Source organism: Gemmiger sp. An194, assembly GCF_002160145.1.
Classification (GTDB): Bacteria; Bacillota; Clostridia; order Oscillospirales; family Ruminococcaceae; genus Allofournierella.
Genome location: NZ_NFKA01000002.1, coordinates 56669 through 114339 on the forward strand (window position 1 = coordinate 56669; position 57671 = coordinate 114339).

The 57671-nt window shown below is 62.7% G+C and carries 52 protein-coding genes (2 of these 52 running past the window's edge); 27 read left to right on the forward strand and 25 right to left on the reverse strand.

Features of this window, described 5'->3' with window-relative positions; all coding sequences use genetic code 11:
- From B5F28_RS01505 to B5F28_RS01630, 26 genes are all read left to right on the forward strand, one after another.
- Nucleotides 1-285, forward strand: partial view of a glycosyltransferase family 1 protein gene (locus tag B5F28_RS01505; protein WP_087292957.1) — the end only. 834 nt of this gene lie to the left of the window's left edge; 285 of the gene's 1119 nt are visible here — the last part of the coding sequence; the start codon falls outside the window, past its left edge; the stop codon is at nt 283-285.
- Nucleotides 286-304: 19 nt separating this feature from the next.
- Entirely contained in the window at nt 305-1285 is a 981-nt protein-coding gene (locus B5F28_RS01510; RefSeq protein ID WP_087292552.1) for a glycosyltransferase family 2 protein, read from the forward strand.
- A gap of 25 nt (nt 1286-1310) precedes the next feature.
- Nucleotides 1311-2546: a glycosyltransferase gene (locus B5F28_RS01515; RefSeq protein WP_087292555.1), complete on the forward strand. Its 1236-nt coding sequence runs from the start codon at nt 1311-1313 to the stop codon at nt 2544-2546.
- 3 nt (nt 2547-2549) lie between these two features.
- Nucleotides 2550-3815, forward strand: coding sequence for a glycosyltransferase family 4 protein (locus B5F28_RS01520; RefSeq protein WP_087292558.1), 1266 nt, complete (start codon nt 2550-2552; stop codon nt 3813-3815).
- Nucleotides 3812-4762, forward strand: a complete 951-nt coding sequence (locus B5F28_RS01525) for a glycosyltransferase (protein ID WP_158097479.1) — start codon at nt 3812-3814, stop codon at nt 4760-4762. The genes B5F28_RS01520 and B5F28_RS01525 overlap by 4 nt, the downstream gene beginning before the upstream one ends.
- Nucleotides 4759-5772: a glycosyltransferase family 2 protein gene (locus B5F28_RS01530; protein ID WP_087292564.1), complete on the forward strand. Its 1014-nt coding sequence runs from the start codon at nt 4759-4761 to the stop codon at nt 5770-5772. The genes B5F28_RS01525 and B5F28_RS01530 overlap by 4 nt, the downstream gene beginning before the upstream one ends.
- Nucleotides 5773-5802: 30 nt before the next feature.
- Nucleotides 5803-6804 carry a glycosyltransferase family 2 protein gene (locus tag B5F28_RS01535; RefSeq protein WP_087292567.1) on the forward strand — a complete coding sequence of 334 codons (1002 nt, stop codon included), beginning with the start codon at nt 5803-5805 and terminating at the stop codon, nt 6802-6804.
- A gap of 28 nt (nt 6805-6832) precedes the next feature.
- Nucleotides 6833-7840 (forward strand): glycosyltransferase family 2 protein, encoded by a 1008-nt coding sequence (locus B5F28_RS01540; protein ID WP_087292570.1) that lies wholly within the window; start codon nt 6833-6835, stop codon nt 7838-7840.
- Between the two features lie 3 nt (nt 7841-7843).
- On the forward strand, nt 7844-10033 hold the full coding sequence (locus B5F28_RS01545; RefSeq protein ID WP_087292573.1) for a glycosyltransferase: 2190 nt from the start codon (nt 7844-7846) through the stop codon (nt 10031-10033).
- A gap of 27 nt (nt 10034-10060) precedes the next feature.
- Nucleotides 10061-11104 (forward strand): glycosyltransferase family 2 protein, encoded by a 1044-nt coding sequence (locus tag B5F28_RS01550; RefSeq protein ID WP_087292576.1) that lies wholly within the window; start codon nt 10061-10063, stop codon nt 11102-11104.
- A gap of 44 nt (nt 11105-11148) precedes the next feature.
- Nucleotides 11149-12207 carry a glycosyltransferase family 2 protein gene (locus B5F28_RS01555; RefSeq protein WP_158097480.1) on the forward strand — a complete coding sequence of 353 codons (1059 nt, stop codon included), beginning with the start codon at nt 11149-11151 and terminating at the stop codon, nt 12205-12207.
- A gap of 172 nt (nt 12208-12379) precedes the next feature.
- Entirely contained in the window at nt 12380-13444 is a 1065-nt protein-coding gene (locus B5F28_RS01560; protein WP_087292582.1) for a glycosyltransferase family 2 protein, read from the forward strand.
- Between the two features lie 49 nt (nt 13445-13493).
- On the forward strand, nt 13494-14363 hold the full coding sequence (locus tag B5F28_RS01565; RefSeq protein ID WP_087292585.1) for an ABC transporter permease: 870 nt from the start codon (nt 13494-13496) through the stop codon (nt 14361-14363).
- A 15-nt stretch (nt 14364-14378) separates the two neighbouring features.
- Nucleotides 14379-15680, forward strand: coding sequence for an ABC transporter ATP-binding protein (locus B5F28_RS01570; protein ID WP_087292588.1), 1302 nt, complete (start codon nt 14379-14381; stop codon nt 15678-15680).
- 2 nt (nt 15681-15682) lie between these two features.
- On the forward strand, nt 15683-16678 hold the full coding sequence (locus tag B5F28_RS01575) for a polysialyltransferase family glycosyltransferase (RefSeq protein ID WP_087292591.1): 996 nt from the start codon (nt 15683-15685) through the stop codon (nt 16676-16678).
- 112 nt (nt 16679-16790) lie between these two features.
- A complete protein-coding gene (locus tag B5F28_RS01580; protein ID WP_087292594.1) occupies nt 16791-17522 on the forward strand; it encodes a 3-deoxy-manno-octulosonate cytidylyltransferase in 732 nt (243 codons plus the stop codon).
- Between the two features lie 25 nt (nt 17523-17547).
- Nucleotides 17548-19098: an aldolase catalytic domain-containing protein gene (locus B5F28_RS01585; protein ID WP_087292596.1), complete on the forward strand. Its 1551-nt coding sequence runs from the start codon at nt 17548-17550 to the stop codon at nt 19096-19098.
- A gap of 7 nt (nt 19099-19105) precedes the next feature.
- Nucleotides 19106-19615, forward strand: a complete 510-nt coding sequence (locus B5F28_RS01590) for a KdsC family phosphatase (RefSeq protein ID WP_247643373.1) — start codon at nt 19106-19108, stop codon at nt 19613-19615.
- Nucleotides 19616-19619: 4 nt separating this feature from the next.
- Nucleotides 19620-20309, forward strand: coding sequence for an L-ribulose-5-phosphate 4-epimerase AraD (gene araD / locus B5F28_RS01595; protein WP_087292602.1), 690 nt, complete (start codon nt 19620-19622; stop codon nt 20307-20309).
- A 22-nt stretch (nt 20310-20331) separates the two neighbouring features.
- On the forward strand, nt 20332-22494 hold the full coding sequence (locus B5F28_RS01600; protein WP_158097481.1) for a DUF2142 domain-containing protein: 2163 nt from the start codon (nt 20332-20334) through the stop codon (nt 22492-22494).
- Between the two features lie 37 nt (nt 22495-22531).
- Entirely contained in the window at nt 22532-23599 is a 1068-nt protein-coding gene (locus tag B5F28_RS01605) for a bifunctional glycosyltransferase family 2/GtrA family protein (RefSeq protein ID WP_087292608.1), read from the forward strand.
- A 28-nt stretch (nt 23600-23627) separates the two neighbouring features.
- Complete coding sequence (locus tag B5F28_RS01610) at nt 23628-24770, forward strand: glycosyltransferase family 4 protein (RefSeq protein WP_087292611.1); 1143 nt, start codon at nt 23628-23630, stop codon at nt 24768-24770.
- Between the two features lie 30 nt (nt 24771-24800).
- Entirely contained in the window at nt 24801-25523 is a 723-nt protein-coding gene (locus B5F28_RS01615) for a glycosyltransferase family 2 protein (protein ID WP_087292613.1), read from the forward strand.
- A 5-nt stretch (nt 25524-25528) separates the two neighbouring features.
- Nucleotides 25529-25894: a DUF2304 domain-containing protein gene (locus tag B5F28_RS01620; RefSeq protein ID WP_087292616.1), complete on the forward strand. Its 366-nt coding sequence runs from the start codon at nt 25529-25531 to the stop codon at nt 25892-25894.
- Nucleotides 25895-25973: 79 nt separating this feature from the next.
- Entirely contained in the window at nt 25974-26273 is a 300-nt protein-coding gene (locus B5F28_RS01625; RefSeq protein WP_087292619.1) for a hypothetical protein, read from the forward strand.
- Between the two features lie 113 nt (nt 26274-26386).
- Nucleotides 26387-27790 carry an MATE family efflux transporter gene (locus tag B5F28_RS01630; RefSeq protein WP_087292622.1) on the forward strand — a complete coding sequence of 468 codons (1404 nt, stop codon included), beginning with the start codon at nt 26387-26389 and terminating at the stop codon, nt 27788-27790.
- A gap of 132 nt (nt 27791-27922) precedes the next feature.
- On the opposite strand, the gene B5F28_RS14375 is transcribed toward B5F28_RS01630, so the two are convergent.
- The 23 genes from B5F28_RS14375 to infC form a co-directional block, all read right to left on the reverse strand.
- Nucleotides 27923-28363, reverse strand: coding sequence for a CD1247 N-terminal domain-containing protein (locus tag B5F28_RS14375; protein ID WP_143424666.1), 441 nt, complete (start codon nt 28361-28363; stop codon nt 27923-27925).
- Nucleotides 28364-28517: 154 nt separating this feature from the next.
- Nucleotides 28518-29075 (reverse strand): elongation factor P, encoded by a 558-nt coding sequence (gene efp, locus B5F28_RS01635; protein WP_087292625.1) that lies wholly within the window; start codon nt 29073-29075, stop codon nt 28518-28520.
- A 189-nt stretch (nt 29076-29264) separates the two neighbouring features.
- A complete protein-coding gene (locus B5F28_RS01640; protein WP_087292628.1) occupies nt 29265-30119 on the reverse strand; it encodes a TIM barrel protein in 855 nt (284 codons plus the stop codon).
- Nucleotides 30116-30619, reverse strand: a complete 504-nt coding sequence (locus B5F28_RS01645; protein ID WP_087292631.1) for a YqeG family HAD IIIA-type phosphatase — start codon at nt 30617-30619, stop codon at nt 30116-30118. The genes B5F28_RS01640 and B5F28_RS01645 overlap by 4 nt, the downstream gene beginning before the upstream one ends.
- A gap of 122 nt (nt 30620-30741) precedes the next feature.
- The gene (gene rpsU, locus B5F28_RS01650) at nt 30742-30918 is read right to left on the reverse strand and encodes a 30S ribosomal protein S21 (RefSeq protein ID WP_058963227.1); all 177 of its coding nucleotides are present in this window, start codon (nt 30916-30918) and stop codon (nt 30742-30744) included.
- Nucleotides 30919-31104: 186 nt separating this feature from the next.
- Nucleotides 31105-33525 (reverse strand): leucine--tRNA ligase, encoded by a 2421-nt coding sequence (leuS, locus tag B5F28_RS01655; RefSeq protein ID WP_087292959.1) that lies wholly within the window; start codon nt 33523-33525, stop codon nt 31105-31107.
- 147 nt (nt 33526-33672) lie between these two features.
- Nucleotides 33673-34044 (reverse strand): ribosome silencing factor, encoded by a 372-nt coding sequence (gene rsfS / locus B5F28_RS01660; protein WP_087292634.1) that lies wholly within the window; start codon nt 34042-34044, stop codon nt 33673-33675.
- 55 nt (nt 34045-34099) lie between these two features.
- Entirely contained in the window at nt 34100-35452 is a 1353-nt protein-coding gene (locus B5F28_RS01665; RefSeq protein WP_087292637.1) for an LCP family protein, read from the reverse strand.
- Nucleotides 35445-36032 carry a bis(5'-nucleosyl)-tetraphosphatase (symmetrical) YqeK gene (yqeK, locus tag B5F28_RS01670; RefSeq protein ID WP_087292640.1) on the reverse strand — a complete coding sequence of 196 codons (588 nt, stop codon included), beginning with the start codon at nt 36030-36032 and terminating at the stop codon, nt 35445-35447. Before yqeK ends, B5F28_RS01665 begins: the two co-directional genes overlap by 8 nt.
- Before the next feature lie 6 nt (nt 36033-36038).
- Nucleotides 36039-36626 carry a nicotinate (nicotinamide) nucleotide adenylyltransferase gene (nadD, locus tag B5F28_RS01675; protein WP_158097482.1) on the reverse strand — a complete coding sequence of 196 codons (588 nt, stop codon included), beginning with the start codon at nt 36624-36626 and terminating at the stop codon, nt 36039-36041.
- A 121-nt stretch (nt 36627-36747) separates the two neighbouring features.
- Nucleotides 36748-37053, reverse strand: a complete 306-nt coding sequence (locus B5F28_RS01680; RefSeq protein ID WP_087181547.1) for a YhbY family RNA-binding protein — start codon at nt 37051-37053, stop codon at nt 36748-36750.
- Between the two features lie 40 nt (nt 37054-37093).
- Nucleotides 37094-37729, reverse strand: coding sequence for an RdgB/HAM1 family non-canonical purine NTP pyrophosphatase (gene rdgB / locus B5F28_RS01685; protein WP_087292646.1), 636 nt, complete (start codon nt 37727-37729; stop codon nt 37094-37096).
- A 20-nt stretch (nt 37730-37749) separates the two neighbouring features.
- Nucleotides 37750-38667 carry a signal recognition particle-docking protein FtsY gene (gene ftsY / locus B5F28_RS01690; protein ID WP_087292649.1) on the reverse strand — a complete coding sequence of 306 codons (918 nt, stop codon included), beginning with the start codon at nt 38665-38667 and terminating at the stop codon, nt 37750-37752.
- 94 nt (nt 38668-38761) lie between these two features.
- Nucleotides 38762-42319 (reverse strand): chromosome segregation protein SMC, encoded by a 3558-nt coding sequence (gene smc, locus B5F28_RS01695; RefSeq protein ID WP_087292652.1) that lies wholly within the window; start codon nt 42317-42319, stop codon nt 38762-38764.
- Between the two features lie 148 nt (nt 42320-42467).
- On the reverse strand, nt 42468-43133 hold the full coding sequence (gene rnc / locus B5F28_RS01700) for a ribonuclease III (RefSeq protein ID WP_087292655.1): 666 nt from the start codon (nt 43131-43133) through the stop codon (nt 42468-42470).
- A gap of 3 nt (nt 43134-43136) precedes the next feature.
- A complete protein-coding gene (plsX, locus tag B5F28_RS01705) occupies nt 43137-44144 on the reverse strand; it encodes a phosphate acyltransferase PlsX (RefSeq protein ID WP_087292659.1) in 1008 nt (335 codons plus the stop codon).
- 42 nt (nt 44145-44186) lie between these two features.
- Entirely contained in the window at nt 44187-45497 is a 1311-nt protein-coding gene (gene trmFO / locus B5F28_RS01710; RefSeq protein ID WP_087292662.1) for a methylenetetrahydrofolate--tRNA-(uracil(54)-C(5))-methyltransferase (FADH(2)-oxidizing) TrmFO, read from the reverse strand.
- A gap of 9 nt (nt 45498-45506) precedes the next feature.
- Complete coding sequence (gene topA / locus B5F28_RS01715; protein ID WP_087292665.1) at nt 45507-47591, reverse strand: type I DNA topoisomerase; 2085 nt, start codon at nt 47589-47591, stop codon at nt 45507-45509.
- A 51-nt stretch (nt 47592-47642) separates the two neighbouring features.
- Nucleotides 47643-48752 (reverse strand): DNA-processing protein DprA, encoded by a 1110-nt coding sequence (gene dprA, locus B5F28_RS01720; RefSeq protein ID WP_087292668.1) that lies wholly within the window; start codon nt 48750-48752, stop codon nt 47643-47645.
- Nucleotides 48749-49531, reverse strand: coding sequence for a TrmH family RNA methyltransferase (locus B5F28_RS01725; RefSeq protein WP_087292671.1), 783 nt, complete (start codon nt 49529-49531; stop codon nt 48749-48751). The genes dprA and B5F28_RS01725 overlap by 4 nt, the downstream gene beginning before the upstream one ends.
- Before the next feature lie 132 nt (nt 49532-49663).
- Nucleotides 49664-50017, reverse strand: coding sequence for a 50S ribosomal protein L20 (gene rplT / locus B5F28_RS01730; protein ID WP_058963213.1), 354 nt, complete (start codon nt 50015-50017; stop codon nt 49664-49666).
- Between the two features lie 68 nt (nt 50018-50085).
- Nucleotides 50086-50283 (reverse strand): 50S ribosomal protein L35, encoded by a 198-nt coding sequence (rpmI, locus tag B5F28_RS01735; RefSeq protein WP_058963212.1) that lies wholly within the window; start codon nt 50281-50283, stop codon nt 50086-50088.
- A gap of 25 nt (nt 50284-50308) precedes the next feature.
- Nucleotides 50309-50860 (reverse strand): translation initiation factor IF-3, encoded by a 552-nt coding sequence (infC, locus tag B5F28_RS01740; protein WP_077138488.1) that lies wholly within the window; start codon nt 50858-50860, stop codon nt 50309-50311.
- A gap of 352 nt (nt 50861-51212) precedes the next feature.
- Here infC and B5F28_RS14645 point away from each other — a divergent pair, with 352 nt between their 5' ends.
- Nucleotides 51213-51380: a hypothetical protein gene (locus tag B5F28_RS14645; protein WP_158097483.1), complete on the forward strand. Its 168-nt coding sequence runs from the start codon at nt 51213-51215 to the stop codon at nt 51378-51380.
- A gap of 97 nt (nt 51381-51477) precedes the next feature.
- Here B5F28_RS14645 and addA read toward each other — a convergent pair whose 3' ends face one another.
- Together addA and B5F28_RS01750 are read right to left on the reverse strand one after the other, a co-directional pair.
- The gene (addA, locus tag B5F28_RS01745; RefSeq protein WP_087292673.1) at nt 51478-54981 is read right to left on the reverse strand and encodes a helicase-exonuclease AddAB subunit AddA; all 3504 of its coding nucleotides are present in this window, start codon (nt 54979-54981) and stop codon (nt 51478-51480) included.
- An 18-nt stretch (nt 54982-54999) separates the two neighbouring features.
- A protein-coding gene (locus B5F28_RS01750; RefSeq protein WP_158097484.1) for a PD-(D/E)XK nuclease family protein crosses the window boundary here: on the reverse strand, nt 55000-57671 show its 3' portion. Its footprint extends 577 nt past the window's final position; the window shows 2672 of its 3249 coding nt (coding positions 578-3249); its start codon lies off the right edge, out of view — the gene reads right to left on this strand; the stop codon is at nt 55000-55002.

The following is a 57671-nucleotide window of genomic DNA, read 5'->3' on the forward strand; positions in this document are numbered from 1 at the left end:
CACGAGGGTCTGCCGGTGACCCTGATCGAGGCCCAGGCCTCCGGCCTGCCGGTCACCGCCGCCTCCACCATCACCAGCGAGGTGTGCGTGACCCCGCTGGTACGCCAGCTTTCGCTGGAGGATTCCGACGAGCATTGGGCGGACACCGCACTGGAGCAGGCGGTGCAGAACCGCCCGGTGCGATCTTCGCCCCGGGCGCAGATCGCCGCGGCGGGGTACGACATCCGCCAGACCGCCGACTGGCTGACCAACTTCTATCTGGGCCTGGCCCATTCCAACGACTGAATCCCGGGAGGATGCTTTTATGAATCAAACGCCCCTTGTCTCGGTGGTGGTACTGGTGTACAACACCGGCGATTACCTGCGCCCCTGCCTGGAGAGCATCGCCGCCCAGACCTACCACAATCTGGAGGTGCTGATGATCGACAACGGCAGCCAGGACGGCTCCGGCCAGGTGTGCGACGAATACGCCGCGAAGGACAGCCGCTTTCGCACCATCCACCAGGAAAACCTGGGCATCATCGGCGGCCGGGGCACCGGCGTGACCCACAGCCGGGGCGAATACCTGGCCTTTGTGGACGGCGACGACCTGCTGCACCCGGAGATGCTCCAGCTGCTGCTGGACGAGTGCCTCAAGACCGATCTGCCGGTGAGCTGCTGCCGGTTCATTCCCTTTTTCGGCCCGCCGCCGGAGCCCGGCCCCTGCCCGGACGACTGCCTCACCTTCGAGAGCCCGGCCCATCTGGACGCCCTGATGCACGACAAGCGAGTGGAATACAGCCTGTGCAACAAGCTATACGCCCGCCATCTGTTCGACAATATCCCCTTCTATTCCCCGGTGGTCTACAACGAGGATCTATATCTGAACTGGAACATTCTGCAGCACGCCCGGGGCATGGCCTTTGCGGATTTCATCGGCTACTACTACCGCCAGCACGCGGCCTCCACCACCCACCGGCCCCTGAAGGACCGGGTGCTCACCGACCAGATCTTCGTGGCCCGCACCATTCTGGACACCGCCCGCGGCGGCCCGCTGGAGGCATCGGCTGAGGCCTTCTATTACGAGAAGCTGCTCTATCTGAACAGCATGATCCTGCGCCAGGCAAACGCGAAGGATTTTACCGCCGAGCACCGCTCGCTGAAAAAGGAGATCCGGGCAAGCCTTGGCAAGGCGCTGAAGAACCCGCATCTTTCCCGCGCGATGAAGCTGGCTGCCCTGCTCTCCTGCTGGGGCGGCGTATTCTACGCCGGGCTGTGCCGGCTGATGCTCACCGACCGGCGCTGACCGGCCGTGTTCTGAGGTTTTTTGCATGAAACTGCTTTGCATTCTGGACAGTGTGGAATTTCCCCTCGCCCCCACCCCGGCCATTGCCCGGCGGGCGGCAGCGCTGCTGGCGCAGCAAGGGCACACGGTCCATTTTCTGGAACTGTATGACGGCGAGACCGTCCCCCCTGAGCAGCCCGGCTGCACCCGGACCCTGCTGCCCTTTGCGGACGAGCGGGTGATGAACCGGGTGCTGGAATTCGGCAACCCGGGTGGCACCCCGGTGCCGCTGCGGCTGTTGAAGCTCTGCGCCCATCCGGCGGCGGCGCTGGCCGCGGTGCGGCAGATCGCCCTGAAAAAGCCCCGGCGCATCTCAGCGGCGAAAAAAGCCATCGAGGCGCTGGACCGTCAATATCACTTTGATGCGGCGGTGGCGGTGGCTGCCCCCTACGCGGGCAGCTTCGCGCTGGCCGCTGCCGATTTCGGCGGCAAAAAGGCCAGCTGGCAGATGGACCCCTATGCGGCCAACCACAGCTACTCCGCCCCCGGCGCATTTGAGCGGGAGAAGGAGCTGCTGGCGGCACTGGACGCGGTGTTCATCGCCCCGGCGATGAACCAATATTACGCCCCCGGCGCACCGCTGGAAAGCTATGCGGCCAAGGCCCGTGTGCTGGACTTCCCCAGTCTGGTTCCCCCGCCCCCTGCGCCTCATGTGCAGAGGGAAGGCGGGCGGCTGCGCTGCGTGTTCGTGGGCAGTCTGTACCCCACCCTGCGCACCCCCCACTACGCGCTGGAGCTGTTCTGCGCGCTGAACGACCCGAAGCTGGAGCTGGTGTTCGTGGGCGGCGGCTGGGAGAACTACCCCGCCGACCTGCTGGAGCCCTACCGGAAGATTCTGGGCGACCGGCTGATCGTCACCGGTCCGCTGCCCGCTGTCCGAGCGGCGGAGGAGGTGGCCAAAGCGGATGTGCTACTAAGCCTGGGCAACGGGGTGGACAACCAGGTGCCCAGCAAGATCTTTGAATACTTCGCGGCGGGCCGGCCGGTGCTGCATCTGGCCAAGCTGAAAAACGACCCCTGCCGCCCCTACTTTAACCGCTGGCCCCTGGCCCTGACCCTGCTGGAATCCGAGGGCGCCGGGCCGGAGGTCCTTGCCCGGCTTTCGGCCTTTCTGGCCGAAAAGGGGCGCAGCCGCCTGCCCTTTGAGGAAGCGGCACGGCTTTTTGAATCCAACACGCCCCAGGCGGCGGCCCGCTGCCTGGAGGAAACCCTTGGAGGCTGAACCATGACGGTATTCTGGCTTTTGAATTTTCTGCCCCCGCCCATGGCCCGGGCGCTGGACCTGCCGGTGCAGGCCAGCGGCAGCTGGGTGATGGCCCTGCAGCAGGCGCTGGAGAAGCAGCCGGTGCGGCTCATCCTGTGCGCCTACAGCCCGGCGGTGAGCGAGACCCAGCGGCGGGAGATCGGCGGGGCGGTGTATCTGGCCCTGCCCGCCGCGGGCGGCAAGGAGGCCCTGCAGGCGGCGCTGGCCGCCGAGCAACCGGACCTGTTGCAGATCTTCGGCACCGAGAACGACCACGCGGTGTGGGCGCTGGAAAGCTTTGCGCCCCAGAAAACATTGCTTTATATCCAGGGACTGGCCGGGCCCTGCGGCGAGCACATGGCCGACGGCCTGCCGCCCCGCTTTCTGCGCCGCCAGCGGCTCAAGGAGCGCCTGGCCGCCAAAACCGGCGGCGCCACCGTGCGCCAGCTGCGGGAGGGCCTTTTGGAAAAGGGCGAAGCGGAGAAAAAGGCCTTTCTGCTGGCTCAGAACCTGCTGGGCCGCACCGAATGGGACAAGACCTTTGCCGCCTCGGTGAACCCTGCCGCCCGGTATTACAAGCTGAATGAGATTCTCCGCCCGGCCTTTTATCAGGGCGGCTGGCAGCGGGATGTGCTGCGCCGTCCCCGCATTTTTGTGAGCCAGGGCAACATTCCCCTGAAGGGACTGCATCGGGTGATCGAGGCGCTGCCCGCCATCGCCGCCCGTTACCCGGATGTGCAGGTGGATGTGGCGGGCTGGCCCCCGCCCCAGAAGGGCGTGCTGCTGCGCCCGGTGATGAACTGGCTGGCGGAGTATTCCGGCTATCTGGATTCTCTGGCCCGCCGTCTGGGCGTGGCCGACCGCATCCGCTACACCGGTGTGCTGAGCGCCGACGCCATGAAGACCTGCTTTTTGCAAAGCAGCGTCTTTCTGATGCCCAGCAGCGTGGAGAACAGCCCCAACTCGCTGGGCGAGGCCATGCTTCTGGGCATGCCCTGCGCCGCCGCGAATGTGGGCGGCATCCCCAGCATGCTGGAAAGTGGCAAGGAAGGCCTGCTCTTCGACCCCGCCCAGCCCGGCCAGCTGGCCGAGACGGTGCTGGCGCTGCTGGACGATCCCATCGCTGCCGAGGCCATGGGCAAGGCCGCCCGGGCCCGGGCGCTGGCGGACCACGACCCCAAGGCCATTGCCGCCGCGCAGATGGCCCTTTACAACCAGCTTTGCGAAGCAAAGGAGGTCAGACCGTGAACCAGCCCTTGGTGACGGTACTCATCACCACCTACAATCAGGAACGCTACATCGGCACGGCCATCGACAGTGTGCTGGCCCAGAAGACCGATTTTCCCTTTGAAATCTACATCTCCGAGGACTGCGGCTCGGACGGCACCCGCGCCATTCTGCAGGATTATGCTGCCCGCTTCCCCGAGATTATCCGGCTGAACCTGCGCGAGGAAAACGTGGGCATCAGCCGCAACTGGTACCAGGGCCTGTGCGCCGCCAAGGGCCAGTATGTCTGTACCCTGGAGGGCGACGACTGGTGGCGGGACGACCACAAGCTGCAAAAGCAGGTGGATTTTCTGCGCGCTCACCCGGACTATCTGGCGGTGAGCCACACCCTGCTTCTTACTGACGACGCAGGCAACACCTACGGCACCCTGCCGGACGATGCGCGCATTCTGGGCAAGGACGCCACCATGGAGCTGTTCCTTTCCGGCGTGACCTATTCCTGCACCGCCTGCCTTGTGAAAAACATCTTTGACCCGGCTGACAAGGCCCTTTACGACTACGTGACCGCCAACCGCAGCATCGCGGACTTTGCTTTGTGCATGCTGTATCTGGACCGGGGCAAGGTGTTTGTGATGGACGAGGCCCTTTCCGCCTACCGGGTGGCGGGCACCGACGAAAACCACCAGAACTACAACGGCACCCAGAGTGCCCTGAAAAAATACGCGGATTTTCTGGATGTGGTGAACGCCAGCCGCCGCTACTGGCAGGGCAAATACTCCTTTGCCAAGTGCCTGTGCGCAGGCAGCTTTTACCCCTTCATCGACCGAATCAAATACGGCGATCTCGGGCCCTTTGTGCGGCTGATGGGCGGCATGGCCCTCTCCGCAAAGGCACTGTTCCCCTTTTACTTTATCGGCCGGTGCCTTGCGCTGGTCATCCGCAAATTCACGGGAGGGAGAAACCCATGAATCAGCCTTCCATCAGCGTGATCGTGCCGGTCTACAAGGCCGAGGGCACTCTGGAAAAGTGCGCCCGGAGCATCCTCTGCCAGGCGCCCGCCGACCTGGAGCTGATTTTAGTGGACGACGGCAGCCCGGACGGAAGCGGCGCGCTGTGCGACCGGCTTGCTGAGCAGGACGGCCGGGTGCGGGTGATCCATCAAAAGAACGCCGGGGCCAGCGCCGCCCGCAACGCGGGCCTGGACGCCGCCGCCGGGCGGTATCTGCAATTTGTGGACGCGGATGACTGGGTGCTGCCCGGTCTGTACAAAACTGCGCTGCCCATTCTGGACGAGGGCGCGGACGTACTGTTTTTCGGGGTGGAGAACATCGGCTACACGCCGGAACCGCCCCTGCCGGATGCAGCCTACGAGAGCCTCACAGAACTGGCAGACCAGTTCGAGCGGTATCTGGTGACCACCGGCCAGTTCGCGGCCCCCTACAATAAGATCTACAAGGCCCATGTGATCGGGCCGGTGCGCTTTGACCCGGCTCTCAAGATCAACGAGGACCTTCTGTTCAACCTGCTGGCCCTGCGGCGCTGCGGGCCGGTGCGGTTCATTCCCACCAACTTCTATGCCTGCGACCACACCGGCGAGGGCTCGCTCTCCCGGTCGCTGCGTGCGGACCTGCTGGACGCCGAGCAGGCCACCCGGGCGGCACTGCTCGCGTTCGCTGCCCATTACGGGCTGGATGAGGCCGGCGCTCAGGCTCTGGCCGCTGCCCGGCAGGGCAACGTGGCCGTGGCTCAGATGTCGGTGCTGATGAGCCGGAAGGGTCCCCTTTCCCTGCGGGGCTACCGGAAGGCCTTTGCCCGGATGCTGGCCCTGCCCGCTGCCCGCAAGACGCTGGCTGACTGGCTGGCGGCGGACCAAAACCGGCTGATGGCCCTGCCCTACCGTATCTGCGTGGGGCTGCGGCTGGCCCTGCCCATGGCGCTCTGGTGCTGGCTGCGGTGCAGCACCAGCCATGCCCTATGATTCTTTTTTCCCAAGGAGGCAAACATATTTATGGCGGCTGTATTGAGCTGTATCATGCCCGTGTACAACGGGGAGGAATATCTTGAAAAAAGCGTACAGAGCGTGCTGGACCAGAGTTTTGCCTGGTTCGAGCTGATTCTGGTGAACGACGGTTCCACCGACCGCACCGCTGATCTCTGCGCCGAGTTCGCCCGCAAGGATGAGCGGGTTCGGGTGCTGACCCAGCCCAACAAAGGCGCGGCGGCGGCCCGGAACGCGGGCATTCAGGCGGCCGAGGGCCGTTACATCACCTTTGTGGACGCGGACGACATGCTGCTGCCCAAGGCCTTTGAAAAGACCGTGCAGGCCATGGAGAACCGGGAGCTGGATCTGGTGAGCTTCAACTTCTCCTTCTGCAGCGACACCGGCTTCACCGAGGCGGTCTACCCGGCCTTTGCCGCCGCCTCGCTGGAGGAGTTCTGGCCCCACTTCATCGACTACTACCGGGCCAATCAGTTCTTCTCGCTGTGCAACAAGGTCTACCGCACCCAGCTCATCAAGGGGCTGGGCCTGAAGCTGGACGAGACCCTGCGCACCGGCGAGGACATCCAGTTCAACTTTTCCTACTTTGCCAACCTGGGCAAGATGGAGCATCTGGACGGCATCTACTACGAATACTGGCGGCATGCCCAGACTCTGACCCGCGCCGCCACTCTGGACAATATGGAGACCAGCCAGCGGGTGCTGCACGGGGTGCGGCGCTTTCTGGAGCAGTGCGGCCAGAGCGAATTGTATCCCCAGCTGGCCGCCGCTCAGCTGCCCTGGGACGCCGTGAACTTCTTCGACCTGCTCACCGACTCCTCCAAGCCCTATACCCTGGAGGAGCGCAAGGCCGGGCTGGAAAAGCTGTTCGCAAACCCCATGTGGCACACCGCCCTGATGACCCAATTGGAGGGCCGGGAGGGCCTTTACAACGGCTGGCTGCGCAAAGCCGCCGCCAAGAAAAACGCCGGGCGCGCCCTGCTGCCCCTGCGCCTGAAGGGCAAGCGCTGACCCGAACGATCAAAGAAGGAGGCATTCCATGCCCGCCATCAGCATTATCACCACCGTATACGACGCCAAGGACTATCTGCCCCTGACCGTACAGAGCATTCTAAACCAGAGCTTTGCCGATTTTGAGCTGATCCTCGTGGACGACGGCAGCCCCAACGGCTGCGGCGAGCTCTGTGATCAGCTGGCGAAAACCGACCCCCGCATCCGGGTGGTACACAAGAAAAACGGCGGGCCTGCATCCGCCGCCAACGCCGGGCTGGACGCCGCCACCGGCGACTACATCAGCTATGTGGATTCCGACGATCTGCTGCATCCGGATTTTCTGAAAACCCTGTACAGCACCGTGAAGGAAAGCGGCTGCCCGCTGGCATCCTGCGGCGCGGTGTGCATCGACGAGGAGGGCAATTTTCTCGAGCGGGGCGTGACCCTGCCCGAGGAATTCCTGGGCCGCCACGACGCGCTGGAGCAGTTTCTGGACGTGTTCAAGAACGGCGGCATGTACTCCATGGTCACCTGGAACAAGCTGTACGACGCCCGGCTGTTCAAAAACGTGCGCCACGACGAGACCATGTTCTACGGCGACGACGCCAACATCATGGACAAGATCTACGACGGCAACCAGGTCGTGCTCTCCAATGAGCCGCTCTATTACTACCGCACCCGCACCGGCAGCATGACCGCCCTGGCCTTCTCGGCCAAGCGGCTGGACGATCTGCGCCTGTACGGCGGCTGGGTAGACTTTTTCACCGGCAAGACCGGCTACGAGGATCTGGCCGCCTGGGCGGTGGCCCGTTACTGGCAGGTGTTCTACCTGTTCTACGTGCACGCCAACCTGGCGGGACCGCTGTCCGGCGAACTGAAAGCGGGCTTTGCCCTGCACAAGAAAAAGCTGAACAAGCTTTTGCCCCGCATCCTCTCGAACCCCCACGTGGCCGGGTTTGAAAAGCTGCGGGCGGTGCTGTTCTGTGCAAGCCCCGCGCTGTGCTACAAGCTGGCCGCCGCCCGGGGAAAAATGGACCGCAAAAAGGAGGCCTGAGCCATGCCCCGCATCAGCGTGATCGTCCCGGTTTATAAGGTGGAGCAGTTTCTGCCCGCCTGCGTGCAGAGCATTCTGGGCCAGACCTTTGCCGATTTTGAGCTGATTCTGGTGGACGACGGCAGCCCGGACGGCTGCGGCGCGCTGTGCGACACCTATGCCGAACAGGACAGCCGTGTGCGGGTGATTCACCAGAAAAACGGCGGGCTTTCCGCCGCCCGCAATTCCGGCATTGCCGCCGCGAAGGGCGAGCTTCTCGCCTTTGTGGATTCCGACGATCTGATCGCGCCGGATTATCTGGAGCAGCTTTATAGCGCGCTGTGTTCCTCGGGGGCGGATATGGCCCTCTGCGCGGTGGAGGACGTGAACGATGACGGCACGCCGCTGGAGCACCCCGAGATCACCGCCCCCGCCGCTGCCGGAAGCTTTTCCGGCAAGGCGCTGCTGGCGGAATTTTTCGGGCCCAACGCCACCTGCTACACGGTGGCCTGGAACAAACTGTACAAACGCAGCCTGTGGGAGCAGCTGCGCTACCCGGAGGGGCTCATCCACGAGGACGACGCGGTGGCCCACCGGCTGTTCGCCGCCTGTGAAACGGTGGCCTGCCTGGACGCTCCCCTTTACCGCTACCGGCTGCGCCAGGGCAGCATCTGCCGCAGCGGCATCAGCCCCGGCAGCTTTGACGGGGTGACCGCCCACGCCGACTGGTGCCGGTTTTTCCGGGACCAGGGCATGGACAAGGCCCTGCTGGACAAGGCGCTGGCCGCCTGTTTCCGTCGGTATCTGGCCCTGTGCGCCGGAGCGAAAAACGAACTGACCTGGCCCATCGCCGCCCGCTGGCACGGTGCCCAGGCGGAGCTGCGCTGCCTGCTGCCCCTTGTAAAACATTGCGGCGAGCTTTCGCTGACCGAAAAGCTCAGCTGCCTGCGCTGGTGCACCCGGCCGTTGCCCCTGCCTGACCGCAGCGAAACGCCCCGGGTCGCCCTGCTTTTGCCGCCCGAGCTTCCGGTGCCTGCCGTGAAGGGCGGCGCGGTGGAGACCCTGGCCACCCATCTGATGGAGGAAAACCAGACCCAGCGGCAGCTGGAGCTGGCCTTTGTCTGCCGTCTGGACGAGGAGGCCGCGGCGGCTTCGGCCCGGTTTTCCCAGTCGCTGATCTTCTTCGTGCCCCCCGCTGGGCGGGTGCGTTCCCTCGTGCACCGGGTCCGTTACCGGCTGGCAAAGCTAACCGGGCGGCCGGTGTACTGGCAGGAATACCAGCATTACCCCCTGCCCTTTCTAAAGCGGCTGAACGCCGACCTTTATTCGGTGGAGGGCGGCCAGCTGGACGCCTGGCAGCAGGCCGCCGCCTGCTTCGGCGCCGAAAAAATGGCGGCGCACCTGCATGGGGTAGCATACAGCAGCCCCAAGCTGGACGCTCAGTTCGGCCGGGTGCTGGCCATCAGCGACTATGTGCGCAGGGCCTGGCTCTCCTCCAGCGCACTGCCCGCCGACCGGGCGGTGCTGCTGCCCAACTGCGTGGACACCGGCCGCTTCTGCCCTGCTCCTGCCGCGGAAAACGAGCGGGCACAGCTGCGCAGCCGCCTGGGCCTTGCGGAACAGGACTTTGTGGTGCTGTTCTGCGGCCGGGTGTGCGAGGAAAAAGGCATCCACCGGCTGGTGCAGGCCATGCGGCAGATCCAGGACCCCGCCGTGAAGCTGGCGGTCATCGGCTCGCCCTTTTTTGCCGGGCAGGCCGATTCCCCCTTCTTTGCCGAACTGCGCAAGCAGGCCGAGGCTTTGGGTGAGCGGATCGTCTTTACCGGCTTTGTGCCCAATGAACAACTGCCCGCCTATTACCGCATGGCGGACGCCGCCTGCTTCCCCGCGCTGTGGGAGGAGCCGGCGGGCATCACCGCCATCGAGGCCATGGCCTGCGGCTGCCCGGTGATCGCCACCGACAGCGGCGGCATGCCGGAATATCTGGAGGGCAGCGGCGCGGTGCTGTTGCGCCGGGATGAGATCTGGGACGGCGAATGCACCCCCGTGCCCGGTGTGCCTGAGCTTTCCGGCCAGATCGCCGAAGCCATCCTTGCTCTGAAAACCGAGCCCGCCCGCCGGGCCGAGATGGCCGCAGCCGGTGTGCGCCGGGCGCAGGATTTTTCCCAGCAGAGCTACTACCGGACCTTCGCCGGTTTCGCAAATCACCTGTAAACTTTATCAAATAAAGGAAGTGTTCCCTTGCAGCCCAAAATCAGCATTATCGTTCCGGTGTACAACTGCGTAAAATTTCTGCCCGCCTGCATCAACAGCATTGCCGGGCAGGAGTGCTCCAGCTTCGAATGTATCCTGGTGAATGACGGTTCCTCCGACGGCTCCGGCGCTCTTTGCGACGAAATCTCCCGCCACGATCCCCGTTTTCGGGTAATCCACAAGTCCAACGGGGGCGTGTGCAGTGCCCGCAATGCGGGTCTTGACGCGGCTCGCGGGGAATTCGTTCTGTTCTGCGACCAGGATGACCGCATCCATCCCGAAACCATCACCCGGGCGCTTGCCTGCTACGAAAGCACGGAAGGCGGGCTTGTGATGTGGCCTTATACCCGTGACCCGGCGGAATTTTCCGCCCCGATGCCTGCGGGCGAGACTCTTTTCTCCCAGCAGGAATTCGGTTCCCTTTACTGCACCTTCATGCTCCCGCCGGTATGGAACAAGCTGTTTGAGCGCAGCGTGCTGGAATCCCCCTCGCCCCTTCGCTTCGACGCTTCCATCCGCAACGGGCACGAGGATCTGCCCTTTGTGTATGAATATCTTGCCCGGCTTGCCGGGCTGCGGCCGGGCTTTGCTGTGCATTTTCTGCGCGCTCCGCTCTATTACTGGAGCGACGAAAACGACATGAGCGTTTCCAAAAAATCCGTGCATTATCAGCAGTATTTCCAGGTGGAGCTGCCTTTGTTCCTGCGTTTTGCCCACGACTGCAAGACCCTTTATCACTGCCCGGCTCAGAACATGGCCACCTTTTACCAGCATGCGCTGCATACACTGGCCTTCGGCCTTCTGTTTGAAAACAAGGCCGAGGGGCACAGCCTTCTGCAGCACGAGGGCGTGACCGAGCTGCTGGACGGCCTGAAGGAAAACCACACCTTCAGCCCCTATTACCTGCCCTTTCGATGGCGCAGCGCTGCTCTGGCCCGGTTCGTGATCCGCGCCGAGGAAGAGGGGCGGCGCTCCTACTGGCGCACTTACTGGCTCTTTTATTATCTGCTTGGCGGAAACTGGAACCGTTAACGTTCTCGGCCAATCCTCCGCCCTGCATCCAAAAGGAGTATCTTATGGTCCCGTTTGCAAGCATTATCATTCCTGTTTACAACGCCGAAAAATACCTGCGTCGCTGCCTGGACAGCGTTGCGGCCCAGACCTGCCCGGATTTCGAGTGCATTCTGGTGGACGACGGCTCTTCCGACGGTTCTTCGCTCATCTGCGATGAATACGCCGCCAACGATCGCCGGTTCCGGGTCATCCACCAGCCGAACGCCGGTGCTTCCGCTGCCCGAAATGCCGGGCTGGATGCAGCCCTTGCGCCCTGGCTTCTGTTTGTGGACGCGGACGACGCCATTGCCCCCTGCACACTGGAGCTGATCCGGCAGATACAGCAGGAAAACCCCCGCGGCCTGGTGTTTTTCGCCGCGGTCTTCGAGCCGGATGGCCTGCTCCAGCACCCGGACCCGACAGCTTTGCGCCGTTTTTCCGTGAGCGAAATCGGCCTTTTCTGCGAAAACGCCCCCTTCCCCACCCCCTGGGGAAAGCTGCTGAATCGGGCGCTTGTGGAGCAGGCCGGCCTGCGGTTCGATCCATCGCTGCACTGCTACGAGGACCGGCCCTTTATGAACGAATATCTGCGGCATTTTTCCGCGCAGGTTCCCAACGGGGAGCTGCTCTACATTACCCGGCCGCTCTATTATTACGAATCCGGCAACGAAACCAGCCTGAGCAAAAGCACCAAAAACCAGCTGGAGCCCGCCCATTATCAGATGTTTGACCGGTTCCTTCAGGACTGCCTGCATGTGTATCATGCCCCGCCGCAGCAGCTGCGGCTGCCCGTGATGGAATATCTGAACACCGTTTTGTACGGTCTTTACTGCACGCCCCCGGCCCAGCGGCGCAAAAGCGCAGCACTTTTTTACAAGAGCCCGGAATACGCCCGCCTGATGGCCTTTTTCAAAGAGAACCGGCTGTTTGAATCCCGCTATGTACCGCTTCGCCTGCGCTGGACCGCTCTGGCCGTTACGCTGGACCAGAACCGGCTGACAGAGCGCCGCTGGTTCTACTGGAAGTTCCACTGGCTATGCATGCACACCGTATACCTGCGCTGGAAGGCCCTACTGCAGTGAATAAAAATGTTGCCGTTTCTTCTGTTTTTTTCGTCTTGGGCCCCGTCGGCTGATTCCCCGTTTTATTGCAGCTTACGGCATGATATGCTATAATAAACTATCTTAGTACGCCCTGCTGCGGCAGCGCACAGGGCGTTATTTTCCATGTTTGAACGGCTTAGCAGGAGGAATTATGCCAAAGATCAGCGTGGTGATTCCCATCTACAACACCCAGTCCTTTCTGGCCCGCTGCCTGGACAGCGTTCTGGCCCAGACCTGCTCCGATTGGGAATGCATTCTGGTGAACGATGGCAGCACCGACGGCAGCGCCTCCATCTGCGAAGCCTATTGCAGGCGCGACAGCCGCTTTTTGCTGAAAAATCAGAGCAATCAAGGCAGCGCCGCTGCCCGCAACAACGGTATGGCACTGGCTCGGGGCGAATATCTGCTGTTTCTGGACAGTGACGATGCCTGGCCCGCTCACCTTCTTTCCACCGTGCTCGCCGCACAGGAAAACCGGCCGGAGGATCTGATCCTCTGGCGGTACACCTCCCGCCCGGAGGAGCTTGCCAACAGCAAGGCTTCGGCGGACTTTGCCCGCTTTCCGCTGCAAAAGGCCGGGCAGCTGTATCTGGAAAGCCATTTATATTACATCTGGAACAAGCTCTTTCATCTGGAGCTGATTCGTAGCTGTGGGCTTCTGTTCACCCCGGGCATCACCTACGGCGAGGATGTACAGTTCTCCATGGAGTACCTGCGGCTCTGGTTCCGTCTTCATCTGCAGGGGAACTTTTCTCTGAGCGTACAGCCGCTCTATTACTATGAGGACGGCAACGACTCCAGCGTCACCTACCGGCTCAAGCCCTGCTACTGCGAAAACGAGCTTTGGCTCACGGAGCAAGTGCTGGATTGGTTCAGCCGGGATTTTCCCCTGCCCCGGGAGGATTTTACCCGCATCGTGCTCCACCTGGTGAAAACACTGGCGGGCGGCCTTTCGGTGGATCTTGCCCAGCCCCATGGGCTGGCCATCGCGCGGCAGCATCTGCGCCACCCCACCGCCCGAAGGCTGATCGATACCGCCCGTACCCTTGGCTGCTACAGCCCCTTTGTGCCTCTCATGGCCGGCAATTGCACCGTTCTCACCGCCCGGCTGGGCGGGCTGATGCTGAAGGAGTCCCGCTGGTACCACCGCGTTTACTGGGCGGGCTGGCATCTGCGCAGGCTGCGCACCGGCACAAAACCACCCGTGATGTTCTGACCTGCACCCCGACCGTTTTTCATTTATTCTGACAAGAGGAAGTACACTGATGGCTCATTCCAACGAACAACAGTGGACCACCGTTGTGAAACCCCGCACCGGCTGGTTCGACATCGACCTGAAAGAACTCTGGCATTACCGGGACCTGGTGACCCTGTTCACCAAGCGCAACTTTGCGGTAATCTACAAGCAGACCATTCTGGGCCCGCTGTGGATTCTGCTGAATCCCCTCATCACCACCATCCTGTTCAATGTGATCTTCGGCGGCATCGCCGGGCTGCCCACCGAGGGTGCGCCCAGCTTCTTGTTCATCATGGCCGGCAATACCCTGTGGACCATGTTCGCCGCCTGCATCAACAACACCGCCAACACCTTTGTGGCAAACGCAGGCATGTTCGGCAAGGTCTACTTCCCCCGCCTGACCATTCCTCTGTCCCAGGTGCTCACGGCGGCGATCAACTTCTTCATTCAGTTTGCCATGTTCCTGGTGTTCTGGGTCTTCTTCTTTTTCAATCAGGAGGCCTTCGGTCATCTGAGCATGACCGTATGGCTCGTCTACCTGCCGGTGTGCATCATCCAGGTGATGCTGCTGGGCCTGGCTGTGGGCATCATCGTTTCCAGCCTGACCACCAAATACCGTGACCTGGCCATCGCCGTGACCTTCGGCGTGCAGCTGTGGATGTATGCCACCCCCGTGGTGTACTCCACCACCAGCCTGTCGAACCAGCCCATCCTGAGCGCCATCGTGAACCTGAACCCCATGACCGCCCCGGTGCAGGCCTTCCGCATGGCTCTGCTGGGCTGCGGCAGCGTGGACCCCACCGGACTGGTCTACAGCCTGATTGTGACCGTGGTCCTGCTGGCCATCGGCGTGGTGCTGTTCAGCCGCATTGAAAAGACCTTTATGGATACCGTATAACAGGAGGATTTTTGCATGTCCAATCACAGCGAGCCGGTACACAGCAAAGAGCCTGTCATTCAGGTATCCGGCGTAAAGAAGCAATATAAACTGGGCCAGATTGGCGGCGGCACCCTCACCGCCGACCTGCAGAGCTGGTGGGCCCGCATCCGCGGCAAGGAGGACCCCAACCTGCCCATCGGCACTGACACCCGCCTGTTCGGCCAGACCTTCATGGCGCTGAACGGCGTGGACCTGACCGTTTACAAGGGCGAGGCGCTGGGCATCATCGGCCGCAACGGCGCGGGCAAGTCCACCCTGCTCAAGCTGCTCAGCCGCATCACCGCCCCCACCGAGGGCGAAATCAAGATCAAGGGCCGCATCGCCAGCATGCTGGAGGTGGGCACCGGCTTCAATCAGGAGATGACCGGCCGGGAAAACATCTACATGAACGGCGCCATTCTGGGCATGACCAAGGCCGAGGTTGATTCCAAGCTGGACCAGATCATCGAGTTCTCGGAATGCGGCGACTTCATCGACACCCCTGTAAAGCGCTATTCCAGCGGTATGTTCGTGAAGCTGGCCTTCGCGGTGGCCGCCCATCTGGACAGTGAGATCATGGTGATGGACGAAGTCCTGGCCGTGGGCGACATGAAGTTCCAGCAGAAGTGTCTGGGCAAAATGAGCGACGTGGCGGGCCAGGAGGGCCGCACCGTTCTGTATGTGAGCCACAACATGAGCACCATCCGCCAGCTGTGCACCCGCTGCGTGGTGCTGGACAAGGGCAAGGTGATCTTCGACGGCAACGTGGACGACGCCATCGCCGTATACATGGACACCACCGACGTGAACGTGGTGGACTATGACCTGCGCGAGATCGGCCGCATGAGCTCCAGCGCGGGCAAGCGGCTGCGGGTGGAGCGGCTGACCTTCCTGGACAAGGAAAGCAGCGTGTTCGCCGCCGGCGAGCCCTTGCGGGTGCGCATCGACTGGCAGGTCATGCAGCACTTCGACGCGGTGAACATGAAGCTGAACTTCCATTACCGGGACTCCACGCCCGTGGGCATCACCCATCCCATCACCCTGGGCGAGGCCGAGCCGGGCCGCCGCTACTCCACCGTGTTCACGGTGGACACCTCCATCTTCAGCGAGGGGCAGTATTTCTTCTACCTGGACGTGTTCGAGCGGGAGCTGGCCAACGCCGCCTGCCTGGACAAACCCGCCCAGGAATTCGCCTTCGAGATCACCAACATGGACCGCACCCTGCCGGAGTGGTCCAGCGGCTGGGGTCACATCCACTTCCCGCCGGTGGTCATTGAATCCAATGAGGTAAACTGACGATGGGTCTGCCCAATTTATACATCTGCCACACCGCCTATCAGGTGCTGGTGGAGCTGGTCCGGGCCATGAAGGACACGGTGCCCCCGGACCTCATTCTGAGCAGTGTCATCCCAAACACCGAAGAACTGGCCGGGCGGCTTTCCGCCACCGGCCTGTTCCGCTGTGTACGGGTTTTTGACGAAGAGGCCTGCGGCAATGCCATCCAGACCGGTTTTCTGCGCACGCTGCTTTTGCAACGGGTGATGGGCCGCCGCAACGTGGAAAAATACTACGGCTTTTCCATCGACCCCAAGGCCTACGCGGCCATCTACATCCACAACGACTGGAGCGTGCTGGGCCGGTATTTGCAGGACCTGAAAGCCCCCTACGTGCTCTGCGAGGACACCATGGCCAGCACCTGCCACCCGGACCATCCGCTGATCGACCAGCAGCGGGCGCTGCCCCATTTCAAGCTGCGGCAGAAGCTGGGCTACGGTTATCTGTACTGGGGCGACTACAAGCGGGTCACGGCGGTGGAGACCGAGTGCGCCGCCAGAACGCCCTTGTTCCCCCAAAAGCTGCGGGAGGATTCCAAGTCCGACCGGTTCCACCGGCTCACCGACGAACAGAAGGCGCTGGTTCGGCAGGTGTTTCTCACCCGGCCGCTGCCCGAAACCGCCGAGGGCGCGGTGCTGTTTCTGCCCCGGGACTTTGTGTCCGAAGGGCTTCTGGACGGCGAGACCCAGCAAAAAATGTTCACCGCCGTGGTGAAGGCCCACTGCCACGGCGGGCCGCTCTTCATCAAGACCCATCCCCGGGACACCTTTGATTATTCGCGCCTGTTCCCGGAGGCGGTGATTCTGGAGCGCACCATGCCCAGCGAGGTGCTGAACTTTGCGCTGCCCTTCCGGTTCAAAAAGGCGGTGACGGTGGAATCCACCGTGCTGAAAACGCTGGAAGTGACGGACGAAAAGCTGGAATTGAGCCTTACCCAGGCCCTGGACCTGCTTTCCTGATTGTGTACGCCGAGCGTCCCGCGCTCATAATTTGTTCATACCAAGGCTTTACTATGAAATCAAGCGGCCCGCTCCATCGTTTTTATTGCGGACCCGCAAGGAGGTTATTCCTATGAAAATCATCGGCGTGATCCCCGCCCGGTACCAGTCCAGCCGTCTGCCCGGCAAGCCCCTGGCCGACATTCTGGGCAAACCTATGATCTGGTGGGTATACCAGGCGGCAAAGCAGTGCAAAAAGCTGGACGACCTGGTGATTGCCACCGACGACGAGCGGATCAGGGAGGTCTGCCGCCAATACGAGATGCCCGCGGTGATGACCCGGGCCGACCACGACACCCCCACCGCCCGCATCCATGAGGTGAGCTGCATGCTGGATGCGGACCTGTACCTGCAGATCATGGGCGACGAGCCCCTGATCGATGCCCGGGCCTTCGACCTGATCCTGCCGGACACCCTGCCCGAGGACCCCTACTATGTGGCGGGCGTGACCAACATCATGGACCATCCGGCGGATGTGATTGACTTCTCCAACCAGAAGGTGGCCTGCAATGCCCGCCGGGAGATCCTGCTGATCTCCCGCAGCCCCATCCCTTACCCGAAGGGAACGGCGGATTTTGAATACGAGAAGATCACCGGCATCCAGCTGTTCAGCAAAAAGGCGCTGGACTTCTACGCCGCTACCCCCAAGAGCGCACTGGAAAAAGCCGAGGAAAACGACCTGATGCGTTTCATTGAAAACGGCCACACCGTGCATGCCGTGGTCTCCCCCTACAAAACCGTATCGGTGGACACCCCCAAGGACGTGGACATCGTGTGTGATATCCTGAAACAGCGCGGCAACTGATACTTGCCGGAAAGGAGCTGCTTTTATGCATACCCTCAAACTTCTGGACTGCACCCTGCGGGACGGCGGTTACATCAACGAATGGCGCTTCGGCTACGAGAATATCCGCGACATCGTGCGCAGCCTGGTGAAGGCGGGCACCGACATCGTGGAGGTGGGCTTTCTGCGCAACGTGGACTATGACCCGGACTGCACCCGCTGGAACACGGTGGCCGAGCTGAAGAAGATTCTGCCCGCCGACCGGAAAAACGTGATGTTCAGCGGCATGGCCCTGCACAACTTCTACGACATTGACAATCTGGAGCCCTGGGACGGCACCGGCATCGACCTGATCCGGGTGACCTTCCACGACTACGACATCGAGGAGGGCCTGGCCTTCTGCAAAAAGGCCCAGGACAAGGGCTACAAGATCAGCTGCAACCCCATCAACATCATGGGCTACTCGGACGCGGGCGTGCTCTGGCTGGTGGAGCAGGTGAACAAGCTGCACCCCTACGCCTTCTCCATCGTGGACACCTTCGGCAGCATGCGCCAGCAGGACCTGGACCGCATCGTGAGCCTGGTGGACAACAACCTGGCCAAGGACATCACCCTGGGCCTGCACCTGCACGAGAACATGGCCCTCAGCTCCAGCCTGGCCCAGAGCTTTGTGAACAAGCACCTGAACCGGGATGTGATCGTGGACGCCAGCCTTCTGGGCATGGGCCGCACCCCCGGCAACCTGTGCATCGAGCTGATCGCCGATTACCTGAACCTGAACTTCGGCAAGCAGTACGACATCGACTGCATGCTGGACGCCATTCAGGATCAGATCATGCCCATCCGGGAAAAGGAGCCCTGGGGCTATTTCCCGCCCTATTTCCTGTCCGCCCGGTACAACCTGCATCGCAACTACGCCGAGCATCTGCTGGGCAAGGGTGATCTGTCCAACCGGGACATCAACCACATCCTGAGCCGCATCGCCCCCGAAAAGAAAACCGCCTTTGACGCTGCCTATGCGGACGAGCTGTATGCCCAGTACAAGGGCAGCGCGCTGGACGACGCGGCCGACCGGGCCAAGCTGGCCGAGCTGCTGGCCGGCCGGAAGATCCTGGCCCTGGCCCCCGGCCAGACGCTGGACACCCACCGGGAAACCATTGAGGCCTACATTGCCGAAAACCGCCCGGTCATCATCAGCGCCAACTTCGTGCCGGAGCACTACAAGGCGGACTTCGCCTTCTTCACCAACGGCAAGCGCTTCGAAAAGCTGGAAAGCTGCCCCTGCGCGGTGATCGCCACCAGCAACCTGCAGGGCGATGCGGATTACCGGCTGGACTACAACAGCCTGGCCGGTGCCTTCGACAAGGGCGCCAACAGCCTGATCATGCTGCTGCACCTGCTGGCCGAGCTGGGCGTGGACGAGGCTGCCATTGCCGGTGCGGACGGCTACGGCCCCGCGGGCGACAACTACTGTGACCCCCGCATGAAGAACCACACCCTGCGGGGCGCGGATTACAACCACGCCATGGCCGAGGCCATCCGGGCTCAGGAGCTGCGCGTGCGCTTCGTGACCCCCAGCTATTACGAAAAGGAGTAACATGCCCATGCAGACCAAGCTGCTTGTGCTGGATGTGGACGGCACCCTCACCGACGGGGGGCTGTATCTGGATTCCACCGGTAACGAAACCAAGAAATTTTCCGTAAAGGACGGCGCGGGCCTTGTAATCGCCCGCACCGCCGGCATCAAGGTAATGATCCTCACCGGCCGGGAGAGCGAGCCGGTGCGCCGCCGTGCCGCCGAGCTGCACCTGGACTACTGCGTGCAGAACTGCAAAAAGAAGGCGGAGTACCTTGCCGCCTTCCTGGCCGAACAGGGCCTTGCCCGTGAGGAAGTGGCCTATGTGGGCGACGACTGGAACGACATGGCGGCCATGAAGCTGTGCGGCTTCGTGGCCTGCCCCGCCGACGCTGCCGCCGAGGTGAAGGCCATCGCCCATTACATCTGCCCCCAGAAGGGCGGCGAGGGCGCGGTGCGCGGTGCGGTGGAAAAGCTGCTGAAGGACGCTGGCCTGTTTGAGCAGACCGTGAACGCCGCCTTCGGCGCGGGGGTGTGAGCCCATGTATGAAGCATTGAAGCAGGCGGTCTGGGCCGCCAATCTGGCCCTGCCCAAAGCAAACCTCTGCCTTGCCACCTGGGGCAACGCCAGCCAGGTGGACCGCCAGGCCGGTGTCTTCGCCATCAAGCCCTCCGGCGTGGATTATAATACCCTGCGCCCGGAGGACATGGTGGTGGTGCGTCTTTCGGACGGCAGCATGGCGGAGGGCGAACTGCGCCCCTCGTCCGACACCAAAACCCATCTGGAGCTGTATCGGGCTTTTCCCAACATCGGCGGCGTGGTCCACACCCACAGCCGGTGGGCCACCATCTTCGCCCAGGCCGGGCGGGAGATCCCGGCTCTCGGCACCACCCATGCCGACACCTTCTACGGCCCGGTGCCCTGCGCTCCTGCCCTGACCAAAGAGCAGATTGAGGGCGACTACGAGACCAGCACCGGTCTGGTGCTGGCCGCCGCCTGCGTGGACTGCTACGAATCCATCCCCGCCGGGCTGGTCAAGGCCCACGGCCCCTTCACCTGGGGCAGGGACGCCGCCGACGCAGTGGAGCACGCCATCATTCTGGAGGAGGTGGCCATGATGGCCTACCACAGCCTTATGCTGGGTGCGCAGCCGGTGGACGGCTACCTGCTGGACAAGCACTACCTGCGCAAGCACGGCCCGGGCGCCTACTATGGCCAGGCGGGCAAATAATTCAACCGGAAAGGGTTTCCCCATGGAAAAACTTCTCACCCAAATCAAGCGCCACCGCCGCCTTTTGGGCGGTGCGGTGCTGCTGGCTGTGGCCTTTTTCATCTTTGCCTGCGTCTGGCTCACCCATGTGCGGGGCAACGGCGAAAAGAGCCGCAGCTGGATGATCAACGACCAGTTCAGCGAATTCGCCCTCATTGACGACACCGTGACCCAGGATTTCGTCTGTGACCGGGATCTGCTTTACATCGGCTTTGCCTTCAAGGTACAGAAGGCAGGCGATGAGGGCCCCACAGGCGTGCTGGAGCTCACCCTCACCGATCTGGATACCGGCGAGGTGCTGGCCACCAGCGAGGGCGACATGAGCAACATTCTGGACACCACCGAGGCCTACTACACCACGCTGGGGCTTTCCCGGCCGGTAGAGCTGACCGAGGCGGGCGAGCGCCACTACCGGGTAAGCCTGACGGCCCACTACACCGGTGAGGGGCGGCTGCTCATCGGCTACACCCCCACCCCCAACGGGGCGGGCCTGGGCCTGACTGTGAACGGCCAGCCCACCGAGGGCATGCTGGCCATTCTGGGCGTTTACGCCCAGATCGGCGGCTTCGTGACCAAGTTCTACTGGGTCATTGCCCTGCTGGCGCTGATCCTCATCGGTGCCGGATGGTGGCTGTTCACCGGGCAGAAATGCCCTCTGCACCGGATGGTCTTCTGCTTTGTGCTGGCGCTGGGCATTCTGTTCAGCATGGTGCTGCCCCCCTACTCCGCGCCGGATGAGCAGTTCCACATCAACCAGAGCTTCACTCTGGCCTCCACCATCTACAACCCCTATCTGCCGGTGGCCCAGAGCCAGATCCACAGCAGCCTGCGCCGCCCCTCGGATGTGGATGTGATCGTGCAGGACGGCGAGACCACGGTATTCACCTGGCAGCACATTGCCAAGAATCTGCTTACCACCAACTCCGACCCCTTCACCCACACCCAGGACTACGACGAGTATCAGGTGGATTCCAGCTACACCATGTACTGGATCAGCGCCCTCGGGGTGCTGGCGGGCTTTTTGCTGCGGCTGGGCTTCATCCCCACCCTGTTCCTTGGCAGGCTCACAAACCTTGTATTCTTCGCGTTTCTTTCGGCCTGGGCGGTGAAGCGGACCCCGGTAGCCAAGGCGGTATTCGCCGCGGTGGCCCTGCTGCCCATGACGCTGCATCTGGCCGCCTCCTACAGCCGGGACTCCAATCTGCTGGCACTCTGCCTGTTGTTCGCGGCACTGGTGCTGGACCTGGCCTTCGGCCCCCGGGAGAAGCTCGGCTGGAAGCAATTGATCCTGCCCGCGCTGGCCGGGCTGCTGATCGTGCCCTCCAAGATCGTATATTTCCCGCTGGCACTGCTGGTCTTTCTGATCCCTGCCGCCCGGCTGGGCCACTATTCCAAGGCGGTCAAGGGTGGATTCCTGGCCCTGTGCCTGGTGTGCTTCTTCTTTAACGCAGGCGGTCAGGTGATTCTGAACGACTTTATGAGCGGCAACACTCAGGTGGCAGCGGGCGCGGCCTCCACCAGCGTTTCTTCTGAAGTGACTGTGACGGCGGAAAGCACTGCCGAGTCGGCCCAGAGCACGCCGGAAAGCACCTCTTCCGCGGTGCAAACCAGTGAAGAGCCCGCTGCTCAACCCTCCGAAGAGGCTCCGGTGCAGGACGACAGCGTCTGTTACACCCTGCCCTATATCCTCTCTCATCCGCTGGATACCCTGGAGCTGGCCATCCGCTCGGTGGTGGAAAACGGCGACCATTACGTGAAGACCCTGATCGGCGGTACCCTGAGTTACTTTGACCCGGGCGTACAGATCGCCTGGACCTGGGTGGCCGCTTTGATGATCCTGCTGGCTCTGGCCTGGCTGCAGCCCGGCTTTGAGCTGCCGGTGTGGGCCAAGGCTCTCTGCCTGCTGGTGGGGCTTGCCTGCTGCGGTCTGGCGGTGCTGGGCTGCATCTCCTGGACCCCCACCTATTACACCACCATCTACGGGCTGCAGGGCCGCTATTTCCTGCCGGTGCTGTGCCTGCTGTTGCTGGCCCGGCCCAAGCGGCTGCTGCTGCAGACCGACTGCACCCGCGGCCTGATCTACGCGGTGACTCTTGTGGACCTTCTGGTCCTTCTCAATGCTTTTCTTTCCATTCTGGCCCGGTAAACGGCCATACGCCATCCGTTAAGGAGTACGATATTTTATGGATTACAAGCAAATTCCTCTGATCATCCCCTCGCTGGAGCCGGATGAAAAGCTGCCCCGCCTGCTGGAGCAGCTGCACGCGGCGGGCATTCGGAACATCGTTCTGGTGGACGACGGCAGCGGCCCCGCCTACGCCCATTTCTTTGAAGAAGCCCAGCAGCGCTGGGGCTGCCCGGTGCTGCGCCATGCGGTGAATCTGGGCAAGGGGCGCGCGCTCAAGACCGCCTTCAACTACTGCCTGAACACCTGGCCGGACGCCCCCGGCTGCGTGACCGCCGATTCCGACGGCCAACATACCCCCGAGTGCATCCTGAAGGTGATGAAGGCCCTCACCGAGCGGCCGGACGCCCTGATCCTGGGCTGCCGCGACTTCGACGAGAAGGATGTGCCGCTGCGCTCCAGCTTCGGCAACAAATGCACCCGCTTTGTGTTCAAGGCGCTGGTGGGCCTTTCCATCACCGACACCCAGACCGGCCTGCGGGCCATCCCCACCTCCTTCATGAAGACCCTGATGCATTCCGGCGGCGAGCGGTTCGAGTTTGAATCCAACATGCTCATCGACACCAAGGATGCCGGGGTGCCCATTGTGGAGGTGCCCATCGAAACGGTGTACATCGAGGAAAACAAGACCAGCCATTTCAATCCCCTGCGGGATTCCGCCCGCATCTACGCGGTGTTCGGCAAGTTTTTATTCTCCTCCCTGTCCTCCAGCGTGGTGGACCTGGTGCTGTTCAGCCTGTTCTGCATGCTGCTGAATCCCTTTGTGGAGGGAACCCTGTACATCACCCTGGCCACTGTGTTTGCCCGGGTGATCTCGGCCACCTACAACTACCTGCTGAACTACAAACTGGTGTTCAAGAGCCGGGAGCACCACGGCATGGCCGCGGGCAAATACTTTGTGCTGGCTGTGGTGCAGATGGCCTGCTCCGCCGGGCTGGTCAGCCTGCTGTACGCCTTGACCGGCGGCTTCTCCGAGCTGGTGATCAAGATCTGCGTGGACGTGTTCCTGTTCTTCATCAGCTTCCAGATCCAGCGGGAGTTCGTTTACAAAAAGCGCGGGGCGTAACGCCCGCCGTGCACGGGAGGTTCGCTTCGTGACCATCTGTTTTTTCTCCGCCCAGTACCTGCCCACCGTGGGCGGGGTGGAGCGGTATACCTTCAACCTGGCCCGCCGGGTGGTGGACGCGGGACACAGCGCCATCGTGGTGACCAGCGCCCTGCCCGGCCTGCCGGAGTTTGAGACCGACGAGCACGGCATCCGTATCTACCGGCTGCCGGTCTGGCCGCTGATGAACGGCCGCTTTCCGGTGCTGAAACCGGGGCGGGCATTCCGGTCGCTGGCAAAGCAGCTTTGGGCCGAGCCCATCGGCTTTTGTATCATCAACACCCGCTTTTACATCAGCAGCCTGTACGCTGCCCGCCAGTGCAAAAAGCGGGCCATTCCCGCCATTGTGGTGGACCATTCCACCGGCCATCTTCCCATGGGCAATTCGCTGCTGAACGCAGCGGGGGCCTGCTATGAGCATCTGGCGGCGGTCTGGCTGAAGGCCTGCCGGCCCCGCTTTTTCGGTGTGAGCCGGGCGGTGTGCCGCTGGCTGGAGCATTTCGGCATCAAGCCTGCCGGCCAGCTGTACAACGCGGTGGACCCTGCTGAGGTTCGGGCGCTGGCCCACGCGCCGGACGCGGTGGACTGGCGGGCCCGGCTGGGCCTGCCCGCCGACGAAAAGCTGGTGGTCTTTCTGGGTCGGGTGATTCCGGAAAAGGGTGTGGCCGAGCTGATCGAGGCCTTTGCCCATGCCGAGCTGACCGGGTGCAGCCTGGTGGTGGCGGGGGACGGTCCGCTGCTGGCCAGACTGCGGGAAAACTGCCCGCCGAAGGTCCATCTGGCGGGCGCTGTGCCCTATGCCCAGGCCATGCAGCTGCTGGCCCAGGCTCAGCTGTACTGTCTGCCCACCTACTATGCCGAGGGCTTCCCCACCACCTTTCTGGAAGCGGCGGCCTGCGGCTGCCCCATTCTGACCACCCGCACCGGCGGCAGCGACGAGCTTCTGCCGGACGAGAGCTACGGCATCCAGCTGGATGGAGTGGACCCCCAGGCGCTGACCGCCGCGCTGAAACGCTGCCTGACGGACAACGCATGGGGTGCGACCGCGGCCCGAAAGACCGCCGCCCGGCTGGAGGAGCACTTCACCTGGGAGGCCGTGACCCGCGAGCTTCTGCGGCTTGCCGGGGCATAACAACCTGACTGCAAAGGAAATTGAACGCTTATGTCCAAGCTATTGATCGTGATTCCCGCCTACAACGAGGAAGGAAACATTGTTCGCGTGGTGAACGAGCTGGCAGCCCGTTACCCCCAATACGACTATGTGGTGGTGAACGACGGCAGCCGCGACCGCACCGCCGCGCTCTGCCGCCAGCACGGCTTCCGGCTGATCGATCTGCCGGTGAACCTGGGCCTGGCCGGTGCCTTCCAGACCGGGCTGCGCTACGCCGCCGAAAACGGCTACGACTGCGCCCTGCAGTTCGACGCGGACGGCCAGCACAAGCCGGAATACATCCAGCCCATGCTGGAGGAGCTGGAAAACGGGGCCGATATTGTGATCGGCAGCCGGTTCCTCACCGTGAAAAAGCCCAAGAGCCTGCGCATGCTGGGCAGCTACCTGATCAGCTGGGCCATCCGACTGACCACCGGCCAGGCCATCTGCGACCCCACCAGCGGCATGCGGATGTTCAACCGCCGCATGGTGGAGGAATTTGCCCTGAACCTGAACTATGGCCCCGAGCCGGATACCATCAGCTACCTGATCAAGAACGGTGCTGTGGTGCGCGAGATCCAGGTGCAGATGGGCGAGCGGCTCACCGGCACCAGCTACCTGAATTTTACTCGCTCGGTGGAATACATGCTCAAGATGGGCCTTTCCATCCTGCTGATCCAGTGGTTCCGCAAGCGGGAGCCCGTTACCTTCTATTACCCGGAAAGGAGAGACTGAACGCCATGTCCCCACTGCTTCCCCTTGCGCTGCGCGCGCTTCTGATCTGCGGCAGCCTGTGCACCACCCTGTTCATTCTTCGCCGGGTCCGTCAGGCAAAGGTCCAGATCGAGGACTCCATCTTCTGGCTGCTGTTTTCCGCCTGCCTCTTGCTTTTGAGCCTGTTCCCGGAGATCACCACCTGGGTGGCCCGCAAATTCGGCTTTGTGAGCGAGATCAACGTGGTGTATCTGGCCATTATCTTTTTGCTGCTCATCAAGCAGTTCTACATGTCGGTACGGATCAGTCAGATGGATTCCAAGCTGAAAAGCCTGACCCAGAAAGTGGCTTTGAACGAGGAAAAGATCGAACGGAGCAAGCTGGACCTGTGAACCGGCCCGCCGTTGTGTTTCTGAGTCGTTTATGGTATAATAAAAATAACATATATCAACCGACTGGAGGGTTTTTACAATGGCATATACCCCGAAACTGACCTACAAGGGCAAGCCTTTGGTACGCTGCGGCAACGAGATCTACTACGGCAGCCTGGCTGATCCCTTTGTGATTTTTATGCAGATTCTCACCGAGAAGGAAGAAAACGGCATGAAGATGGCCGATAAGATTCATGTGATCCTCATGAGCACCGATTCTGCCAAGCCCCTGCCCGAGCGGGTGGTGAAGCAGAGCAGCAAGAGCGGCCTTTACACCGCTCTGGAGATCGGCTCCATGTGGCTGGAGCGCGCTTTGAAGGAAGCGCCCGCCAAAAAGTAACGACCATTTACTGCAAAACGATGCGCACTGTTCCGGGTACGGAACAGTGCGCTGTTTTGTTGCCCATTGCTCTTTAAAACTCATGCCCAGCAGGAAAGGATGGATATCGCAGGATGGCATTTCTTCATTTTCATCATACGGCCGGGGGTGGCCAGGTGGATTTTTCCGGCCCCAACGTGCGCCGGAGTGTGCTTGCAGTGGCGGCGCCCATGCTGGTGGCCCAGATCCTGAACCTTCTGTATAATATCGTGGACCGGATCTACATCGGCAAAATTCCCGGTCAGGGCACGCTGGCGCTGGCCGGACTTGGGCTGTGCTTTCCCCTCATCACCCTGATCACCGCCTTCGCCAACCTGTTCGGTGTGGGCGGCGCGCCGCTGTGTTCCATTGCCCGGGGCCGGAAGGACCTGAACAGCGCCCGGGCCATTCTGGCCAACGCCTGGTTCATGCTGATGGTCTGCGGGCTCGTGCTCACAGTGGTGGGCATTGTATTTCACAAGCCGCTGCTCTACCTGTTCGGCGCCAGCGACAGCACCTACCCCTACGCAGCCCGGTACATGACCATCTATCTGCTGGGTACCGTGTTTGTAATGACCTCGCTGGGGATGAACCCTTACATCAACAGCCAGGGCTTTGCCCGCACCGGCATGCTCACCGTGCTGCTGGGCGCGGTGACCAACATCATTTTGGACCCCATCCTGATCTTCGGTCTGGGGCTGGGTGTACGGGGCGCCGCAATTGCCACGGTGCTTTCTCAGCTGCTTTCGGCGGTGTGGGTGATGGTCTTTCTCACCGGCCCGAAGGCGGAGCTGCGGCTGGTTTTCAAGGGCTTTCGGCCGGATGCAGGCATCATCAAGCGCATTCTGGCGCTGGGCACCTCCAGCTTTGTAATGTCCTTCACCGACAGCCTGGTCCAGGTGGCCTGTAATTCCACCCTGCGCGCCTTCGGCGGCGATCTGTACATCAGCGTAATGACGGTGATCAACTCGGTGCGGCAGATCGCCCAGACGCCAGTGCTGGCCCTTGCCGACGGTGCTTCGCCGGTCATCAGCTACAACTACGGAGCCCGGGTGGCGGACCGGGTGCGGGCGGCTATCCGCTTCATGACCCAGCTGGGCTTTGGCTATACTCTGCTGATCTGGGGGCTGATTTCCCTGTTCCCGGAGGCCTTCATCCGCATCTTCAACCAGGACCCGGAGCTGCTGGCCGCTGCGGTTCCCTCGCTGCACATCTACTTCTTCGGCTTTGTGATGATGGCCTTTCAGTTCTCCGGCCAGAGCGTGTTCAAATCGCTGAACAAGGCGAAGCTGGCCATCTTTTTCTCGCTGCTGCGCAAGGCGATCATTGTGGTGCCTCTCACCCTGCTGCTGCCCCATCTGGGCGGGCTTGGGGTGAACGGCGTATTTCTGGCCGAGCCCATCTCCAACCTGATCGGCGGCCTTGCCTGCTACATCACCATGCGCTGCACCGTGATGCCGGAGCTCTCGGCCATGGAAACGGTCAAATCTGTCCGGTAAAGGGCCCTTGCGGCGTTTTTCCGCTTTCGGTAAGACCAAACCTTTTCAACAGAGACAAAACATTGTAAGCACAAAAAGCGGCGGATGGCAATTGCCATCCGCCGCTTTCTTGCTTATGTTTGAGGCCGAGAATCACTCGTTCTCCTCGGTGCACTCCTCGCAGTCGCAGTCCTCACCGCACTCGCTGAATTCGATCTCGAACTCGGCGCCGCAGTTGCCGCAGCAAACCTGCTCATTCAGCAGGGTGTCCTCGTCCACGACGGTTACCGCGCCGCAGTTGGGGCAGGTCAGCTCGTACTCGGCTTCCACTTCCTCGTCCTCGTCGTCTTCCTCTTCGTCGTCCTCGTCCTCGTCGTCGCCGAACACGGCTTCTTCCAGGTCGTCCATATCCTCGTCCATGGCATCCAGCTCGTCGTAGACCTGATCCAGGTCATCGTCCATGTCCGCCACGGTGTCGCACAGATCCTCCAGCAGATCGTACATGGCCTTCAGGACCTTGCCTTCCTTGCTGTCGCCGATCTCCAGACCCTCCATCAGGCCCTTCAGGTATGCAGCACGCTCTTTCAGTTCCATTGTTCATTCCTCCTTTGAAGAAGTATCAAACATTTTTATGACCACGCCTTCACTGCCGAAAACCGGCAGCGTGGCGCTCACACTGGATAAAACAAAACCTGGGCGGCGGCAAAGCCGCCGCCCAGGTGAATGCGTTCCGGAATCAAGCCTTGAATCAGGCGCGCTCCATGTACTCGCCGGTGCGGGTGTCCACACGGATCATGTCGCCCTCGTTGATGAACAGAGGTACGCGGATCTCAGCGCCGGTCTCCAGCTTGGCGGGCTTCAGGGTGTTGGTGGCGGTGTTGCCCTTGAAGCCGGGCTCGGTCTCGGTGACCTGCAGCACAACAAAGTTGGGAGCCTCCAGGCCGAACACGTTGCCCTTGTAGCTCAGGATCTTAACCATCTCGTTCTCCTTCACGAACTTGAAGGCGTCGGACAGATCATGCTCGTTCAGGGGGATCTGCTCGTAGGTCTCGGTGTCCATGAAGTAGTACAGGCCGCCGTCCTCGTACAGGTACTGCATCTCACGGCGCTCGATGAAGGCGGTGGGGAACTTATCGCTGGGGTTGTAGCTCTTCTCGGTCACGGCACCGGTGATCACGTTCTTGGTCTTGGTGCGCACGAAGGCAGCGCCCTTACCGGGCTTAACATGCTGGAACTCCACAACCTGGAGCACGTTGCCGTTCTCTTCAAAAGTTACGCCATTGCGAAAATCGCCTGCAGAAATCATAAAGGATCCTCCAATTAAAATTTATTCTGGCCCGGCCAAACCGGCCTTGCACTGCCAGCGCCGCGGCCTTGCTGCTGCTGTTGGGCGGCAGCGATGCGGCGCGGGCATTCACTGACATATCTGTTATTATTCTACCCCAGAAACGGCTATTTTTCAAGCCCTTTCTTGCCCTTTTCAGGGGTCCGGCGGTTACCGGACCAGGCTCTGGTAATACCGCTTCATGGCGGCAGCGTCCTCCGCCTGCGTGCCGGCGGACTCGCAGATGATCACCGGCGAGAGCCCCCGCTCATAGCACAGCTCCAGCAGCGGCTCGAACTCCGGCCCGTAAACGGTATCGGCGAAGGTCAGGTGCTGCTTTTCGCCGCCGGTGGTGTATTCGATCTTGCTGAAGTGCACATGGAATTTGCTGGCCCGCTCGTCGCCCAGCACCTCGCCCATCCGGTCCAGAATGGCGGCATAGTCCGCCTTGGTCTTGATGGAGCCCTGGTCCCGGGCGTTCAGGTGGCCGAAGTCGATGCAGGGGGTGATGCGTTTGTCCACCCCGCACAGGGCCAGCACCTCATCCAGCGTGCCCAGCTGGCCCACCTTGCCCATGGTCTCGGGGCAGAGCACGATGTCGGAGAAACCGGCTTCGTCCACTGCTGCCACGATGCGGTGCATGGTGTCCAGCGCCTTTTCCAGGGCGGCTTCCCGGCTCTGCTTGCCGCAGCTGCCGGAGTGGAAGATCACCCGCTGACCGCCCAGCGCACGGATGGCCGCCGCGCTTTGCAGGATGTAGTCCACGCTGTTCAGGCGCTTTTCCTCCTCCAGACTGCTCATGGAGATGTAATAGGGCGCGTGCAGGCTGAAGTAGATGCCGTGCACCGCCGCCTGGGCGCGGATCTTGGAGGCAAGCTCCTCCTTGATGCGCACGCCCCGGCCGCACTGATACTCAAAGGCGTCCAGGCCCATTTTGGCGGTATATTCCGGCACCTGCACGCTGTTTTTATAGCCCTGCTCGGCAAAGCTCTGGCTTGTGCCGGCGGTTCCGAATAAAATGCTCACAGAAGCTTCCCTCCCTTTTTGAAATAGCGGGCCAGAAAGGGCTTTTCCAGCCTGCGCTTGAAGCGAATGCCCTTTTTGAAATCCTCATACATGGGCTGCACCACCAAAGCCGGGATACCGTACAGCGTTCCGGCCAGCCGGTCGGTGAACAGCTGGTCGCCCACGATGGCCATCTGCCGCCGGGGCACCTCGAACTTCTTGCGGGCCCGGGCCAGACCGAAGGTGAGGGGCTTGCAGCTCATGGCCACATAATCCAGCCCGATGGACTGGGCGAAGGGGCGCACCCGCTCCTCGTTGTTGTTGCTGGCGATGGCCAGCTGGATGCCCGCCGCCCGCATCCGATCCAGCCAGTCGCGGATTGCGGGGGGCAGCTGCTGGCTGTCGTGGCCGGTGAGGGTGTTGTCCACATCCAGCACCAGGGCGGTGATTCCCTTCTCCTGTAAGAATTCCGGCGTGATGGCCGCCGCGCCGGAAAAAAGATACTCCGGTGTGATGAACATAGCGCTTCTCCCATAAAAGCGGGGCCGATGCCCCGGAAAAATCAACAAAAAAATGAGCGGGCCCCCAGGGGACCCGCTCGGGCGTTTGCACGCATTTCAGCCTTTGTTCCGGCTAACCGCAATTACTTAAACTTGCGCTTGCGGGCAGCTTCGGACTTCTTCTTGCGGCGCACAGAGGGCTTCTCGTAAGCTTCACGCTTGCGAACCTCGGCAAGCACACCGCTGCGGGCGCAAGAACGCTTAAAACGACGCAGCGCGCTCTCCAGCGACTCGTTGTCCTTGACACGAATTTCCGACATCTATTTTTCCCTCCCTTGGACCTGAGGCAGGAGTTTCGTTGTATAGCCCCAAATGAGGGTATTCAACATATCGATTATACTATGCCACAGTTAGTTCTGTCAACTAAAATCTTGTGCAAATTCAAAACTTTCTGCAATTGAGGACCAGGTTTTGGTCCTCGGGTTGCAAATCGTCAACAGCTTTGCTTATTTGACCACCAGGTTGACCAGCTTGCCGGGCACGGCAATCTCCTTCACGATGGTCTTGCCCTCCAGCAGAGCGGCCACGGAGGCGTCCGCCTTCACGGCAGCCAGGGTGGCGTCCTTATCCAGGCCGGAGGCCAGGTTCAGGCGGGCCTTGGGCTTGCCGTTCAGCTGCACCAGCACCTCCACGGTGCTTTCCACGCACTTGGCCTCATCGTAGGCAGGCCACTGAGCGTGAGCGATCTGGCCCTCAAAGCCCTGCTGCTGCCACATCTCCTCGGTGATGTGGGGAGCGAAGGGGTTGACCAGGATCAGCAGGCTGCGCAGTTCGTCCTTGGTAACGCCGCCGGCGGCGTACAGGTCGTTCAGCAGGCTCATCATGGAGGCAATGGCGGTGTTGTGCTTGAGCACCTCGATGTCCTCGCCCACCTTCTTGATGGTCTTGTGGAAGGCGGTCTCCAGCTCGGGACGGTAGCCCTCGCCGGGAACGATCATCTCGCCCAGGCCCCACAGACGATCCAGGAAGCGCTTGCAGCCTTTGATGCCCTTGGTGGACCAGGGAGCGGCCTTCTCGAAGTCGCCGATGAACATCTCGTACAGACGCAGGGTGTCGGCGCCGTACTCGGCCACCACGTCATCCGGGTTGATCACGTTGCCGCGGCTCTTGGACATCTTCTCGCCGTTCTCGCCCAGGATCATGCCGTGGCTGGTGCGCTTGGCGTAGGGCTCCTTGGTGGGAACCACACCGATGTCGTAGAGGAACTTATGCCAGAAGCGGCTGTACAGCAGGTGCAGGGTGGTGTGCTCCATGCCGCCGTTGTACCAGTCCACAGGACCCCAGTATTCCACGGCCTCCTTGCTCACGGGAGCGGTGTCGCAGTGGGGGTCCATATAACGCAGGAAGTACCAGGAGGAACCGGCCCACTGAGGCATGGTGTCGGTCTCGCGCTTGGCGGGGCCGCCGCAGCAGGGGCAGGTGGTGTTGACCCATTCAGTGTGACGGGCCAGCGGGCTCTCGCCGCCCTCGCCGGGCTCGAAGTCGCTGATCTCGGGCAGCTTCAGGGGCAGCTCGCTCTCGGGGATGGGCTGCCAGCCGCACTTCTCACAGTGAACCATGGGGATGGGCTCGCCCCAGTAGCGCTGGCGGCTGAACACCCAGTCACGCAGCTTGAAGTTCACCTTGGCGTGGCCCTTGCCCTCGCTCTCCAGCCACTCGATCATCTTTTTCTTGGCGTCTTCCACGCTCAGGCCGTCCAGGAAGCCGCTGTTCACCAGGGTGCCGGTGGCAACATCGGTGAAGGCCTCCTTGTCCAGATGGCTCTCGCCCTGGCCCTTGACCACCTCAACGATGGGCAGGCCGAACACCTTGGCGAACTCGTAGTCGCGGGTGTCGTGGGCGGGCACGGCCATGATGGCGCCGGTGCCGTAGGTGGCCAGCACGTAGTCGGAGATGAAGATGGGGATCTCCTTGCCGTTCACCGGGTTGATGCCCATCACGCCCTCCAGCTTCACGCCGGTCTTTTCCTTGTTCAGCTCGGTACGCTCGAAGTCGCTCTTGCGGGCGGCCTCCGCCTGGTAGGCGCGCACGGCCTCGGCATTCTGGATGGTGCCGTTGTCCAGCCACTGGTTCACCAGGGCATGCTCGGGGCTGACCACCATGTAGGTGGCGCCGAACAGGGTGTCGCAGCGGGTGGTGTACACGGTCAGTGTGTCGCCGGTGGTGGTGGTGAAGTTCACCTCGGCACCGGTGGAGCGGCCGATCCAGTTTTTCTGCTGGGTGGCAACGCGCTCGATGAAATCCAGGCCGTCCAGATCGTCGATCAGACGGTCGGCATAGGCGGTGATCTTCAGCATCCACTGGCTCTTGACCTTGTGGACCACCTCGCCTCCGCAGCGCTCGCAGCAGCCGTTCACCACTTCTTCGTTGGCCAGCACCACCTTGCAGCTGGTGCACCAGTTCACGCTCATTTCCTTCTTGTAGGCCAGACCGTGCTTGTACAGCTGCAGGAAGATCCACTGGGTCCACTTGTAGTAGCTGGGATCGGTGGTGTTGATCTCACGGTCCCAGTCGAAGGACAGGCCCAGCGCCTGCAGCTGGCTCTTGAAGCGGGCCACGTTGTTCTTGGTCACGATCTCGGGATGGATGTGGTTCTTCATGGCGAAGTTCTCTGTGGGCAGGCCGAAGGCATCCCAGCCCATGGGGTACAGCACATTGTAGCCAGCCAGCCGCTTTTTACGGGCTACGATGTCCAGCGCGGTGTAGCTGCGGGGATGGCCCACATGCAGACCCTGGCCGCTGGGGTACGGGAACTCTACCAGAGCGTAGAACTTGGGTTTCGTGTGGTCGATCTTGGCGGCGAAGGTCTTTTCGTCCGCCCAGACTTTCTGCCATTTTTTTTCAATGGCTTTGAAATCGTATTTCACCTTTATCAACTCCAACCAAAATTTGAGCGATTTGCCCCTTTAAAATAAAACGGCGACAGCCAGTTTCCCACCGCAGGCTTCTCCCGCTGTGGAAAACTGGCTCATGGCCGCCCCGCGCAAAAAGCACAGGACGGCGTTCCGTTTGATTTATTCCTCTGCGCCGCTTTCGGGTGCGTCGAACCGAATGTCGCACTCCTCAGCATCCGCCCACAGGTGCTCCAGGTCATAGAACTCCCGGGCCTGGGGGTAGAACACGTGAACGATCACGGTGCCGTAGTCCAGGAGAATCCAGTTCTTAGCGTCATAGCCCTCGGTGCGCAGGGTCTTCACACCCTGCTGCTCCAGCTGGAATTCCACTTCCTCGGCCAGGCTCTTCACGTGGGTGGTAGAGGTACCGTTGGCGATCACAAAGTAATCGGTGAGCACGGTCAGATCCCGCACCTTCAGTACCTTCACATTCGCGGCTTTTTTGGTGTCCAGCACTTTCGCGATGCTGGTCGCAAGCTGCAAGCTTTCCATTTATTGTTTCTCCTTTCGCTTTCCCTCTTCGGGAAAGTCAAAGTGGTTTTTCGTTTTATTCTCCGCCCTCGGCAGTACTGGTATCCTCAGTACCGCTCTCGCCGGTATCACCAGCCGTCGTGTCCAACTGACCCATGTACTGCACATTGGGGTCAGTGGAGGAGCCAGTGGTAGGCAGGGTGGGCACATCCAGGCTGTCCACCGGAGTAGTGTAGCTGCGGAAGTAGGTGTTGACCAGCTCCAGAGTCTTCTCAGTGTCGCACACCTGCACAGACAGTCCATTGTATCGCTCAGCTGCACTGTAGGTGGGCACCTTGCACATCATAATGTTGGCGCTGTCCACCTGCAGGAAGCTCACGCCCAGGCTCACCAGCACGTCGCCGGGCATATCGGTGGTCACATATTTCAGGGCTACCGGGGTCAGCTTGGCGATGTCCCACACCGTGGCAGTACGGATGCGGGCAAACAGACCCTGATAGAAATAACGCTGCATGTCCAGACGCTTGATATCGCCCTGGGCGTAGGTCTTACGGTTACGCACAAAGAATTCCACCGCGTTGCCATCCATGGTCTGCAGGCCCGGATACAGGATGCTGCCATCGAACTCCATATATTCCGGCACATAGACCTCGATGCCGCCGAACAGATCCACAATCTCACGCAGAGACTGCATGTCGATGGTCACGTAGTAGTCAATGGGCAGCTTATACTGCTCGGTGATCAGCTTGGCCAGATCGGTGATGCCACCCTCGTTGTGCAGGGCCACCGCGTTGATTTTACCGGTTTTGCCGGTGCTGTACTCCTCACCCGGATAGGTATCACGGGGGATCTGCAGCATGTTGATCTTCTTTTCCTTCACGTTGAAGTTCACATACATGATCATATCGGTCATGCCGTCGTTGGAGCTGGAATCACCGCCGTAGTTGCGGGTCTCATCCTTGTCGATGCCGCAGACCAGAATGTTCACCACATCGCCCTTATACTCGCTGGGGGTGTTGATCAGCTCGCTGATGGTGGGGGCGCCGCCCTCGGGGCTGATGCTGTGCACCACCCACTGATACAGGCCGAACAGGCCCACACAGACCACGGCCACCAGGGTCAGCAGGCTGATCAGAGCAATTTTCAGCGGACTCTTTTTCTTCTTCGGACGGCGGCGGGGCTGGCCCCGGTGCGCTGCCGGCTGGGCCTGCCGCCGGGGCTGATCCTGCCGCTGGGGCTGATCCTGCCGCTGAGGCTGAGCCTGACGGCGGGGCTGCTCGCTGGCATGGTAGACCGTGCGCTGCTGGCATGAACCGGAAGCGGGCGAACCGCTGCGGTTGATGCGGCGGCCGGTGGAGCCGCTGGGCACGGACGAACGGCCCGAAGCGGAGCCGGTGTTCAGTTTACGGGGCTGTTTGGGTTCATTCATGGGTATCCTCCCTGGTTTGCATGCCGCGCTTCAGGTCCTCCAGGGCCTCGAGCGACAAGGGGTCGATGGATTTGCCGCATTCTCTCATCCATCCAATGTTCTTCTCCACGGCCGTGCAGACGGCCTTGTCCAGATCCTCCTCGGCGAGCCTGCGCAGCTCGTACACCTCCGGGTAGTCCCGCTCGGCGCTGATCATATCGCTCAGATAAATGATCTTATCCAGCTTGGACATGCCGGCCTTGCCGGTGGTATGGCAGCGGATGGCGCTGACGATCTCCGGGTCGGTGACGCCCCATTCGGTCTGGGCCAGGATGGCGGCACAGATGCCGTGCCAGACCGGCGGGGGGCTTTTTTCGGCATTTTGTGCCATTATAGCATTGTTTTGCAATATCTGCAACAATTCCTCCCGGCTGCGCTCCTTCACCGCGTCGTGCAGCAGAGCGGCCAGCTCGGCCTTGGCCGGGTCTGCCCCGTACTTTTCGGCCAGATGCACCGCCGCGTCCCGCACGTTGATGGTGTGAGTGTAGCGCTTTGGGGAAAGGCACGCCTTTACCATCTTCTGCGCTTCTTTTGCGTTCATGGGTCCTCAGCTCTTTTCGTATAAATGATACTGTTTGCAGATGTGCTGCACCAGAGGCGGCAGTGCATCCATGCCCAGCTTCCCGGCGCGCACGTCGCTGGAGGCTGCCTGCAGCACCGGGGCATGGGCGAAGACCACCCGGCCGCCCGCTGCTTCCAGATCCCGGGCCGCTGCCGCAAGGGATGCCGCATCGCCGCTGTAGCGGCTCTGCACCACCAGGGTGGTTTTCTCCAGCAGGCTCTGCCACTCCCTCCACTGGGTGAAGGTGGTGAGCATATCGCTGCCCACGCTGAGAAAGATCTCGGCGCCGGGGTAGCGGCTTTCCAGCATGCGCACCGTGTCGATGGTATAGTTCTTGCCGCCGCGGCCGATCTCCCAGTCCGAGACGGTGAGATCCGGGTGCAGCGGCGCAAAGCACTGGCACATGGTCAGCCGCAGGCTGGCCGGGGTGGCGCTGGCCGCCTTGTGAGGCGGGATGCCCGCTGGCATGACCACCACCTTATCCGGCTGCACCGCGTCGATGGCGCTCTGCAAAAGTCGCATATGGCCGTTGTGGGGCGGGTCAAAGGTGCCCCCGAACAACAGCAGTTTCATTGCACCATTCCCCCATCCTGCCCGGCCATGCATTCAAACAACGAGGCTTGCCGGGCAGATATTTCAAAAAAGTTACAAACAAATTGTAAACAATCTGTTTTTCGGGCCGTTTTTCGGCTGCTCAGCGGGCGGCCTTCAGGATATCCTCAAACTTGGACTCCTTCTTTTTCTTCAAGAACAGCACGAACTTGGAGCCGATGACCTGCACCACGTCGGCGCCGGTGGCCTCGGCCAGAATGGCGGCGGCCTCCTTGGCGTTGTACATGCTGGTCTCCAGCACCTTCATCTTGATCAGCTCCCGGGCTGCCAGGCAATCGGCGGTGGACTTGATGAGCATCTCGTCGATCTCGCCCTTGCCGACCTGGAAGACCGGATCGAGGGTGTTGGCGGCGGCGCGCAGCGCGGCGCGTTGTTTACTGGTGAGCATAGTGTTCTCCTTATTTTCTATAGAATCAATTGTTTTTGGCTCAGCCCTCGTTCAGGAAGGCGGCCAGGTTTTTGTCCAGCAGGGCCATGGCCTTGCCCCGGTGGCTGATGGCGTCCTTTTCAATGGCCTCCAGCTCGGCATAGGTGCGGTCCTCGGTGTTGGGGCGCACGCCGCCCTCTGCCAGGCCCACTTCATCGGGCACGAACAGGGGATCGTAGCCGAAGCCGTTGGTGCCCCGGCGCTCGAAGATCACCCGGCCCGGGCACTCGCCCAGATAGGTGACGAAGCGGCCCTCGGGCAGGTAGAAGCAGACGGCGGACACGAACTTTGCCGCCCGTTTGCCCTCCTCCACCCCAGCCAGCTCGGCCAGCAGCTTGTCGTTGTTGGCCTCGTCGTCGCCGTGACGGCCGCAGTAGCGGGCGCTGTAAACGCCGGGCGCACCGCCCAGCACCTCCACCATCAGGCCGGAATCGTCGGCCAGGGTGGGCAGGCCGCTGGCTTCACAGATGGCCTTTGCCTTGATGAGGGCATTTTCCGCAAAGGTGGTGCCGGTCTCCTCCGGCTCCAGGGTGATGCCCAGCTCCTTCTGGCTTTTCACCTCATGGCCCTGGGCCTCCAGAATGCGGCGGATTTCTTTTAATTTACCGGCGTTGCCGGTGGCTGCACAGATGAGCATTGGAATCTGTCTCCTTCGGATCAGTTTTCAGCGAACAGAGCGTCGGCAAAATCGTGGGGAGAGAACTCCATCAGGTCGTCCACGCCCTCGCCCACGCCCACAAAACGCACAGGCAGGCCCAGCTTCTGCTTCACGCTGATGACCGCGCCGCCCTTGGCGGTGCCGTCCAGCTTGGTGAGCACAATGCCGGTGGCACCGGCGGCGCTGATGAACTGGGAGGCCTGATTGATGGCGTTCTGGCCGGTGATGGCGTCCAGCACCAGCAGGGTCTCCACGCTGGCAGTCTCGCAGGCCTTGTGCACGCTGCGGCTGATCTTGCTCAGCTCGTTCATCAGGTTCTGCTTGTTGTGCAGACGGCCGGCGGTGTCGCAGATCACGATGTCGTAGCCACGGGCGGCGGCGGACTGCACCGCGTCGAAGACCACGGCGGCCGGGTCGGCGCCCTCGTTGTGGCGCACCACCGGCACGTCCACCCGGTCAGCCCAGATGCACAGCTGCTCGGCGGCGGCGGCGCGGAAGGTATCGCCCGCGGCCAGCATCACCCGCTTGCCCTGGTCCTTATAGAGCTTGGCCAGCTTGGCGATGCTGGTGGTCTTGCCCACGCCGTTCACACCGATCATCAGGATCACGGCGGGCTTGCCGCTCATGTCCATGGGGGCGTCCGCCACCAGCTCATCGGTGATGATGTCCTTCAGGGCGGCCAGCGCGTCGGACGCGGTCTTGATGTGGTTCTTGCGCACCCGGGTGCGCAGCTCCTCCACCAGCCGCACCGCCTCATCGGCACCGGTGTCGGCCAGGATCAGCTGCTCCTCCAGGTCCTCGTACATATGGTCGTCGATCTCGCCCGCGTTGAGCATGTCCAGAATGCCGGCAAAGAAGCCCTTGCGGGTTTTGGCCAGGCCTTCATCCAGCTTTTTCTTCCGGCTGAAAAGTCCCATAATGTCTCCCCTCGTTTCCTTATGCCACACCGGTTAAGGCGGGCCTGTGGTTCGATTGCGTCCGCTTTTTGGCGGACAGTACTCTTCTTTTATATCACGAAACCAGCGTCGCGTCCACCTGTTCCAGGTCCAGACGCAGCAGCTTGGACACGCCGTCCTCCTGCATGGTCACACCGTAAAGCACATCGGCGGCCTCCATGGTGCCGCGGCGGTGGGTGATGACAATGAACTGGGTGTGGTCGGTGATGCGGCGCAGGTACTGGGCGTAGCGGGCCACGTTCACATCGTCCAGCGCGGCCTCGATCTCGTCCAGGATGCAGAAGGGCGCCGGGTTCACCGCCAGAATGGCAAAGTAGATGCTGATGGCCACCAGCGCCTGCTCACCACCGGACAGGGCGGCCAGGTTCTTGATGACCTTGCCCGGGGGCGACACCTGAATTTCGATGCCGCATTCCAGCACGTTCAGCTCATCGTCCAGCTTGAGGCAGGCGGTACCGCCGCCGAACAGCTCGGTGAAGATGCGGCCGAAGTTCCGGTTGATCTCGGCAAAGCTGCGGGTAAAGATGTCCTGCATTTCGGTGGAGAGCTCGGCGATCATTCTCGCCAGCTCGGTGCGGCTCTTCTCCACATCCTGCACCTGGTTCTTTAAGAAGGTGTAGCGCTCGCTCACCTCTTTGTATTCCTCGATGGCACCCACGTTCACGTTGCCCAGAGCGCGGATACGGCCCCGGGTCTCGGCCACCTGGCGGCGCAGGTCGGCGGCGCTTTCAAAGGGCACGCAGAAGGACTGTGCATCGCTCATGGTCAGCTGGTATTCCTCCCACAGCTTGGCGATCAGCTCGTCGTACTCCTTTTCGGCGGCGGCCTTGCGCTCGTTCAGGCGGGCCATCTCCTGGCTCATCTTTTCACGCTCGTCGCTCACCGCCCGCTGGCGCTGGCTCTCGCGGCTGATGCTGCCTTCCTTCTGCATCCGCTCCTCGGCGGCCTTGCGGATGGCCTCCTCGGCCTCGCGGATGCGCCCGGCGCTCTTTTCCTTTTCCTCCTGGATGGTGCGGATGCTCTGCTCGTGCTCCTCGTTGGCTTTTTTCAGCCGCTCGATGTTCTCCCGCAGAGCCAGCTCCCGCTGACCGCTCTCGCCGTGACGGCTTTCCAGATCCCGGATGGAGGCCTCGTGCAGGCTCACGTCCTTCTCGGCGGCCAGACGGGCCAGGCGGGTCTCGCTCAGCTCATCGGACAGGCGGGCCCGGGTGGCCAGGAAGCTGTCGTCGCTTCCGGCCAGCTCGGCCAGCTCCGCCTCCAGAGCGGCGATCTGCTGGCCCAGACGAGTCTCCTCGGCCTTGGCCTCCTCCAGCTCCCTGCGGCTGCCGCGGATGGTCTCGTTCAGCTGCTCGCACTCGGCGGCGCGCAGCTGGGCGGCGGCCTGGGCCTGGCTGATGGCCGCTTCGATGCGGCGCAGTTCGCCCTCGGCCCGGATCTTATCGCCGCCCGCAGTGATGGCCTCGCTGGAGGCGGCGGTCAGCTGGGCATTCAGGGCTTCCACCTCGGCCTTCAGCTTGTCCGCCGCGGCCTGAGCCTGGCCCTGCTTATTCTGCAGGGAACCGATCTTCTTGCGCAGATCCTCAATTTCCTGGCGGCGGCTGAACAGGCCGGCGGACTGGCTCACGCTACCACCGGTGAAGGAACCGCCCGCGTTGATGACCTGACCATCGGCGGTGACGATCCGGTTGCGATAGTCCAGCGCACGGGCGACCCGGCTGGCCTCCTCGATCTCGTCCACCACGATGATGCGGCCCAGGAGGTTCGCCACGATGTTGTTGTATTTGGGGTCATAGTCCACTAGACTGGACGCCACCCGGGCGCTGCCGGTCAAGCGGGAGGCATCGAAGTGACTGCCCTTCACGGTATCCAGCGGCAGGAAGGTGGCCCGGCCCGCACGCTCGTTGCGCAGGAAGGCCATGGCGGCCTTGGCGGCGGTTTCACCGTCCACCACGATGTTCTGCAGCGCGAAGCCCAGAGCGGTCTCGATGGCCACCTCATAGCCCGGCTGCACCGTGAGGATGCTGCTCACCGGGCCGATGATGCCCCGCAGGCGGTGGTTCTGAGCGGCCTTCATCACGGTCTTGACGCTGTGCTGGTAGCCATTCATGTTCCGTTCCAGATCGGTCAGCAGCTGCAGCCGCTGGGTGGAGGCCTCCAGCTGACGGTTCAGCTGGGCGGCGGTGCCGTCCGCCTCCTCCAGCTGCTTTTGCCGGCTGGACAGCTTCAGGTTCAGACCATTTTTCACATTTTCCAGCCGGGTCAGGCTTTCCTCCAGGGTGTTTAAGTAGGTCCTGGTGTCGGCCAACTCGCCTTCCAGCTCCTCCAGCCCCTGGCCGGAAGCGGGTTCGTTCTGCAACGTTTCCAGACGCTGGGCAGCGGTAGCGGCAGTGCTTTCGCAGCCCGCGGCCCGCACCTTTTCGGCGGTCTGGCGCTCGGTCAGCTCGGCCAGCACCCCGGTCACCTGACCCCGGCGCTCACCGGTGGCGGCGTTTTCCGCCTGGATGCGCCGGAGCATCTCTTCCTTTTCCCGAATCTGTCCGTCCAGCTGTTCAATGGTTTTCCGGATGGCCTCAATGCCTTCCCGGTGCTGCTGCATCTGGGCGGCAAAGCTCTCGCGCCCGGCCCCGCTTTCTTCCAGCTGACGGGAAAGGTCCGCCATGGTCTCGGTGTTGTGGCGGATGTCGTTGTGCAGCACGGCGATTCGGCTGTCGCTGCCCGCCACCTCTTCGGTGATGGTGCGGATCTCGCCGTTCAGCCGGTCCACCTCCATGGTGAGGCGGTTCATCTCGGCCCGGATGCCCTCGGTGGAGGCGTCGATGGCCTCGATCTCGGCGGTCATCCGGTCGTAGTCCGCCTGGGCGGTCTCGTAACGGCGCTGCTGGCCGCGCACCGTCTCTTTGGCGGTCTTTACGCTGTCCACCCAGAGGGTGACCTCCAGCTCCTTGCGGCGGGCGGAAAGCTCCAGGAATTGCTGGGCCTTGGCGCTCTCCTTTTCCAGGGGACCCACCCGGCTTTCCAGCTCGTCCAGAATATCGTGCAGGCGCTCCAGATTGTCCTCGGCGCTGGCAAGGCGGCGCTCGGCCTCGTTTTTGCGGTAGCGGTAGCGGGCAATGCCGCTGGCTTCCTCAAAAATCTCCCGGCGCTCGGCACTTTTGGCAGCCACGATCTCGGCAATACGGCCCTGCCCGATGATGGAGTAGCCGTCCCGGCCAAGGCCGGTGTCCAGGAAAAGCTCGTAGATGTCCTTCAGGCGCACGTTCTGGCCGTTGATGGAATACTCGCTCTCGCCGCTGCGGTAGTACTTGCGGCCGATGACCACCTCGTCGGCGTTCACGTCGATGCGCCGGTCGGAGTTGTCCACCGTCAGGTTCACGCTGGCAAAGCCCATGGCCCCGCGGCTCTGGGTGCCGCCGAAGATCACGTCCTCCATCTTGCCCGCACCGCGCAGCTGGCGGCTGCTGGTCTCGCCCAGCACCCAGCGGATGGCGTCGGAGATGTTGCTTTTGCCGGAACCGTTCGGCCCCACCACCGCGGTGATGCCCCGGTCAATGGGGATCTTGATGCGGTCCGGGAAGCTTTTGAAGCCCTGTATCTCTAGTTCCTTTAATACCATAAATCCTCCCTGGGATCATTTGGATGCGAATGCGATTGCTTCGCTCCGGCAGGAGAAAGCCGCGCAGCCCGCTTTTGGCTGCGCTGTTTTCTCGCGCCGGGCAAAAACGGTGCGGCACAGGAGATTTCCCGCGCCACACCGGCCCGATTCAGTCCACCAGGCCCATCAGGCGCAGGGCCTCCTTGGCGGCCGCCTGCTCGGCGGCCTTTTTGCTGTGACCCACGCCCCGGCCGATCAGGTTGGAGTTCAGGTACACGGCCATGGAGAACCGCTTGTCGTGGTCCGGGCCGTCCTCGCCCTCCAGCTCGTAGCGCAGCCGCTCCTCCGGGTTCTGCTGGATGACCTCCTGCAGCTGGGTCTTGTAGTCCGCCTCGGCGGTCTTGCCCTCAGTGATGAAGGGCAGGATGAAGGCGCGGGCCACCTCGATGCCGCCGTCCAGATACAGAGCGGCGATGAGGGCCTCAAAGGCGTCGCTCACCACGCTGGGGCGGTGACGGCCGCCGCCCCGCTCCTCGCCCTTGCCCAGGCGCAGAAAGCTGCCCAGGTCGATCTCCTTGGCGAACTCGTACAGGGCGCTCTCGCACACAAGGCTGGCCCGGGCCCGGGTCAATTCACCCTCCGGCCGGTCCTTCCACTGATGGAACAGGTGATCTGCCACCACGATGGACAAGACGCTGTCGCCCAGAAACTCCAGCCGCTCGTTGTGGTGGATGGGGGTCTTGCTCTCGTTGGCAAAGCTGGTGTGGGTAAGAGCCGTTTCCAGCAGGGTGGAATCTTTGAATGTATAACCGATGATGGTTTCCAACTGATGCATGTGTTACGCTTCTTTCTCTTCGCTGGTCAGGTTGCGGGCCATCACGCCGCACAGATCGTTCTCCACGCAGAGCTTCGCCTGGCGGATGGCCTGATGGATGGCCCGGGCATTGGAGGAGCCGTGGGCCTTGATGACCGGCTTGGCCGCTCCCAGGAAGGGCGCGCCGCCGTATTCGTCGGCATCCATGCCCTTTTTGAAGTCGGCCACGCCGTCCTTGAGCAGCAGGTAGGCCAGTGCGCCCTTGACGCCGCTCTTGAACAGCCCCTTCAGCTTTGCGCCGAAGAACTTGGCCAGGCCCTCGGTGAGCTTTAGGATCACGTTGCCGGTGAAGCCGTCGGCCACCACCACGTCGGCCACGCCGGCGGGGATGTCCCGAGGCTCCACGTTGCCCACAAAGTTAATGCGGTTATTGGCTTTCAGCAGGGCGTGGGCCTCCACATAGGTGGGGGTGCCCTTGGACTCCTCGGCGCCGTTGTTCACCAGCGCCACGCGGGGGTTCTTTACGCCCATGACCTTTTCCATGTAGACGCTGCCCATTACGCCGAAGGCCTCCAGCATGGAGGGGCGGCATTCCACGTTGGCGCCGGAATCCAGCAGCATGAAGGGGGTCTTGCCGGGGATGATGGTGGCCAGCGCCGGGCGCTTGATGCCCTTCACGGTGCGCACGATCAGGCTGGTGCCCACGTGCAGCGCGCCGGTGGAGCCGGCGGACACAAAGGCGTCGCCCTTGCCCTCGGCCAGCAGCTTCAGGCCCACCACCATGCTGGAATCCTTTTTGGTGCGCACGGCCTTGGCGGGCTCGTCGCACATTTCAATGGTCTCGGTGGCGTTCACGATCTCGATGTGATCCAGCTTCAGGTTGTTCTCCCTGGCACAGGCGGCGATCTTCTCGGCATCGCCCACGGCGATGATCTCCAGATCCGGCGCAAAGGTAACCACTGCGTCGGCCGCGCCCTTCAGGATCTCGGCGGGGGCGTTATCGCCGCCCATTGCGTCCAGAATGATTTTCATGGTTTGCACACCCTTTCTATGCTGCTGTGTTTCGCTTCGTTTTTACTGCGCGTTTTCGGTCCACTGCTCCATGGCGGCAACCGCCCGGTTGGCAATGGCCAGGTACCGCTCCCGCTTGTCCCGGATATGCTCGGCCAGCGGGGGCAGGATGCCCATGTTCGCGCCCATGGGCTGGAAGTTCTTGTTCTCGGTGGTGATGTAGCGCACCAGCTGGCCCAGCATGGTCTCGGCGGGCAGCTCGGGCAGCTGACGTTCCTCCAGTGCGGCCAGGATGCTGCGGGCCGCCAGCAGGCCGCAGGCGGCGCTTTCCATATAGCCCTCGAAACCGGTGATCTGGCCCGCGAAATACACCTTGGGGTGCTTTTTCAGGTTCAGGCCCGCGCTCAGCAGGTGGGGGCTGTTCAGGAAGGTGTTCCGGTGCATCACACCGTAGCGCACGAACTCGGCGTTTTCCAGACCGGGGATCATGGAGAACACCCGCTTCTGCTCGCCGAATTTCAGGTTGGTCTGGAAGCCCACGATGTTGTAGAGGGTTCCGCCCGTGTTCTCCCGCCGCAGCTGCACGTTGGCCCAGGGCCGGTGGCCGGTGCGGGGGTCGGTGAGGCCCACCGGGCGCAGGGGGCCGAAGCGCATGGTGTCGGCCCCGCGGGAAGCCATCACCTCGATGGGCATGCAGCCCTCGTAGACGGTGAGCTTGCCGTCGAACTCATGCAGAGGGGCTTTTTCCGCGCTCACCAGAGCGGCGTGGAAGGCCTCGTACTCTTCCTTATTAAAGGGGCAGTTCAGGTAGTCCGCGTCGCCCCGGCCGTAACGGCTGGCGGCGAAGACCTTGTTCATGTCCAGGCTTTCGGCGGTGACGATGGGGGCCGCCGCGTCGTAAAAGCTCAGCTTGTCGCCCCCGGTCAGCCGGGTGATCTCGTCGGCCAGAGCCCCTTCGGTGAGGGGGCCGGTGGCCACCAGCGTGAGCCGGTTCTCGTCAATGGCGGTGACCTCGCCGGTGTGCAGGGTGATGTTCGGCTGGCTCTTCACCATTTTGGTGACCGCGGCGCTGAAGGCGTCCCGGTCCACGGCCAGCGCGCCGCCCGCTGCCACGCGGGTGGCCTCGGCGGCCTTGAGCAGATGGCTGCCCAGCAGCTTCATTTCGGCTTTCAGCAGGCCGGACGCGGAGTCCAGCCGGTCGGCCTTCAGGCTGTTGGAGCAGACCAGCTCGGCAAAGCCCTCACTTTTGTGGGCGGGGCTGAATTTGACCGGCTTCTGCTCGTACAGATCCACCTGTACGCCCTGCTCGGCCAGCCAGAGGGCGGCCTCGCAGCCCGCAAGGCCCGCCCCTAAGATCGTTACTTGTTTTTCCATAGCTCTCCGTTACTGTTTGTTCACCTGAGTCTCAAAACCGCAGCCTTCCTTTGCGCAGTACAGGCGGCTGCCCTTTTTGAACAGGGTCGCGCCGCACTTCTCGCAGGTCTGGGCCACCGGCTCATCCCAGGTCATAAAGTCGCAATTGGGGTAATTCTCGCAGCCGTAGTACACACGGCCCTTGGCGCTCTTGCGCAGCAGCATGCGGCCGCCGCACTTGGGGCACTTGCCGCCGGTGTCCTTCACCAGGCGCTTGGTGTTGGTGCATTCCGGGAAGCCCGGGCAGGCCAGGAACTTGCCGTAGCGGCCGGTCTTGATGACCATCTTGCGGCCGCACTTTTCGCAGATCTCGTCGGTCTCCTCGTCGGGCACCTTGATCTTCTTCCCCTCCATGTCCTTCTCGGCCTTTTCCAGCGCGGCGGCGAAGCCCTTGTAGAAGGAATCGATGGTGGTGCGCCAGTCGGCACTGCCATTTTCCACCTTATCCAGGTTCTTTTCCATGCCGGCAGAGAAGGTCACGTCCACGATGTCCGGGAATTCCTGCATCATCAAATCGTTGATGGTACGGCCCAGCAGGGTGGGCTTGAGCTTCTTCTGCTCCCGTTCCACATAGCCGCGGTCGATGATGGTGGTGATGATGGGCGCGTAGGTGGAGGGGCGGCCGATGCCGTTTTCCTCCAGACTGCGGATCAGGGTGGCTTCGGTGTAGCGGGCGGGGGGCTGGGTGAACTTCTGCTCCGGGGTCAGGGCCCGCAGCTTCAGGGTCTGGCCCTGTTCCAGCGGAGGCAGGGCGGTCTCCTTCTTCTCCTTCTCGTCGGTGACCTCCTCGTACAGGGCGGTGAACCCCTCGAAGGTGACCACGTAGCCGCTGGCCCGGAACTGGTAGTCCGCCGCGGTGATGTGGGCGGAGACGGTGTCCTGCTCGCAGTCGCTCATCTGGCTGGCGATGAACCGGCTCCAGATCAGCCGGTAAAGCTTGGCGATGTCGCCGGAGATGCTCTTTTCCGCCTCGTCCGGGGTCAGGCCGGGCACGCTGGGCCGGATGGCCTCGTGGGCGTCCTGAGCGGCGGTGGCGCTGCGGCTCTTGTAGGTGCGCTTGGTGGGGCAGACGTACCGCTCACCGTAAGCGCCGGTGATATATTCCTTGGCACCGGCCACTGCTTCGTCGGAAACGCGCAGGCTGTCGGTACGCATGTAGGTGATCAGACCCATGGTGCCCCGGCCGGCGATGTCCACGCCTTCGTACAGGGTCTGGGCGGCCCGCATGGTGCGGGTGGCGGTGAAGCCCAGGCGGCGGCTGGCCTCCTGCTGCAGGGTGGAGGTGATGAAGGGCGGCGCGGGAACCTTCTTGCGGTGGCCGCGCTTCAATTCGGTCACGGTGTAGTCCGCGCCCTCCAGATCCTTCACGATGCCCATGGCCTGGGCCTCGTTGGTGACCTCCATCTTTTTGCCCGCGGCGGTGCCGTAGAAGCGGGCGGTGAACTTTTTCTGGCTGGACGGCGGCGACAGGGTGGCGTCCAGGTTCCAGTATTCCTCGGGCTTGAAGTTCTCGATCTCCTTTTCCCGGTCCACGATCAGCCGCACGGCCACGCTCTGCACCCGTCCGGCGGACAGGCCCCGGCGCACCTTGCGCCACAGAAACGGGCTGAGCTTGTAGCCCACCAGACGGTCCAGAATGCGGCGGGCCTGCTGGGCGTTGAACAGGTCGATGTCGATGGCCCGGGGATGGGACATGCCCTCGGTGACGCCCTTCTTGGTGATCTCACCGAAGGTGACCCGGTTGGCGTCCTCGATGTTCAGACCCAAGAGATGGGCCAGATGCCAGCTGATGGCCTCGCCCTCACGGTCCGGGTCAGTGGCAAGGAAGACCTGGTCGGCCTTTTTGGCCTCGCTCTTCAATTCCTTGATGAGCTTTTCCTTGCCCTTGATGTTGATATACTGCGGGGTGTAGTCGTGGTCCACATCGATGCCCAGCTGGCTGGCGGGCAGATCGCGGATGTGGCCCATGCTGGCGGTGACTTCGTAGCCATCGCCCAGATATTTCCGAATGGTCTTCGCCTTGGCAGGCGACTCCACGATAACTAGCTTAGACATAGTACTCTCCCTTGCACAGAGCGCCCTGCCGCAAAAGGGGCGGGCAGCTGTTTATGCGCGCCGGTATTGCCCTCCGGCGCCGGAAACGGCAATGCCGCTGACCTCCAGCTCCATCAGGGCGGCCAGCGCCTGACCGGCGGAAAGGCCGGCCGCTTTTGCCAGTGGTTCCAGGCCCTGGGCCTGGCTGGTGAGCGCCTTCTGCATGGCTTTCGCCTCGGCGCTCAGATTCAGATTCGGGGCCGCCGGGCGTGCCCGGCGGGATGCGGGTTTTTGCGGCGCGGGCTCGATGCCCAGATGCCGCAGGATCGGTGCTGCGCTGGGGGCGGCGTAGGCCTGGCCCTCCTCCAGCAGCTGGTTGGTGCCCCCGCACAGGGGGCTGAAGATCGCGCCCGGCACCGCAAATACAGTGCGGCCGTAGCGCTTTGCATGGCCCACGGTGTTCATGGTGCCGCTTTTCTGGCGGGCCTCCACCACGCAAACCGCATCCGCCAGGGCGGCAATGATCCGGTTGCGCTGCAAAAAGCCCCCGGCCCCGGTGGCTTCCCCCGGGGCAAACTCGCTGATGACCGCGCCGCAGCCCTGCTCCATCTCGGAGCGCAGGCGGCGGTTGGTCACCGGGTAGGTTTTGTCGATGGCGGTCCCCAGCACCCCAACGGTGGGGGCACCGGCGGCCACGGCGGCCTTGTGAGCCTCACTGTCCAGCCCGTCGGCCAGACCGCTCACAAGGCAGATACCCGCCTGGGCCAGCTGGCCGCCGATGAGGGCGGCGGCCTCCACCCCGTAGCTGCTGGGGCGGCGGCTGCCGATCATGGCCACGGCTGCAGGTTGGGAAAGGGCGGACACATCGCCGGTGCAGTAGAGCACCGGGGGCGCGTCGGAAAGGGCGGTCAGCCGGGCGGGATAGTCCTCCTCATCCTGGCAGAGCACCCGCACGCCCATGTGATGGCAGCGGGCCAGAAGCGGCGCAAACTGCTCCGGGGTCAGCTGTTCGGCGCGGCGCAGCTGGGCCGGAGTGAGCAGGCCGGACATGTCCTCTTTGCCCACTGCTTCATAAAGCTCTCCCGGGGTGCCGTAAAGGGCCAGCACCCGGCCGCAATGGGCCGCGCCCGGTCCCAGCACCGCCGAAAGCCAAAGCCATTCCAGCTGCCGCCGATCCGTCACTGAATCTCCCCCCGAAAATGCCACAGAAGTACGCTGCCCGCCACGCTGGCGTTCAGACTCTCCACCTTGCCGGTGATGGGGATGCGTACCGCTGCGTCGCAGGCGGCGATCACCCCATCGGAAAGGCCCTGCCCCTCGCTGCCGATGACCACGCACACCCCGTTGGGGTACGCGCCGTCCACCTCGTTCAGCGGGCGGCTGTTGTACAGCGCGGCGGCAAGGCAGGTGCTGCCCCAGGCCCGCAGCTGGGCCAGTGCGTCGGCCAGGTTCGGGCAGGTGACCACCGGCATCCGGCCCGCCGCGCCCATGCTGGCGCGCAGCACCTTGGGGCCGAAGGGATCGGCACAGCCGGGGCTCAAGATCACACCGTCAAACCCGAAGGCGGCGGCGCTGCGGATCAGCGCGCCCACGTTGCCCGGGTCCTGCACCCGCTCCAGCGCCAGGAAGCGGCCATTGTGGGGCAGGTCCAGAAAATTGGCGGCGGGCTGGCCGAACACCGCGAACACGCCCTGGTTGGACTGGGTGCCCGCCAGCTTTTCGGCCACATGGTCCTGCACCAGATACTGCTCGCAGGCAAAGCCTTTCAGCTCCGGCGATTTGGCCAGAGCCTTCTCCGTATAATATATTACCTTTATAGGGCAGGATTTTGCAAGCTCCAGGCAGAGCTTTAAGCCCTCCGCGAAGAAAGCTTTTTCTTCAAGGCGGAAGGCTGCGCTCTGGGCCAGTTTGCAGGCATATTTTATTTTGCCGTTTTCACGGCTGGTAATGCGTTCTGGCATGTGTTCAGTTCCTTATTTGGTCTGCTTGTGTGGAGAAAGCGGCGCCGCGCGTTCTGCGCAAAAGGCGCGGCAGCCGCCCATATACAAAGCGACGCCCGTGCGCGTGCGCGGGCGTTGCTTTTGGTTATCAACTTACAGAGCCTTCTTGGCGGTCTCCACCAGAGCGGTGAAGGAAGCGGGATCGTTGATGGCCATCTCGCTCAGCATCTTGCGGTTCAGCTCGATGCCGGACTTCTTCAGGCCGTTCATGAAGCTGGAGTAGTTCATGCCCTGAGCGCGAACAGCGTTGTTGATGCGGGTGATCCACAGGTTGCGGAACTGACGCTTCTTCAGCTTACGGCCAACGAAAGCGTAGTTGCCGCTCTTCATGACCTGCTGCTTGGCCATCTTGAAGTGCTTGGACTTGCTGCCGAAGTAGCCCTTGGCCAGCTTCAGAGTCTTCTTTCTGCGTTTGCGGGTCATCATAGCGCCTTTGATACGTGCCATTGTTTATATCTCCTTTACAGTCACAATCTAAAAAGTTAAAAAGTCCGTTCGTCTAAGCGAAGTAAGGCTTAGGCGTAGGGCAGCATGGCCTTTACGGCAGCTGCGTTGGTCTTGTCGGCGTAGGCGTTCTTACGCATGCCGCGCTTGAGCTTGGTGCTCTTCTTGGTCAGGATGTGGCTGTGGTAGGCGGGGCCGCGCTTTACTTTACCGTTCTTGGTCAGCTTGAAACGCTTTTTCGCACCGGAGTGAGTTTTGATCTTAGGCATTGTAATTTCCTCCTAGTTGTTTGAATTACTTGTTGGGCTTGGGGCTCATGAACATTTGCATGCTGCGGCCCTCGAGCTTCGGCTGCTTATCCACCACCGCGTCGGGCAGGGCCTCGGCGAAGCGCTTTTCCACTTCCAGACCGAGGTTGGTGTGCGCCATCTCACGGCCGCGGAACCGGATGGACACCTTGATCTTGTGGCCGGCCTTGATGAACTTGGCGGCCTGGTTGACCTTGGTGTTGAAGTCGTTCGTGTCGATGTTGAGCGAGAGGCGGATCTCCTTGATCTCGACGACCTTCTGGTTCTTCTTGGCCTCTTTCTCACGCTTTTGCTGCTCGAAGCGGTATTTGCCGTAGTCCAGGATCTTGCACACGGGGGGGACCGCCTGGGGGGCGATCTTTACCAGGTCCAGATTCTGCTCTTCGGCCATGCGCAGCGCCTCGCGGCTGGACATTACACCCAGCTGGCTGCCATCCGCGCCGATCAGACGGATCTCTTTGTCACGAATGCCCTCGTTGATCTCAAGCTCTTTTTTGCCGTTCGTAGCGATGTGGATACACCTCCAATTTGATTTCAAAACTGTGATAAAATGAAACGCGGCCGCCGAATCGGCAGCCGCGCAGTACACACGCAATGGACCCGTTTTGCTTCAAAACAGATCGTCGCACATATGACCCGGACCCCTTTGGGCCGCAAGGTGAGCACGGCGGCTAAACCGGTTGCTGCTTTCTTTACTGGTTTAGTATAGCACGCCGGACTGGCGCCGTCAAGGCTTTTTTCCCGTTTTCGCCAAGTATTTTTGGAATTGGCCCTTTCCACAAAAAACGCCATTCATTCCCCGGAGGTTTCGCTCTTTTTATTGACAAATGCTTCCCTGTTTTTTACACTGAAAGCAGAGAACCTGTTATGAAAGAAGGGATGATGGTCTTATGGCGGAACTCATCCTGCTCGGTCTGCTGGCATTGCTGGCGGGAATGGTGCCTTATTTCACCATCGGTGCGATCCGCGCGAAGGACGACGAGACCCTTTCCGACCAGCGGGCCTACGCCTGCCTGTGCTGCGCCGGTGCGGCGGTGCTGCTGGCGCTGCTGCTGTGAGCCATATTTGAAGGGCGCACTGCCCGTTCATACCCAATCATTCAAACGAAACCCGCCCCCGGCGCTGCTCGTTGCAGGCCCGGGGGCGGGTTTCGTTTTATTCCGCTTCCGGCAGCACGTTGATCTCCCTGCCCAGCGAGAAGCTGTAGAGGGTCATTTTGGTCAGCGGCTTTGCAAACCGGCGGCGGATGGCCGCCGCGTAAAGCAGCAGCTGGGGCCGGTAGGCGGCGACAAACTGCTCCGGCGTTTTGTGCCGGTCGGTCTTGTAGTCCACTAGCTCCAGATGGTCCTCAAATTCCAGGATCACGTCCGCCACGCCCTGCACCAGCACCTGAGCCGTGCCGTAATCCGCCGCCTTGTCCACGGCGGCCCGGGCGGCGGGCTGGGCGGTGATGAACTCGTATTCCCGCAGAATCCGCTGTGCGGACTGCATCCGGGCGAACAGCGACCCGGCGAAGAACTGCCGCAGCTTGGCAAAGTCCATCTTGTCGTAGAGGGCCTCGTCCAGCAGCTTTGCCTCCACCTGCCGCTTTGCCTCCCCTTCCGGGTCGACGGCTGCGGCGTCCAGGTCCGCATGCTGCAAAAAGGCGTGGAGGGCGGTGCCCTTTTCGGCGGCGGTCAGTCCCTCCTTATATAGGAATCCGGGCCGCTCCAGAATCGGGTCCTGTGCCTCGTGGGTGAGGGCGGTCACACTGACCTTGGCGGGCACCTGGGTCAGCGCTGCGGCCGGGTACTGCCAGGCAAAGCGGCTGCGCACCGCCTCCAGCAGCGTTTCGTCCGGCGCGCCCTCCGGCAGCCGCACTGGGCAGGCGGGGGCGGGCTCGGTGAATTCGTCCGCCTCCAGGCTCACGGTGAACCGGTCCGCCAGCTCCTTTTCGCTCACCGGGGGCTGGGGCATGACCTCCACCTCCAGCTGGCGGCAGAAGCTCTGGGCCTGGGGGTGGGCCATGGCGGCCTGCATCACCCACTCGCCCCGGCTGGCGCAGTGCTCCAGCAGATATGGCTCCGGCGCGCCGGAGAAGATGCGCAGGGCCAGCTTCTGGGCCAGTTTCAGCGCGTTCTTGGTGGCCATGGTCATGACCAGCTTGTCCCGCGCACGGGTGAAGGCCACATACAGTACCCGCATCTCCTCGCTCAGGCCCTCCTGGGCCAGGACGGACTGCACCGCCCGGTAGGGGGCGGTCACGTAGGTGCCGCCCTGCCCTGCCCGCAGGGTCAGGCCGATGCCCAGCTGCGGGTGGAACACCGCCGCGGCCCGCAGGTCCTCTTTATTGAACTCCCGGCCCAGATCGGCGGCGAACACCACCGGGAACTCCAGGCCTTTGGACCGATGCACCGTCATGATGGTCACGCAGCCGGGACGGCTCTGGCCCTGCTCCGGACCGGGCACACCGTCCCCCGCCAGGGCCGCGTCCATGGCGCGCACCACACCCGCCAGACCATGGCCGCCGCAGCCGGAGGCAAAGGCGGCGAACTGGCGCAGGTTCTCCCGCCGGGCGCTGCCGTCCGGCATGGCACCCGCCGCGGCAAGGCAGCCGGTGCGGGCAAAGATCTCCTCCATCAACCGGTCCACCGGCATGGTCTGGCTGAGCTGGCGCAGGGTGTGCAGCCACTGGCCGAAGGCCTTCACCTTTTCGTCCTCGCTGGCCATCACCGCGCCGTAAAAACTGCCGTTTTTGCGGCCAAGGCGCAGGTTCACCAAATCGTCCGGGGTGAAGCCGCCCATGCCGCTGAGCATCACCGCCGCCAGATGCACGTCCTGGGCGGGGTTGTCCAGCACCCGCAAAAGGCTTGCCACCGGGCGGATCTCCGGCGCGTCCAGCAGGTTCTCGGCCCGGTCCACATACACCGGGATTCCCTCGGCCTCCAGCTGGGCGGCGTAGTCCCCGAAGGCGCCCCGGCTGCGCAGCAGGATGCAGAAGTCCTCGTACCGGGGCGGCCGGGGTCCGGTCTCGCCCCGCACGGTGAAGCCGCTTGCCGGGTCCATCAGCTGGCGGATGCGGCGGGCAATGTACTCCGCGTCCCCCGCCGGGCGCTCGCTCTGCACCAGCCGGAACTCGCAGTCACCTGCATAACCGCCGTAGTTTTCCAATTCGCCGAGGCCCGGCACCAGCCGCTCGCCGGGGCCGTAGTCCACACCGCCCAGCTTGCGGCTCATCAGGGGGGTGAACAGGGCGTTCACCCCGCCGATCACTCCCGGCGCACTGCGGAAGTTGGCATCCAGAAACAGCTTCTGGGGGCCGGGCTGGCCGTATTCCACAAACCGGTCCAGCTTCTGTTGAAAGATGGTGGGGTCCGCCTGGCGAAAGCGGTAGATGCTCTGTTTCAGATCGCCCACAAAGAACAAATTGGAGCCGTCCGGCCGGGCCAGGCAGTGATAGAGGGTGTCCTGCAAGGCGTTGGTGTCCTGGTATTCGTCCACCATCACCTGCTCGAACTGCTCGCTCAGCTGGGCCGCCAGCGGGGTGGGGGTGCTGTCCTCGTTCTGCAAAAGCTGCAAGGCCAGCTGCTCCACGTCGCTGAATTCCAGCATCTTTTCCTCCAGCTTGGCCTGGTAAAACCGCTGGTTAAATTCCCGCTCGGCCCGGGCCAGCGCCCGCACCAGCGGGGCGGCGGTGCGCCGGTCCTGCAAAAACTCCTCCTCGCTGCACAGAAAAACCGTTTCCTGCAATCGCTTGAGGGTATCCTTCAGCAAATCCCGCCGGTCCTTGATACGGGTCATGGCCTCGCTGGAATGGCCCCGCACCGCCTTTAATCTGGCATAGCTCAACGAGCGGCTGGCCTCGCACATGGCGTCCCAGGGCTGGGAGTCGATGGCATCCAGCAGCGCATCCACCGCCGCCTCGTCCGATTCCAGCGCCGGGCGGTAGGCCTCGTCGAGGGCCGGGTCGTTTTCCAAGTCCTCCAGGTTCTGGGCCGCCAGCTCCCGGGCGCAGAGGGCCGCCCGCCGGGCCTCGGTGCGCAAGGTCTGGCCCCAGCGGGTGTCGTCCAGGGGCGCGTCCTCCTCCCACTGGGCGCAGAAGGCCTCCAGCACCTTTTCCGGCCGGGGCATGCTGCTCAGAAAGTCGTGCAGCTGCTCCACCACCCGGCTGGCCATGGCATCGCTGCGGCCCTTGCCGTACAGGTCCGCGAAGGCGCAGAAGTCCGGGTCATTGTATGCGTTTTCCAGCGCGTCCGCCAGTGCCTGACGGCGCAGCTGGGCCAGCTGGGGACCGTCGGCGGTGGTGAAGTCCGCCGGGATGTCCAGCGCGCTGAAATGGGTCTTGAGCAGCTGCAGGCAGTAGGAGTCGATGGTGCAGATGGGCGCGCGCTGCAGCAACATCCGCTGGCGGCGCAGGTGGCCCGAGCCAGGGCGCTTTGCCAGCTCGGCGCTCAGGCGCTGGGCCAGCTTTGCCCGCAGGCTGGCCGCCGCCGCCCGGGTAAAGGTGACGATGAGCAGCCGGTCCGCGTCCACCGGGTCTTCCTCCCGGCAGAGGATGCGCACCGCCCGCTCCACCAGTACGGCGGTCTTGCCGCTGCCCGCGGCGGCGCTGACCAGCAGGGCGCTGCCGGTGTGGTCGATGGCCCGGCTCTGCTGGGGGGTAAATTTGATGGTTGCCATAGATTGCCGGTCCTCCTTTTAATCGTCCTCGTGGCCGCAGACGCTGCGGTAGTCGCAGTATTTGCAGTTTGTCTCTTTCCGTTTGCCGTGGCCGATGGGCTCGGCGGCCACCTGCCCGGCATAGAGCCGCTCGGCCATCTGGACCACCAGGCCGTCCAGCTCCTGCCGAAGCCCGTCCAGAGTCTCCAGACTGGCCAGAGCCGGGCCGGGCTTCGGGGTGCCGTCCTTGTCGAACTTGAAGGGCACGAACAGGCCCTTGCGCTCCCGGTCCATGGCGTCGATGACGGCGTATTCGTCCGCCACCAGACCCTCCACCTTGTATTCCAGGCCCTTGGCCGCCTGCTGGCGGCTGCCCCGGGTGGGGGCCGGGTCGGCCATCAGGTAGAGCACGCCCGCCGGGGCCGGGTCGGCAAACTGCTGCCCGCCGTTGCGGGTGAGGGTGAACAGATACACCAGCATCTGGCAGTTGAGGCCGTTTTTCACGTCCTCCAGCAAAAACTCCTTGCTGCCGGTCTTGTAGTCCACCACCCGCAGCCAGGTATTGCCGTTTTTCTCGAAGGCGTCCACCCGGTCGATCTTGCCCACCATGCGCACCGTCTCACCGGTGGAGGTGGTGAGCACCACCGGGGGCACATCCTCCGGGCTTGTGCCGATGCCCTTTTCAAAGGCCACCGGCACAAAGCTGCCCTGCCGCTGCTCCGCCTGAATGTATAAAAGAAGATTGGCGGCGCTCTTTTTCAGCCGCTCCACCAGATAGCCAAACCGCCGGGCCTGGCCGGGCATGTTCTCCTGCACATATTCCTCCGCGATGGCGGCGGCCAGGGCCTTCACCTGCTCCTCGCTCAGGTCCACAAAGCCCTCGCCCGCCCGGCGCAGGGCCTGCTCCAGGATATAGTGGACCAGATTGCCGCTCTGGTCGGCGGTAAGGGCCGCCTGCTTGCGGGGCTTTGCACCCAGCACATATTCCAGAAAATAGGCAAAGGGGCAGGAATAATACCGCTCCATCCGGCTGGGGGTGAGCCACAGCTCCCGGCCCAGCAGCTGTTTCATGGCGGCGGTGTTGTGCACCGCGAAGGGCTCGGCCCCCGCCGCCTGCTTCACCGGGTTCAGCAGCTTGCCCTGCTCGGCCTCGTCCCGGTATTCCGCAAGGCTCTGGAAAAGGGCCGCGGTCTCGCCGCTTTCCGCGTCCCAGCTCTGGCCCAGCAGGTCCAGCGCCATGGCCGGGGTAGCGGCCAGATCCGCCCGCTCCAGCGCCGGTTCCTTGGGGCTGAAGCACTCGATCACCGGCGCAAGGGCACTGGTCACCGGCATGGCGGCGCTGCCCGCCGCCCAGCTGAGCCACAGGCCTTTCGCCGGGGCGGTGAGCGCCTTATAAAAGCACACCTGTTCCCGGATGGCCCGGTTCTCGAAGCAGTCCGGCATTTCCACGCCCTGGCGCATCAGGCTTTCCCGCTCGGCGTGAGTCAAAAGGCCCTTGTCGCCGGGGGCCTTGGGGAACTCGCCCTCGGCCAGGCCCAGCACAAAGCACCAGTCCGGGTTATCCAGCCGCATCCGGCCCGCGGTGGTGAAGATCACCTGATCCAGCGTCTGGGGAATGTGGCCCAGATCTGTGCTGCGCACCAGCAGCTCGAACAGGTCCGCCAGCTCGGCGGCGGGCAGCACCTCCTCGCCCAGCAAAAGGGCCATCTGGTTCAAAAGGTCCGCCGTCAGGTTCCACACCCGCACCGCCTCGCTGGCGGCGGGGATGCCCTCGCTTTCTTTGAGCTCGGCGCACATCCGGCCCATGGCCTCCTCGCCGCCCAGCGCCTGCATCCGTTTATACAGCGCGGCGCAGACCTGCGAAGCAGGCAGGTCCTTGCAGCGGGCGGCAAAGCCGTCCAGCTCGTCCACCAGGAAGGCCCGGGCCTCCTCGGCCAGAGCCAGCTGTTCCTCCTGTTCCTTCTTCGCCTTTTCCGAAAGAGTATTGGCCCCGAAGCCTGCGGGCGACAGGGTGAAGGGCTGCCGCCACTGGGCAGCGGAGAGCTGCCAGGTATAGGCGTAGTTTTCCAGCGCGCAGAGCTGGGGCTCGGTGAGACTGGTCAGGCCGGTTTTGGCCACGGCCAGCAGATTGTCGGTGCAAAGGCCCCGGCGTAAAAGAGCCAGCAGCGCCCGCACCAGCCGCACCGGGGCGGCGTGCTCGGCGGTGGTGGCCTCGTCGCAGAAGAGCGGGATGCCCGCCAGCCGGAACTCGTACCGGATGGGGGCCAGGTAGTTCTCGCTGTCCCGGCAGATGACCGCCATCTTACCATAGGGCACCCCCTGCCGGGCCAAGGCCTGGATGGCCGCCGCCACCTGCTTTGCCTCGTCCGCCCGGGTAGGGGCCTGCCAGAGGGTGAGCTGGGTTTCACTGGCGGGGGCCGGGTCCTCCAGCTGGCCGGACAAAAGCCGGTTCAGCCGGGCAAGGTCCGGCGCTTCGCTGTGGCGGAAGTCGTTATCCAGCACCAGGGGCGCGGCCACCGGCACGCTGTTTTTGCGGGCCAGCTGGCGCAGCGCCGCGGCCATCTGCTTGGCTCCGCTGAACAGGCCGAGGCCTCCCTCGTAGTCCTCCAGCCCGTCGCAGCAAAGAGCCACCGTCACATCCTCGGCCATGGTGAGCATGGCCTCCAGCAGGCGGCGCTTGGGGGCGTTGAAGGTGTCGAACTCGTCGATGA

What these genes read in the sequence shown, in the direction of transcription:
- B5F28_RS01510 (WP_087292552.1), top strand. Translation starts at nt 305, where the DNA reads ATGAATCAAACGCCCCTTGTCTCGGTGGTGGTACTGGTGTACAACACC.
- B5F28_RS01515 (WP_087292555.1), top strand. Translation starts at nt 1,311, where the DNA reads ATGAAACTGCTTTGCATTCTGGACAGTGTGGAATTTCCCCTCGCCCCC.
- B5F28_RS01520 (WP_087292558.1), top strand. Translation starts at nt 2,550, where the DNA reads ATGACGGTATTCTGGCTTTTGAATTTTCTGCCCCCGCCCATGGCCCGG.
- B5F28_RS01530 (WP_087292564.1), top strand. Translation starts at nt 4,759, where the DNA reads ATGAATCAGCCTTCCATCAGCGTGATCGTGCCGGTCTACAAGGCCGAG.
- B5F28_RS01535 (WP_087292567.1), top strand. Translation starts at nt 5,803, where the DNA reads ATGGCGGCTGTATTGAGCTGTATCATGCCCGTGTACAACGGGGAGGAA.
- B5F28_RS01540 (WP_087292570.1), top strand. Translation starts at nt 6,833, where the DNA reads ATGCCCGCCATCAGCATTATCACCACCGTATACGACGCCAAGGACTAT.
- B5F28_RS01545 (WP_087292573.1), top strand. Translation starts at nt 7,844, where the DNA reads ATGCCCCGCATCAGCGTGATCGTCCCGGTTTATAAGGTGGAGCAGTTT.
- B5F28_RS01555 (WP_158097480.1), top strand. Translation starts at nt 11,149, where the DNA reads ATGGTCCCGTTTGCAAGCATTATCATTCCTGTTTACAACGCCGAAAAA.
- B5F28_RS01560 (WP_087292582.1), top strand. Translation starts at nt 12,380, where the DNA reads ATGCCAAAGATCAGCGTGGTGATTCCCATCTACAACACCCAGTCCTTT.
- B5F28_RS01565 (WP_087292585.1), top strand. Translation starts at nt 13,494, where the DNA reads ATGGCTCATTCCAACGAACAACAGTGGACCACCGTTGTGAAACCCCGC.
- B5F28_RS01570 (WP_087292588.1), top strand. Translation starts at nt 14,379, where the DNA reads ATGTCCAATCACAGCGAGCCGGTACACAGCAAAGAGCCTGTCATTCAG.
- B5F28_RS01575 (WP_087292591.1), top strand. Translation starts at nt 15,683, where the DNA reads ATGGGTCTGCCCAATTTATACATCTGCCACACCGCCTATCAGGTGCTG.
- B5F28_RS01580 (WP_087292594.1), top strand. Translation starts at nt 16,791, where the DNA reads ATGAAAATCATCGGCGTGATCCCCGCCCGGTACCAGTCCAGCCGTCTG.
- B5F28_RS01585 (WP_087292596.1), top strand. Translation starts at nt 17,548, where the DNA reads ATGCATACCCTCAAACTTCTGGACTGCACCCTGCGGGACGGCGGTTAC.
- B5F28_RS01590 (WP_247643373.1), top strand. Translation starts at nt 19,106, where the DNA reads ATGCAGACCAAGCTGCTTGTGCTGGATGTGGACGGCACCCTCACCGAC.
- araD (WP_087292602.1), top strand. Translation starts at nt 19,620, where the DNA reads ATGTATGAAGCATTGAAGCAGGCGGTCTGGGCCGCCAATCTGGCCCTG.
- B5F28_RS01600 (WP_158097481.1), top strand. Translation starts at nt 20,332, where the DNA reads ATGGAAAAACTTCTCACCCAAATCAAGCGCCACCGCCGCCTTTTGGGC.
- B5F28_RS01605 (WP_087292608.1), top strand. Translation starts at nt 22,532, where the DNA reads ATGGATTACAAGCAAATTCCTCTGATCATCCCCTCGCTGGAGCCGGAT.
- B5F28_RS01615 (WP_087292613.1), top strand. Translation starts at nt 24,801, where the DNA reads ATGTCCAAGCTATTGATCGTGATTCCCGCCTACAACGAGGAAGGAAAC.
- B5F28_RS01620 (WP_087292616.1), top strand. Translation starts at nt 25,529, where the DNA reads ATGTCCCCACTGCTTCCCCTTGCGCTGCGCGCGCTTCTGATCTGCGGC.
- B5F28_RS01625 (WP_087292619.1), top strand. Translation starts at nt 25,974, where the DNA reads ATGGCATATACCCCGAAACTGACCTACAAGGGCAAGCCTTTGGTACGC.
- B5F28_RS01630 (WP_087292622.1), top strand. Translation starts at nt 26,387, where the DNA reads ATGGCATTTCTTCATTTTCATCATACGGCCGGGGGTGGCCAGGTGGAT.
- B5F28_RS14375 (WP_143424666.1), bottom strand. Translation starts at nt 28,363, where the DNA reads ATGGAACTGAAAGAGCGTGCTGCATACCTGAAGGGCCTGATGGAGGGT.
- efp (WP_087292625.1), bottom strand. Translation starts at nt 29,075, where the DNA reads ATGATTTCTGCAGGCGATTTTCGCAATGGCGTAACTTTTGAAGAGAAC.
- B5F28_RS01645 (WP_087292631.1), bottom strand. Translation starts at nt 30,619, where the DNA reads ATGTTCATCACACCGGAGTATCTTTTTTCCGGCGCGGCGGCCATCACG.
- rpsU (WP_058963227.1), bottom strand. Translation starts at nt 30,918, where the DNA reads ATGTCGGAAATTCGTGTCAAGGACAACGAGTCGCTGGAGAGCGCGCTG.
- rsfS (WP_087292634.1), bottom strand. Translation starts at nt 34,044, where the DNA reads ATGGAAAGCTTGCAGCTTGCGACCAGCATCGCGAAAGTGCTGGACACC.
- B5F28_RS01665 (WP_087292637.1), bottom strand. Translation starts at nt 35,452, where the DNA reads ATGAATGAACCCAAACAGCCCCGTAAACTGAACACCGGCTCCGCTTCG.
- yqeK (WP_087292640.1), bottom strand. Translation starts at nt 36,032, where the DNA reads ATGAACGCAAAAGAAGCGCAGAAGATGGTAAAGGCGTGCCTTTCCCCA.
- nadD (WP_158097482.1), bottom strand. Translation starts at nt 36,626, where the DNA reads ATGAAACTGCTGTTGTTCGGGGGCACCTTTGACCCGCCCCACAACGGC.
- B5F28_RS01680 (WP_087181547.1), bottom strand. Translation starts at nt 37,053, where the DNA reads ATGCTCACCAGTAAACAACGCGCCGCGCTGCGCGCCGCCGCCAACACC.
- rdgB (WP_087292646.1), bottom strand. Translation starts at nt 37,729, where the DNA reads ATGCTCATCTGTGCAGCCACCGGCAACGCCGGTAAATTAAAAGAAATC.
- ftsY (WP_087292649.1), bottom strand. Translation starts at nt 38,667, where the DNA reads ATGGGACTTTTCAGCCGGAAGAAAAAGCTGGATGAAGGCCTGGCCAAA.
- smc (WP_087292652.1), bottom strand. Translation starts at nt 42,319, where the DNA reads ATGGTATTAAAGGAACTAGAGATACAGGGCTTCAAAAGCTTCCCGGAC.
- rnc (WP_087292655.1), bottom strand. Translation starts at nt 43,133, where the DNA reads ATGCATCAGTTGGAAACCATCATCGGTTATACATTCAAAGATTCCACC.
- plsX (WP_087292659.1), bottom strand. Translation starts at nt 44,144, where the DNA reads ATGAAAATCATTCTGGACGCAATGGGCGGCGATAACGCCCCCGCCGAG.
- trmFO (WP_087292662.1), bottom strand. Translation starts at nt 45,497, where the DNA reads ATGGAAAAACAAGTAACGATCTTAGGGGCGGGCCTTGCGGGCTGCGAG.
- topA (WP_087292665.1), bottom strand. Translation starts at nt 47,591, where the DNA reads ATGTCTAAGCTAGTTATCGTGGAGTCGCCTGCCAAGGCGAAGACCATT.
- B5F28_RS01725 (WP_087292671.1), bottom strand. Translation starts at nt 49,531, where the DNA reads ATGCCAGAACGCATTACCAGCCGTGAAAACGGCAAAATAAAATATGCC.
- rplT (WP_058963213.1), bottom strand. Translation starts at nt 50,017, where the DNA reads ATGGCACGTATCAAAGGCGCTATGATGACCCGCAAACGCAGAAAGAAG.
- rpmI (WP_058963212.1), bottom strand. Translation starts at nt 50,283, where the DNA reads ATGCCTAAGATCAAAACTCACTCCGGTGCGAAAAAGCGTTTCAAGCTG.
- B5F28_RS14645 (WP_158097483.1), top strand. Translation starts at nt 51,213, where the DNA reads ATGGCGGAACTCATCCTGCTCGGTCTGCTGGCATTGCTGGCGGGAATG.
- addA (WP_087292673.1), bottom strand. Translation starts at nt 54,981, where the DNA reads ATGGCAACCATCAAATTTACCCCCCAGCAGAGCCGGGCCATCGACCAC.